This window comes from Shewanella sp. YLB-07 (assembly GCF_009377275.1).
In genome coordinates this window covers 230,687-272,032 of the sequence record NZ_VOQB01000010.1, presented here as the reverse complement: position 1 = coordinate 272,032, position 41,346 = coordinate 230,687, and the positions used below count along the sequence as shown (strand labels likewise).

Here is a 41,346-nt window from a genome sequence, read left to right as displayed (position 1 = left end):
GCCTTCATCAACTCGCTTCTCTTGCGGCTAAAGGTTTTAACGACAAGGTGATGCTGGGAACAAAAATCAACAATCGTTAATTTGCTTTGTTTGTGAAGCTCTATGAGTTCAAGCCATTGTTTTAGTGTCTTATGTTTACGCGAGGCCATCTCAGTGACTCGAAAAGTATCGGTAACAAAGACTCTACTCACTAACCCCAACAAGAGTTAGGTGTAGATCGCCACCTGCTTACGCTTAACTTGATCTACGCGAGTGATCTTTACCGATACCGTCTTGGTTGATGATTTGCTCTGATCAAGTTCTGTCGGGATTGATCAAGAGGATAGAAGGGGGTCAACAATGAAGAGTGTCCAGATTCAAGTAATGTAAGCCAATTATGGATGATGCCTGCACAGATGGTGAGGTTATGGGGTAAATCATTATCTCAGACAGTGCCGTTTTTTAAGCTGAGCGAACTCATTATATGATGGTAAGTTAGCGTAAAGGGAGCCCACTCCCTTTACGTTAAGCATTTGACTTGGCAATTAGATCTTATTTAATTGGGTTAATGCTCGAGTGATATTATTTAATACTAAAGTGTCCTCACCATAAAAATGCATGGTGTGATTTTGGTTTAGTTGCTGCCTAATCATGTTCTTCACGATATGTAAGCCGAAATGCTCCTTATTATGTTCATCAACGGGTTTCAGTTCGGTGATGTTTTGCGTTGATAGGTTGAGCACCCCATCGACGATATTCCATTGACCGTTAACTGTGATGTTATATTCAAAATGTTGGTCCATGACCGCATTGTTTGTGCTGACGTTTATTTTGGTGGAGAATTGATCATTGGGGTAAAAGTGTATCCGTCCGTGCCACCGAGTTTGTATGTCATGTTTAAGGAATGCATGGGTGTGATTGATGTACTGCTCCTTGTCGAATGACCAGCTCGAATCGACGAACGATTGAGTATCACATAACTTATTTTGTAGTAGAGCCAATAAGATTGAAAACGCGATGAAACTCACAATCAATGGCATTTTATTTCTTATTTCAGAAAACATGTGTTCTCTCCTGGCGCGATGTCTCTGTTTAGTATTGTGACCAATGTCTTGCTACTTCCTTGTATTAGTGGCATTAAGGTCAGTGATCTATTTTCGTCGGAAGAAATGAGTAACGTATCTATCTGATTGGGGGACTGCGTGAGGAAAGCATGCACGCATTTTTCTATCAGGGGAGTTAGCGTTTTGTTGATCGGATTATGCTGCAACTGTAACAAATTGACCCCAGCAATTTTGGCTTCGGTCCAAGGCGTGGTTGCGTTCTGTAGCGAGGTGTCAACAGAGTTTAATGAGAAAATTACATTCAACGTTATGGCCAGTGCGGCAGCAATTGCAACCTGCACCAAGATAGATTTTTTGCTGAGCATGCATGGCTTACTGGGATAGGTGGCTTCTGCTTCTGCTTGCGACAACCTTTTTACGCTAACGCCTGGTGAAAGCGAGTAACCTAATTTTGGTAAGGTCTTAATGATTGCCTGCACTTTTGCATCGTCATTGAGCTGTTTTCTGATCTGTGAAATAGTCTGATTGACACTAGTTTCATCGACCACTAATCCCCGTTTCTTCCAGACCTCGTGTAATATTTTCTCGCGAGTTACTGGCGCTCCCTCATGTTTAATCAGGAGGGTGAGCAATCTAGATTCATTTAACCCCAGCTCAACGACCGCTTTTCCGTTATTGGTCTTTGCCGTGAGTTTATGAGTCTGTGTGTTAAAGAGGTATTTATTTGCAATATCAAAAATCTCTAGTTCCTGTTGATTATCCAAAAGAATTCCATAATGATGTCTTCGTTAAATGACCATAATTGTAGCGTATTTCGATCTCTGGGTAATGGTTTATCCGTGAAAAGAGGGAATATATGACTAACATTAGTTTTGCTATATCTGGTCATTAGTTTTGCTATATATGGTCATTAGTTTTGCTATTGCTGGCCATTAGTTTGAGCTATCGCGGTCCATTCTGTTTGGCCATCTTTATTTTTTCACTCGCTTAATTCGCTTACATCACCAGCGTGTAAGAATGCCATTTTACAGGTATAAAAAAGGTCAACCATTCTTGTTATAAGAAGTGGTTGGCCTAAAGGATTTGAAGGCAGGCTGATGTTTAAAAATAAAAATTTAAAAACGGGTTCATCGATCAAGGAATAGAAGAAGAGATCCGTCTAATGAGCAATGCACTGGTAAACAATTAATAACCAGCCAGATTGCCGGAGTACTTTCGGGCTAGGACCAATCTTTGCAACAGAGCCAGAAGACCTGCCTTTGCGGCTTACTGTAAGCTTGTAAGTTATTGATTTATATTGGCACCATAGTTTTGGCGTCCACGCATTGACCACACGTAACCGTTAGGAAAACAAAAAACCGCCTTAATCGGCGGTTTTCTGTTTTATGACAGTATCATTTAAAGCTGTTAGCAGCTCTATCAAAAAATCAGTCCGTGTTCAGGGAGACTAAACCCTTCGACACAACCTAATAAACAGCCTCCATTACCTGTCCTCAATCAAGATAACAATTAACTGACTAGGACCATGAGCCCCATAGGCTAACGTCTGCTGAATATCGGCAGTTTTTGAGGGACCAGATACCAAGACGATATTGGTCGGCATCTTCTCCTGCCACGCTTGATCAATCATCATCCCAGCGAAATTGCTAACGATAGTCGAACGCTTAATTAACGCGATATGACAAGGTGGAATTAACGATAAGGTTCTGGGCTCTGCCCTATCAGGCCAAAGCACTAAGGTGCCGGTATCCGCTATTCCGCCAAAACAGTGAGTGATCCCCGCATCGACCTCATTAAACAGACGGGATTTGAGCTCTTCAAAAACGGATTCAAACCGAAGTAACTCACAGTGGCGAGCCCCTGCAAGTATCTCAGCATAAAACTCCCCCCTTTCGCAGTGATAAGCAGTGCAGTCACTAGGGGGGCTATCACTCAAGGTTTCATCACAAGCACTCCCTAACGCAACTCTCTGACATCCCTTACGACTAATTACCAGTGCCAGTGTTGCAGTTATTTCTGATGAGTTGACGCAAATAACCTCTGCATGATTCGCCGATAAGCCCGAGATAAATCGTTGTTTTAGTAATTGCTCATTTTGGGTTTTCCACCTTGGATAACTCAAGGTTTCTTTCTCTATGGGAGGGAGCTTAACCCGGTTAAGTCGAGCTAATATTGCCCGTTTAGCTACCATGCTGGGGGTCGTTAGACTCATGATGTCTCTCCCTTTTTTTTGTTACGCGTTTTTATAAGCTGATGCAAGGTTTTATCGGCAAATTTGGGCGAGGTCCGACATTGTGTCCATGGGCCTATATTGTCAGGCATTAAGCCTTTGAGTTTCGTTGCCGACCACGTTCCAGCGTGATAGATCGTGGGGGTCGTCGCGGCAAACGCAAAACCTTTCATCGCTAATGACTCTAAGGTACTGGCCGCAGAGGCTTGACCTGTCATCGACATCATATCTGCCTCTGGGGGATTTTTTGCTGCGGTACGTAATCGCTGCAATATATCAGGAATAGGAATGCGAACCGGGCAGACTTCAGCGCAAGCCCCGCAAAAGCTAGAGGCCGTCACTAACTCTTTTGTCTTATCTAGTCCCATAAGATGCGGTGAGATAATTTGACCTATCGGACCTGGATACACTGTGCCGTAAGCATGTCCGCCAATACGAGTATAAACAGGGCAATGATTCATGCAGGCTCCGCAGCGGATACATTGCAACGTTTTACGCATGTCTACATCTTGATAAGCCTGAGTTCGGCCATTATCTAACAAGACAAGATGCACCTCCAGAGGACCATCTCGCTCCCCACTTTTGCGTGGAGAACTGATGATATTAAAGTAAGTGGTGATAGCTTGTCCTGTGGCTGAGCGAGTCAAGGCACTGTACAACGGCGGCACATCGGATAAAAACTCAACGACTTTCTCTATACCGGTAATGGCGATATGAACCTTAGGGACAGTGGTACACATGCGGCCATTGCCTTCATTTTCTACCAAACATAAACTGCCAGTTTCGGCGACTGCAAAATTAACCCCTGAGAGACCAATGTCAGCATCGTAGAATTTCTGCCTGAGGCGAGTACGTCCCGTTTGAATTAGCTCATCGACATCGAGTGTAGGCGTGAAATTATCTAAGTGACGTGCAAAGGTATCACTCACCTCTTGCTTATTTTTATGGATAGCAGGCATGATGATATGAGAAGGTTTGTCGCCATCGAGTTGGACGATATACTCCCCCATATCACTCTCCAAACATTCAACACCCAACTTGGCCATCTCATGATTGAGCTCAATCTCTTCACTCACCATGGATTTGCCTTTAATGATCAATTTGGCCTCATGACGTTGAGCTATTCTGGCAATAATATCATTGGCTTCGTTACTATTTTCCGCCCAATGTACCTGAATACCATTTCGGGTACAGGTAGTGTCCAACAGCTCGAGCAGTTGAGGTAATTTACTCAAGCAACGCTGACGTATCGCTTCAGATAGGTCGCGAATTTTGTCCTCTTCGACAGGATCATGAAAGGCGCTTTTACGTTTGTACTGCAGGTAATCCATTGCCCCACGAAAGTTCTGCCGCAACTGAGGATCGCCAAGCGCTGCTTTAGCTTGAGAATGAAACAGTTCAGGACCCGCTGATGAATGACTCATCTCACTTGCCTCCGGTACGTTCGAGTAAAAAGCTGGCAATATGACGACCTTTCATCAATTGTCCCTGATACTCAAAGGCCCCATTAATATTCAATAAACATCCCCAGTCAGCACTGACCAGCACCGTCGCTTTCGTCTCAGATAAATGACGTGTCTTATCTTCCACCATAGCCTGACTGATGTGAGGATGGCGCACCGCAAAAGTGCCCCCGAAACCGCAGCATTCACTTTCATAGGCTTGTTCTTTAAGCTCTACATTTTGCAGCTGGTTTAATAACTGAGTCGCAGTCACGTGGACCATCATTTCACGGCGAGCAGCACATGAAGTGTGCATCACCACAGACGTCGCATCCCCTTTGTCTTCGAGTTTAATTCGACACACATTGACCAAAAATTCAGTAAGCTCAAATACACGGTTGCAAAATTGCTCCACTTTCGCTTGGGTGCTATCACCTTGGTAAAGGCGACGATAATGGTGATGCATCATGCCCCCACAGGACCCCGACAACACAATCACGGGCCAAGGCTCGATAAACAGATCCATCTGATGTTGTGCGATAAGTTTGGCCTCCTTGGTATAACCTGAGCTATAAGCAGGCTGACCACAGCAGGTTTGTTTTTCGATAAAAATCACCTCCAGGCCTTGCTGCTCAAGTAAGCTTATGGCATCGAGTCCCGCCTCTGGATCGAACATATCCACGAGACAAGTGCCATAAAAGTACACGGTATTAGGTTTTGCCGGATAGATCCGCATAGGTGGCTCCTTATCAGTGTGACTCACTAACCATTAGTGCATCGGTAATATGAAAACCGTAAATCATAATTAGCCCCACAATGCCGGTGATAATAAGATAATACAGAGTGGGAATAATGGTTTTACGTAAAGTTGCTCCTTCTCGACCCAGAAGACCAACCGTGGCAGAAGCGGCTACCACATTATGGATGGCAATCATGTTTCCTGCCGCCGCCCCAACCGCTTGCAGTGACACCATCGCAGCACTCGACACCGCTAACGTATGAGCAACCTCGAACTGAAACTGGCTAAACATCATGTTCGACACTGTATTTGAGCCAGCAATAAATGCTCCTAAAGCACCAATACTGGCACTAAACCCAGGAAAAAAGTCTCCCATAACACCTGACACTAAGTGAGCCGTAGTCATCGGCATGCTGGCTAAGTCGGCGGCGTTAACGCCAGAGTTAATGAAAATCCGCACCATAGGAATCGTAAACATAAGGACGAAACCTGCCCCCATCAAGGTTTTACTCGACTCACCCAATGCACAAGCCATCGGCTTTAAACTGCCAGATTGCAGTAAGGCGGCCAGCAAGGCGACAAACACAAGAATACCACCGGGTAGATAAAGTGGCTGAATAGTCGTACTGACCCCAATCTCTCCAAGGATGTGATTAAAAGAGAAGCTCACTCCTTGCAGTAAACCTTTTAAATCTACACTCACACGGCTAGCGACCAAGATAAGCGCCAACAGTACATAGGGAGTCCAAGCCAATACCAGATTCATCGGCTGGTTATCCTCTTTAATCTCCATTTTTAATGAGCCAATCCACTCCGCTGGCCAGCGTGCTTCCTTTTCAAAATCCCATGTTTTTTTAGGAACAAGAAAATCTTTCTTAGCCGCAGACACCACTATTGCCAGACTCACTAAACCACCGATAAGCGAGGGAAATTCAGCCCCAAGAAACATTCCGGTTAATGCATAGGGGATAGTAAAAGCTAAGCCTGAAAATAGTGCAAAAGGCAAGATATCCAGACCTTCGGCCCAGCTTCTTTTTTCACCAAAAAACCGAGTTAACATCATGGCCATTAATACGGGAATAAAAGTCCCGACAGCGGCGTGGATTAACGAGACATTGGTGGTGATTTCTTGTAAATAGAAGTCCCAATTTGAGCCATTAGCAACAAGGGCTTCTGTGATGTTATGGGTATCGAGCCCTTTGTTTACCCCCACGATAATCGGCGTGCCAACCGCACCAAATGAAACCGGAGTCGATTGGATCATCATCCCCATCAATATGGCTGCCATTGCAGGGAAACCTATTGCCACTAACAGCGGTGCGGCGATAGCCGCTGGTGTGCCGAAGCCGGATGCCCCCTCAATAAAAGAGCCAAAACACCAAGCAATAATAATGGCTTGGACACGTCTATCGGCTGAGATACCAGTGAAACCATTGCGTATCGCACTTATTGCTCCAGTATGCTTCAACGTATTCAGTAAAAAAATGGCACCAAAGATGATCCACAACACTGAAACCGTAATGCCCAAACCTTGCAGTGATGAAGCAAGTACACGGGTGACTGACATCTCCCAGCTAAATAGCGCAATAATCACGGTCATTATAAAAGCAACTGGCATTGCTCGTTTTGCTGGCCAGTTAAGGGGAAGGAGGAGGACTCCTGCGACCACAATTGGGGTAAATGCGATTAACGCGAGTAGGGTTTGGTTCATGCTTATTTATCCTTTAATCTCACTATTGACCTAATGTCTATTTGAGGGGGCAACCCTCATAGTGATTCCTTTTATTATTGACTGTGATCCAGCCTGATTAGCTTTTTGCTCACCCTCATGTGAGACTGTCTTGTTACAACAATGCAACCGTACCTCTTTTACTTTTTGTGATATAGAGAAATAATGAAAAAGATTCTTTCCAAAAACGAGTTAATATGACAAGAATTGATGACTTAATTTTATTTGCTCAAGTGGTTGAGCAAGGTTCATTCAGCCGAGTTGCAGAACAGAATTCACTGACCAATTCGGTGGTGAGTAAAAGAATTGCACGATTAGAGAAAGATCTTGGTGTTCAACTTCTCTATCGAACAACCCGAAAGCTGACATTAAGTGAAGCGGGAAAAAAGTTGTACAAAGGGGCAGCCAATGTCCAGCAAGTCGCAACTGAAGCCATCAATACCGTCTCTGGATTTGGTGAAAGCATCACAGGTCACATTAAAATGTCGGTACCGACGATCTCAGGAGAGCTGCTCTTAGCCGATGCCGTTGCCGAATTTTGTGCTCAGTACCCAGGAATGACCGTCGATATGTCACTGGAAAATCTTTTTGTCGACCTGATCGAAGATAACTACGATCTTGTCATCCGAACCGGTTATTTAGAAGACTCAAGTTTAATCGCCCGTCACATCATAGAGTCACAATGGATCATTTGCGCCAGCCCGGGTTACATCAAACACCACGGCCGGCCCACGGAGCCTGAAGCATTAATAGACCATAATTGTTTGCAGTACGCCTACCAGACAACAGGGGCAAGCGAATGGGAGTTCAAAGGCGATGAGGGGGACTATATTCTTAAAATTAAAGGCAACTTTACCACTGACAATGCCTCCGCCCTTAGAAAAGCCGCTTTAGGCGGATATGGCATAGCTTATGTACCTCGGTGCTTGGTTTACCACGATCTGTTAAAGGGTGATTTAATCGATGTGATGCCTAATCAAGTCGCAAAAAAACTTGGCGTTTATGCTGTTTATCCTTTTACGCGTAAACCACCGAAGAAGATACGCCTACTAATAGAACATATACGTCAACGTTACTTAGCTATCAGTGAGTATTTTTAACACGGTCCAAATATGAAGGGTCTAAGTACAAGAGCGGGCTCTGTTGCAAAGATTGCTCTTAGCCCGAAATGGCTCCGGTGATCTGACTGGTTATTAATAATTTACCAGTGCATTGGTTATTAGACGGATCTCTCCTGCTATTCCTTGACCGGATAACCAGATCTTGAACTGTCCTTTTTTAAACATGTGCATCACTTCAAATCCCTTGATAGTGGCATAAGCCGTCTTCATCGATTTGAATCCTCGCACAGGATTGATGAGCCTTTTCAATTTTCCATGATCTGCTTCTACCGCATTGTTCAGGTATTTAATTTGCCGGTGTTCAAGCGCTTCAGGACATTTGCCTTCTTTCTTTAATTCCGTAATAGCTACACCGTAGGAGGCGGCCTTGTTGGTATTGATGGCGGAAGGACACTCCCAGCATTTGAGCCCTTTCAAAGCTTTACCCAAAAACAGTTTAGCAGCCTTAGCATTTCGTCTGGACGATAAATAAAAGTCAACGGTATGACCTTGTTTATCTACAGCCCGATAGAGATACACCCATTTTCCTTTCACTTTGATGTAGGTTTCATCGACCTTCCAGCTTAATCCCGCTTTGGGCTTCCAATACCATCTTAATCGTTTTCTATTTCTGGCGCATAACGCTGAACTCAGCGATAAATGGTATTGTGATCAACATTGATACCCCGTTCACAGAGCATCTCTTCGAGTTCTCGATAGCTGATCCCGTATTTACAATACCAACGTGCAGCCCAAATGATAATTTCATAGGAAAATTGTCGATACTTAAAGAGTTTCATGAGCTAGCAGGCCTAAAACAAAAGAGGAGCTTAGCTGAGCCGATGATCTTTGCAACAGAGCCACATTAAGCGTGAAGGGTAATGTTGTATGACACCGGTAACTTTACCCTTGATGAAGCCAAAGAACTGACGACAAAGGAACATCATGATTTAGCACAGGAATATTTGGATTATTGGCTTCAGGGAGCTGATGAGTTTTTTATTAATTTTAGGTTTATGTTGGAATCAGGTTTCTTAAACAAAGCTGCATTCGTGTTACATCAAGTCACCGAATCTTTCTATAGTGCCATATTATTAGTCTTTACCTGCTATAAACCCAATAGCCATGATTTAAAAAAATTAGGCGGTCGAGTGGCCAGTATTGAGCTTGAGTTTATCACGGTGTTCCCGATGGGGACCGAAGAGGATCGTCAGCGCTTTAAACTGTTGCGTAAAGCTTATGTCGATGCTCGCTATAAACTCAGTTATGTGATCATCTTGGAAGAACTCGAATGGTTAGGTGAGCGAGTGGAATATTTGCAAGCGCTCACAGAACGTCTGTGTAAAGCCAAGAACGCCAGTTATTTGGAGTAAACATTGAGTCGTGCCTTTTGAAGCCATGGCTGTGCGCTGTCGCCACTTTGCCGCCATTTGGTCATTTGTCGCCATTGAGAAACGATGAAGGAATGGTTGTTTTTGAAGCGTTTTACGCTGAATCAGGGGAGGGGATAGTGCGTAATAGATTGAATTTAAGCAATAAAAAAAAGGCCAACCATTCTTGTTATAAGAAGTGGTTGGCCTTTCTTAGTAATTGGTGGAGGCGGCGGGGCTCGAACCCGCGTCCAAAAAGCCTACATCCTATCAAGGCCATTGATACCACTTTGTTCTGCTGTATTTTCATATGGTTAAGGTTTGGTGGTGTAACATTCTATGAGTGGGTGGTAATGTTTGCCGCCATTTTGCCGCCATTATTGACGGCAGGAGAAGTGATGCTGAAGGCTAAAACTAAGGCTGTCTTAACCGTGGTAGAGTATGAGGGGCTTCAAGAGCGTCGCCTTGAAGCCTAAAGTGTTCTTTTTTCATGAGAAACAGGGTGGGTTGGTCAACTTTCTATTGATATTTTTTTGTGCGCTAGCACGTAGTAGCTCTCTACCTCATAAGGTAGACTACCCTATGAGTATGTATAATAAACTGTTAGAGCAACACAAAAAATAACTATGGAAGAATTTCAAGAAATAGCTCATACAGGTGGGAAAATTGAATTCCTATACAGTGAGGGTGGGCAAGGAGTGGGTATTAGAATTTCCCATGCGAATCCATGGGCAACAACTATGGTTCAGCTCTGTATATCGTATGATGGCGAGGTTCTCGATTTTGTTCCCTGTGGTGGGATAGGCGCGGTAATACCCTATCCGCAACCATCATTGCTAGCGTTTTTACTCTCGGATAGAGAAGGCCTCTTTGGTCAGTCTTGCCCAAAATGTAACTCCTACTTTAGAAGTAACTCTATTTCGGGCAACACAACTTGCCCATATTGCGGTGATATTGAAAAAGGCATTGAGTTTCTGACAGAGAACCAGCTAAAGTTTCTTCGCCATTTCTGTGAATCTTTCATAATGGCACACAATGAAAAGCGAAACGTTACTGTTGATCTGGACGAACTTCTCAACAATATGGAAGATAATAGTCCCGACTGGCTTTACCCGGAAGAGAGGCAACAAACAAAGAAAAAATGCGAGTGTAGATGTCTTTATGACATTCTGGGTGATTATGGGGTGTGTCCCGCTTGCTCGAAGCCTAATTACGCTGAAATCCTAACCGAGAAATTTGACGCATTTGAAGCGCAATTAGCTGATGTGGTTGAAAATATTAAGGATAGAGCAGATAGAGAGGTTGAGTGGGAGAAGTTAACTCGTTGCGTATCAGAGTTTGAGGCACTTGCAAATAACTTACGTATCCATCTGGCCAATTTTCCTGCCACTCCTAAAAGAAGATCGGACATAAATAGGCTTAGCTTCCAAGGGATTATCAACTCTGCTTCAGCTATAAAGAATTGGTTTGATATCGATATTTTTAAAGGTATAACAGACCAAGAACAAAAATTTCTAAATAAGATGTTCAATCGTCGCCATGTATTTACTCATAATGGCGGGCGTATTGATCAAGAGTACATTGACAATACTGGCGATACTACAGTTCGAATTAATCAAACCATAAAGTTTAGAAGTCGAGAAGTGAAGCGGCTAATTCCTCTTGTTAGGCAGTGCTCGGAAAACTTTATAAATGGTTTTGAGTCCATCAAGTAAAGGCTCTAACGAATGGATGTTGCCGAACTGATTTTCCGCTACGCTCCAAACCAGTCGCAAATGCGGGCGTTAGTAGCTAAAGGGGGGAAGGAATGTGATTTTGTACAAATATGTATCTCATGATGTCGGGATGAAAATCATTGAGAATAACTCAGTGGGTTTTTCTCAGCCATGTAATTTTAATGATCCCTTCGAGCTTGAAGCCTCCTATCCCTCAGAGGGAGGAGATAACCCTGTTGATTCATTGTTTAAAGGAGTTCGGTCGTGGATAAAAAAAGACATATGGAAAAGAACTACAGGAATACTTTCTCTAACAAGACAGCCACTAAATCCTCTAATGTGGGCTCATTATAGCGTCGAACATACTGGAATGGTTATTGGCTTCGATTCAAACATAGAAGCGTTTACATGCGAAGATACTAATCTGGTTCCAATTCAATACGGAAGTGTAATTTATACAGGTAAGAAACCTGATAGCCGTTTTTTAAGCAAGCCGACAGAGACAATGGAAGTTGGTGGAACGTTTCATTTTCCTTATGGGCAGCTCGAAAGACTTCAACGTATGTTTTTATTTAAACCTATGTGTTGGTCTTATGAAGAAGAAGTTCGAATTGTTAAATGTCTAAAGGGTGTAGATAAGACCCCATCTATTAAAAGTGGTGAATTTTCAGAAATTGAAGTGTCAGGTAGACCTATATACTTATTATCCCTTCCTAAAGGTACCATTAAAGAAATATATTTAGGTGTACGCTCAAGTACATTGAAATCCACTGGAGACCATGAACTATATAAAGTGGCAAAAGAGCATCAGCCTAAGGCCAAAATTTTTGCATGCACTATAAGTAAATCTAGCTGGAGCCTTGAGTGCTCTGAATTGTAATAGGTTAATAACAAGGCAACAAAGTCGGATTCGTAACAGTTGGCTCGTTCCGCTTCGCTCCATTTTAGCCAACTTTACGGCATTGGTAACCACCCTAATTCTTAATCTCACTTTTACCCAATAGTTCTGCTATTGGGTTTTTTGTGATCGCATCGTCCAAGTGATCGGGGGCGAAGTGTGCGTAGCGCATGGTGTCTTTGATATCTGAGTGGCCGAGTATCTGTTTTTTCACTTTTCTGAAAAGAAGGATATTGCCGCTGTTCATCATAAAGTGACTGGTGATGTTTGCCGCCATTATTTACCACCGACATAGGTGCTATAGCAATCTATGCGATCACATCGTATCATCTCAATTTTATGAACTATAGGTTAGCCAAAATCATAATCAGTAATCACAATCGTTCGACGCCAATATGGTAGAGCATGAAGGCTTCATGAACGTTGCCTATAACCTTAACGGTTTAATAAAGAGTGGGTTGATCAACTTTCTGTTGATATGTTTTGTGCGCTTGAACATAGTCGCTCTCTACCTCATAAGATAGACTATCTTCAGAGGTTTGAATAATAAACTGTTAGACCCCCTATCTACACAACAGATGGATTACTAAATTGAATTTAAATATTTCAGAGATAGCCGCTCAGGGTGAAAGTCAAACAATAGTATTTTTAACCCAAGAAGTGAGCCCTAAAATCTTAGCAAAAGTAATTGTAGCTCTTGCAAACGCAGATGGGGGAAGGGTTCTCATCGGCGTTGTAGAATCAACCAATTGCCCGGGTATTAAAGAAGAGCAAGCTATAGATTTGATTAAACAATCAAGAAAACTTTTAAGTGATACTGATATTTTTAAATTTGAAAACATTCGATTTAGGCATATTCTGAATATTTGTGTATTAGATGTTAAAAAATCGGAGTCAATTGTGCTTTGTGAAGACGGAGCTTATATAAGGTTAGGTTTAAGCATCAAAGCTATGAATCAGTTTGAAATACAAGCGAAATTGTCAAAGGATTCTTTTTCAATAGAAGATATTTCAGAAGTTCTTGAAAAACAAACAAAACAGATAGATTCTTTAACCGCTGAAATAGCAGAATCCAATACACCTCTGAGTAAAATGAAGAGTCACCTTATTGGAGGTGTTGTCGGACTAGTTCTTGGGGCTATGGGGTCTGTTTTCGGGCTCTAACACAGTGCAAGCAAACGGATATTTTAGTTTTGTCACCATTTTTGCAAAAAGACGCAAAACACGACAAATCCAAAGTGCCATTGTCGCAAGCGTTATGCCTTTAAATTTCAATGGAAGAACAATGATACAAACTACCTTACCAAATACGTCTAATGACTCTAGTGGAAGTAATACATTTTCCTTGTATCTTAAAGCTAATAGTATCGCGATTAATTCCAGTGATGCTGTTACACATTACCAATGTTCAAAAAACAATGGTTACGAGGTAAACGACTCTCAGCTTAATTTTTGCTTGGAAGTTGAAGCTGAAGGAAATCAAAGCAAATGTGCTATTGATGGATTAAGCACCTTTGGTAGCGTTGCGGATTTAAATCATAATACGCTACTCGACGATCTAGAGTCAGAGTTTAAAGCTCAATCTTTTTTCTTTGACTCAAAATCTATAGTTTATAAAGGTATTAGCTCAGATAAACCTTATTACAATAAATTTACTCCTAGCGCTTGTTCGGTGGGAGATATCATTGATATTTATACTTTCTTTAGCACAACAGTTTCGAAAGAACGAGCAAAAAACTATGGCTCAGTACTACTCAAGATTCAAGGGTTAGACAAAGTAAACTGTATTATCCCGCCAATTACCACAATACCGGGATCTGGTGAGCTAACTGATGAACAAGAAGTGTTGATTAATCGTGGGTTTAAAGCAAAAGTTCTTAGCGTCAATTCATACGAAATACACTTACAGTTAGAACAGGCATAACAAGTCAAATCACTGGACGCATAACGGCTGTCACGGTCTTTGCTAAAAATAAAAGCAGCAAAAACAGTGCCAACCTACGCGCTAGTGTTTGAGGCGTTGGTAACCACCCTAATTCGTAATCTCACTTTTACCCAATAGTTCGGCTATTGGTTTTTTGGTGATTGCGTCGTCCAGGTGATCGGGGGCGAAGTGGGCGTAGCGCATTGTGTCTTTGATATCTGAGTGCCCCAGTATCTGTTTCAGTACCAAGATATTGCCGCCGTTCATCATAAAGTGGCTGGCGAATGTATGGCGTAAAATGTGAGTCATCTGTCTGTCTGGGAAATTCAGCTTGGTGCGCTTGATAGCGCGTTCAAATGACTTGCGGCATGGCCTGAATAATGGGCCTCTAGCACGCGGTATCTTCTCTGCCAGTTCTTTGGCTATCGGTACAGTTCGATTCTTCTTACCTTTGGTTTTCACAAAGGTGATCCGGTTGTGGGCTATTTGACTGCCGCGCAAACCTTCGGCCTCTGACCAGCGGCAACCGGTGGCTAAACATATCAGCACTATGGTGGTTAGGTGTTCATATTCGGCGTTATCACATTCGGTGAGGACAATGGGGATCTCTTCTGGGTAGAGGAACGCGAGTTCGGTGTCCTCAATTTTAAATTGTGAAATACCATCGAGTGGGTTGGGTAGGGTCCACTCGCCTAGATTTTTTAACTCAGAGAACACCGCATTGACATCTACACTTGAAAGATTCGATTTTGGATGTTTCAGGAGGCAAGGATGCCTAGACCTCGTTCTACTCAGGTAAGTTTGGAAGATACGCCCTTTTATCACTGTGTGAGCCGCACGGTGAGGAGGGCATTTTTATGTGGAGTCGATGATTACTCTGGCCAATCTTTCGAGCACAGAAGATAGGCTTTTACTTCTGACCTCTATCTTTGCCATCGACATTGCAGCTTATGCGGTAATGTCGAATCATCTGCATGTCGTGTTGAGAATAGATTCAGAATCAGCTCAAGCCTGGACAAGTATCGATGTTGTAAATCAATGGCATAAGTTGTTCAAGGGTACGTTACTGACACAAAAGTTCGCTAAAGGTGATGCCATTGAGTCTTATGAGCTTGAAACGCTCAACGAAACGATAGCTGAATACCAGCGTCGATTAATGGATATCAGTTGGTTTATGCGCGCACTTAACGAGCCTATAGCGAGGCAAGCCAATAAAGAGGATAACTGCACCGGACGCTTCTGGGAGGGCAGGTTCAAGTCCCAAGCATTACTCGACGAAGCTGCCGTACTCGCTTGCATGGCTTATGTTGACCTCAACCCAATCAGAGCCAATATGGCTGATACGCCAGAGCAATCTGATTTCACTAGCATACAGCGTCGAATTAAAGCAGCCTTCATAGGCAAGCAACCAAGTCAATTACTGCCATTTGTGGGCAACGAACGTAAAGATGTGCCTAAGGGGTTAATGTTTGATATTACAGATTACTTAGAGCTGGTTGATGATACCGGACGAGTAATACGTGATGATAAACGAGGTGCGATTAAAGCCGGTACGCTGAAGATATTAAACCGGCTAAATATTCCGCTTGAAAACTGGCTTAAAGTAACCAATGAATTCAAATATCTCTTTAAAGGTCCGGTAGGTACGCTAGAAGAGTTGACACTCTATAGCGAGCACCTTGATAAAAAGCGTATAACCAATGTCAGTAATTGCCGATACTGGCATCGCTGACACCTCTCTGTGTGGTTTAACTAATTCTCTGCAAAGTCATGCAACAAACTAAGCTGTTGTGCCTAAAATTTGTATATTACGAGCGCTTGATGACAAATTTAGCTGTTGTGTTTGGTTTATCGGGGTATTTAGTCATACAGCCGTTTAGAGTGGCAGTCTTAGGGCCTTTGTTCTCAACCCACATCGGTGAGCTTGAGCGGATAATCTTAAAATGGGTGGCCCGTTAGATTTTCGTCATCGATGAGATAACCAGCAATGGTGAAGCGGTTGTAATCGGTGGCAGTTCAGGTGGCAGTCACATAATTCAATAAACAAGTGATAAGAAATGGCTCTAATCTTTCTCTATTTCCATATTACTTTTGATTACATCTCTCGCTGAGCTAGTAATTCCTGAAAAAAATGTCGACATTGCTTCTTCATCAGCAGTATTAACTTCGTTTACTTTTGCTAAATTTCTCATAGCGTCATACTGATTACTTGCTACCTCTTTAAAGTCATCATCTTGTTTCACTCCTGAGTTTTTGTGGTAACCACTGCGAAATGCTCCTCCATCATTTTTTGTTAAAAGAGCGTTCTTACTCAAAGAATCATATAGATTTTTACATTTACCACTAATGACTTCATTACATGCTGAAATAACCGCCGCTATGTTTATAGTTGCCCTAGTGTTTTCTGCAGTCAAGATAATAGCTACTAGCTTATTTACTTCATTAGCACCACCTTTAAAGCTGGGAGGGATAACTGCATTTTTATCTGTGAGGCGGGATACTAATACAGTTGCAAGTTGTTTATCGTCCATCCCTCCGTTACTTTTAGCACTTTCAATCTCTCCTTTGTACGTGCCGTCTGATGTGCCACCTAGTACAAAACTCCCCCCCTTTCCCACTGTGTATTTTTGTCTGTTCGGTCCTGATTTAGGGTAATGGATAGTTCTTAACTTACTATGATCTCGTAAATTCGAAATACCTTCATCGCTGTCCATTACTTCGCTTTGTTTTCTTGCAATATTCCTCATTTTACTAATTTTTTTTGTGGCTGAACCGGGAGATGTAGGTGAGGGAGACCCTTCTTTTTTAAGGCCTAATTTCAAATTAATTGGCTTAGGTACTTTTACTTTTAGGTTTTTTTCTCTCATTACTTCCTTAAAGGCAGCAGCAGCCGCTTCCTTATATGAAGCGTACGCCCTCTCATTGCCATCATTTGCCCACTTCTTTAGTCTTCGTAGAACAGCATTAATCTTTGCAGGAGCTTTTCTAAATCTAGTTGGAAGTCCTGATGTAATTTTTTGTTTATTATCATCGAAAACAGTCGAATTAGTAACTGGATGGTTTGCTACTTTTACTTGCCTTTGGATACTTGATACCTCACGGTTATCAGCAAAGGAAATAATTTCATTTCTATTATCTACAAAGCTAAGGTTTGCTCCTCGGTTATCTTGAAAGTTATTATTTTCACTCTTCGGCTTTCTACAAATTATGTTGTTAGCTTTGGGGCTTTTAATGACCTGTGGATGATATTGTTTATCGTACATACCTTTTACCCCCCTGCATAAACTAAAGCCAACATTATTTGTTGATAGCATTTTGGACATTTATTGTGACATCTAAAGTAACATGGTGAAATTTAATTAACATCCTACTAGTTTCGAAAAGTACTAGTACTAATAGGTGGAAGGGGCTGAATTATTAAAGGTTAATTTGAATAGACAAGCCACGCCACTGAACCCTTCCGCCACGAAATCCGCACTCTTCCTCACCCTCCTGCGGGCCTTTTATTGTCAATTTTTTGCAGTTTTTTACTACTGCAGTTCATATTGCCAGTCCGCGAGGCTGTAAGGGGGTTGTAGCGGATCGAAGATCTGAAAGGATCGCAGTTTATTTCAGTGGATTTCAGTTATGTATGGCGGCTTTATGTGCCTATATCAAAGTGAAACCCGCATGTTTAATGATTTTATACTCGACTTCGTGGGTTCTCGTATGGAGTTGAATTTTAACCTGTGGTATTTAACTTCATAAAAACAGATGGTTGTACGCGAATTAAACTGAAGAGATATTGCCTTTTTATTATTTAGATTTCGGTAACGATGCGTCAAGAAAACTAACAAAGTTTAGAAGGTCAGAACTTACTCTATATGAGGAACCAAGTTGGAAATGGACAGTATTTCTCCGTTTACGAACTTCTTCTACTCCCTGAACTTCTGAAGGTGTTAAGTTAAACTTCTCCAAATACTTAGGTTGAAGTAACTTACTGACACTCAGTGTGTTCTCGTACTTCGTAAATTTTACACTTTCATTTCTTTGGTTTGCTTCTCGAATTGTCTTTATAGATACTGGCTTATTCTGCTGTTGTCTGGCAATTTCTTTTGGCTTGATCAATGTATGAATAATAAATCCTTGATGAAGAAGTTCTGATTTTGCATGTGTTTCAAATGCTGAAAGTAATAAAAGGTCATCGGTAATAGCGTCAAAGCAGTCTCCTATTAACATTATATAAGTTAATAATTGAGCTCTCATTGGATCATGTTTTTGGTTTATCTGTTTTTGTTCTTCATCAATAAGTTCTCTCAGGAGATAGGCTTGGTGTAAGTTTGATATTATTTTTGTGTGGTCCAGTATTATTCTTGCATTGATATTTAATGCTTTTGTGTAGTCAGGAATAGATGAGCTATCATTCAAGTAAATATCGATTATCAACTGATTTACATTAGCGCATGAGTCTGTCATAGGATTAATCCTGATACTTGGCTGGACCAGTTTGGTGCACAGGAGCGGACGTAATTATATTGTAGGACAGAACTGGATAGTAAAAGGATTGATCGGTGGACAAAGATAAAAGCTGTGTGGTCAATTGGTGGACATTAGATGTGACAAAGGGTTAGCCTTTCGGCTAACCCTTTGTTGTATTTGGTGGAGGCGGCGGGGCTCGAACCCGCGTCCAAAAAGCCTACATCCAAGGCGCTACATGCTTAGTCTCTCTTTTGGTTAACCAAGTACACTCCGAAAGACAGGATTGCAATTGGCGAGTTCAGTACTATTTCGCGGTTCACCCCTGAACGTGGTTCCCTCGCTATCAAATGTAAGATGACCATCTATAAACCAAACCCATTTGAGAAGTTTCGGCAAGATGGCTAGCTAGCCTAAGCTGCTAGAGAGTAGTTAGAGTCGTTAGCAACTATAACAGTGAGGCTTTTTACGAGGCCAACCTCCCCTCGGCATGCTCCCAGGGTTTCGAGAATCTTGTCGAATCCAGAATCGCCCCCAAGTACAATTCGATTGTAACGCGTTGCCACTCGATTACCAAGCGTGTTTTGCAACTCGTTATATCGTTTGTTCGTTATCCGTACGTTTTGCGTGTTTTTTATTGTTTTTCAGTAAATGATTGGCTATTCATTGTTCGTACCAAGCATTTTATCATTTAAAACTTCGTTTCATGACCGGACTCCGGCTTAAAAGCATTGCCGGAGAGACGGGAGTGCTATTCACCACGTACGGCTTTTTTCATTGTTCGAGCTTTTTCAATCTGCCATTCACGATCTTTAGTATCGTCACGCTTATCGTGTTCTTTCTTACCTTTACCTAGACCTATCTCGATTTTGACCCAGGCACCTTTCTGCCAGTACATAGAGATAGGTACGATAGAGTAGCCCTTACGATCGACGAGCCCTTGTAACTTATCTAGCTCTTTTCGTTTGAGCAGAAGTTTACGCGAGCGCATAGGATCACAGACGACATGGGTTGATGCGGTATTCAATGGCGCTATGGTACAACCGAAGAGAAAGGCTTCGCCTTCTCTCATAAACACATAGCTTTCAGACAAGTTAACCTTGCCCATTCGAATAGACTTAACTTCCCATCCCATTAGGGACAGACCTGCTTCCATCTTCTCTTCGAATTTATAGTCGAAGGTTGCGCGTTTATTACGGGCAATCGATGCGGAGGAGTTTTTTGATTTTTTTGCATTTTTCTTAGCCATAGGCTGGCTATTATACGCAGGGACAAGTTTTTTGGAATTGCTGCCGACGAATTATTCAGACATTTCTGCAGAATAACGAGGGTTTGCGTGATTTTTGAACAAACAAAGCCTGCTTTAAGGAGGCAATTAGGCAAGCGGTGCTTTTAGGTGTCTCACTTTAGGAAGAGGTGAATATGCGTTTTTCTATGATCGTGTTAAAATCCTGTCATTAGTGATCATCTTTAGCGTTCGTTAAGGTGATTGTCTTTGGCAACTGGTTTAATCAAATTGTTGAGATAAACTGTTTCAGGTAAAGAGTAGAATGCCCCAAATATCCCGCAGTGTGTTAGTGCGCTTTAGCGCAATGCAGATGTATGAAATCGTCAATGATGTTGAATCCTATAAAGAGTTTTTGCCCGGTTGTGTCGGTGGCAAGGTGCTCGAGTTTGACGGTGAGACTATGCTCGCATCTGTAGATGTGTCCAAAGCTGGTATTAGTAAAACCTTCACTACCCGTAATCAAGTCATACCGGGTAAGAGTATTCAGCTTTCTTTAGAAAATGGCCCTTTCAAGCATTTGCTCGGCGAGTGGCGCTTCACTGAATTGACCGAAGATGCCTGCAAGATAGATTTCGAGTTAAGTTTCGAGTTCTCTAACTCTCTCGTTGAACTGGCTTTCGGCAAGGTGTTTAAAGAGTTGATGTCATCTATGGTGACGGCGTTTACCGGCAGAGCGAAAGTGATCTATCGATAGTCGTCAGCAATTAGCTATGAGCTTCGAGCTATAAGCTACTAGCTAATTGCTTTTAGCTTGTTCCATATTGAAAGAGATAAATTGATGAACATAGAGCAGGAAGGTTTTGCGGTAGAGGTTATCTATGCCTTACCCACACAGCAAAAACGTATCCAGATAAAAGTGGCGCCAGGAACTAGCTGTATTGAAGCGGTGGAATTGAGCGGCATGATTACCTATTTCCCTGAAATCGACCTTGAAACGGTCAAGCTAGGGATTTTTAGCCGTGCGGTTAAGCATAACGAAGTCTTAATGCCCGGGCAGAGGGTAGAGATTTATCGTCCCTTGATTGCTGATCCGAAAGATGTACGACGTCGTCGTGCCGAAAAAGCGAAAGAGGAAGGCCGGATAAATAAGATCACGGGCGGAAAGATATAGATAATAATTGAATGTGTTCCTGACGCCTGACGCCTGACGCTAGGAACACATCGACTTAATTCATTAAGCTTCTGCTATTCAAACTTCTTTTCTGCTTGAGATTCAGGATCATTCTCTTCTACTAATGGCTTAGTATCAGGACGCTGCTCCGGGATCAATGGCTCTTCATTGTTTTCAACTTCAGTTTCTAGCATAGACGCATCAGGAAGACGGCTCTGGTCTAGTGGTGTATCAAAATCTTCCGCAAGATCGTAATCCCCTACCACTTTAATCAGAATGTCATTTTCAAAGTGAATGATCAGCTCTTTGTGTATGATGCTGGCATCACGTCCACTCTTATAGTGATACACGTAATACCAAGTATCGTCGGAAAAGCTGTCACGTAATACGGGTCTGCCTAGTATGTATTCAACTTGCTCCTTGGTCATCTCAATACGCAGTTTCTCTACCTGCTGAGTTTCCATGTAGTTACCTTGTGGAATATCTGGCTTATAGATCAGCCAGTCAAATACACTACATCCTGTTACTGATAACGAGAGCGCAGCGGCGCCCAAAAGGGTAAGGCTCTTCTTTTTAATTGTCATTGAATACACTACTTCATAAAAATCTATCGGTCATCATACCCAAGCACAAGCTACTGTGACAAGAGTTGATGGAACATTATTCCGTTAATTTGAGTCGTGCCAATCTCTTGGTAAGACCGACTGATTCGACCATCATCTATTCGATTGGTTCAGAAAGTTAGCATTATAGGTTTAACTGTTTTCTTTTTGTGCAACAAACTGGTGTGAAATCCAGCTAAAAGTGAGGTGTGAAAAGTGTGTCTTAAGTTGGAAACTTTTGTCCTGTGTTAGGTGGGCTGCAGCTTAGCTAAGATAGCTTAGATTGATAACTCTATAAAATAGTCAAAATGTACCAAGTTTAGTTTTTTAAACAGCTAAGTTGAGCTGCAACATATTAATTTATTTAAGTTTGTTTTCTTAGTAATAAGAACTTGCAAAGTAACAGAAAAGTTATGAGAATATGTTTTGATGAATAGTCTATCTAGAGAACTCAAGTAATGCCGACGCTACAAAATAGTACATGTCACCAAGGTAGCCTAGTTTGTGTCGGTACTGGCCTCAATCTAGCTGGTCAGATAAGTGTTCTCAGCAAGAGTTATATAGAAAATGCCGATGTGGTGTTTTCGCTCGTGCCAGATGGGTTTGCACAGCGTTGGCTGGAAACCCTCAATAGTGATGTTCGTAGCCTGCAGCCTTACTATGCTCAAGGTGACGAAACTAAAAGCCGTCGTGATACTTATGACCAGATGGTACAAGCCATTTTAAATGCGGTTCGCGATGGCAAGAAAGTGGTTTGTGCACTCTACGGTCATCCAGGTGTATTTGCCTGTGTATCTCACTTTGCCATCGAGCTGGCGAGGGGAGAGGGATACAGGGCTAAGATGGAGCCGGGTATTTCGGCGGAGGCCTGTTTATGGGCCGACTTAGGAATAGATCCAGGTCATTCTGGTCATCAGAGTTTTGAAGCGAGTCAGTTTATGTTTTACAAACATACACCGGACCCAACGACACACCTATTATTGTGGCAGATAGGCATCGCAGGTGAGCACACCTTGACTGAGTTTCATACGTCATCGGATCGCTTGCAAGTCTTGGTGGAACAGCTAAATGAATGGTATCCACTCGATCATGAAATCATCCTCTATGAAGCAGCAACTCTACCGGTACAGCAACCTAGAATTGACAAGTTACCCCTGAAAAATCTTCCTTTCGCACAGTTAAGCGCCATCAGTACCTTGCTTATTCCGCCGTCGAGAAAGCTTGAGATTAACCATGATATCTTAGCCAAGTTAGGCATCACCGTCGCGGATTTAGGGTAATAGACTTTTATAAAATCAGTCATAAACTTTAGTTCTAAATTTAAATTATAACTTAAAAGACAAAGGGTTAAAGAATAAGTTAGGTAGCATTGCAGTATCGCTATAAATAAAAGACCGTAATTACATAAAAGGATCGACTTAATGTCAAAGTTAAATGACCTGTTAGAAAACCTAAGTTCAGATGCAAAGTTAAATGCTAAATACCTTGAGACTCCTGAGCAGGTGATGGAAGAGGCTGGACTTAATGATAAAGAGAAAAATGCTATGCGCTCAGGTGATGAAAATAGCTTGACTGATGTGACTAGTGACAAGAGAGCGTATAGTAAATATATAAGAAATCCTGATTAATGTATCAAGGCCAATTTTTATGCAGCTCTAATAGGATTATGAGCTGCAAGATATTTACTGTCTTAATCATTAATAGGTTATTTAGTGCTGAACTAGAGTCTACTATGTCAAACATAAAAATGATAACTAGAGTGATTCGAATCTATGAGATTACTTTTAAAAAAATCGATGGCGTAGTAAGTGTTTTTAATATGAGAGAACTGTTTTTAGCTTCTATTTTTATGATGATTTCGGGAGTTTTCAGTGTATTCCCGACAAAAGCTTTAGCTGAATTTAGTGGTAATAAAAAAATAACACAACTAGAGGTTACTAATGTCAGCCCAGAATATTTAGATAAAGCACTCTTAAAACTAGAACATATCCGTACACAGCAACCTGAAGTCGTTATTGACCAACTTAAGACGTTATCTTCTTTTACTTCAATCATGAGCCAAGAGCAAGTTTATCGCTACAGTTTGCTTCGAGCACATTCATATGCCTTATCTGGAAAATCAGAAATGGCCATAAGTCTCTTAAATGAACAACTGGCTAGCCCATTCAATACAGGTCTTATTAAGTATAAAAGTCGGTTTCTATATTTGTTAGCAAACACTTACTCTCATTATAACCACTATGCTAAGTCATTACAGACATTGCATCAACTACTGCCCTTACTTGCTGAGGTTGATGATATAGAGAGTGAGGTGTATGGATACACTTTAGCTATTGAGCTGTTAGTGCAGATGAACTTGAATAATGAAGCACTGAAATATGCAAAGATTCTTCATAAAAAATTGCCGAACATGTCAGAAGCGCGACATCGTTGCTTTACCACTTTTTCCTATGCTGAAAGCTTGAATGCAGTATTTAAGGATCAAGTTGGATATGGAACAAAAATTATTGATATGTATCAAGATGCTTTTGATGAGTGTTCACTGGCTAATGAGAAGATGGTCATGGCTGGTTCCTTGATTGGGCTTGGTAAGATTACCATGCAGCTAGATAAATTGACTGAAGCTAGGCTCATATTAAAGCAAGCATTGGAGTTATCTTCTTCAATTCCTTACCCGCTCGATATTGCTGATATCAATATGGCATTAGCTAAGGTTGATATGGGTGAGGCTAAATATAAACAAGCCTTGTCAAGATTAAATGAGGTATCTGAACTTATTAGTAGCCTTAAAGACAAACAGCTGTTAGCGAGCTTTTATCTCATACTCTCCGAAGTAAACGAAAATCTTGCTAATATAGATGCGGCATTAACAAACAGAAAATTATACCTGCAAAACTATTTAACAGATTTAGGTGAAACCCAAAGTAAAATCATCGCCTTTGAGACGACTAAGCTTAATTATATTGAGAAAGAACGACAGATACGTTATCTCAACAAAGATCGCGAGCTCTATACAGCTAAGGCGACTTTGACTGAATTACAACGAAGAAATGAACGGATGATGAATACGTTCGTTTTCGGTGGATTAGTTTTATTGGCTATCTTCGCTTTGGTAATGACGATGCAGAAGCGTAAATATAAACAGTTGGCCCAGCACGATGCTTTAACGGGGATTTTCAATCGCGGTACAGCTCAGAACATTGCTGAAAACAGTTATATTAAGACTGCATCGAAGAGAGGAATGTTTAGTGTCATCATGTTCGATCTCGATTACTTTAAGCGCATCAATGATAACTATGGCCATGGTACCGGAGATTGGGTATTAAAGAAGGTGGCGGAAGTGATCAATAAAATCAGTCGAAGCGATGATATTTTTGCACGCTTCGGAGGTGAGGAATTTGCCCTGTTTCTACCTGGTACTGATGAAGCTAAAGCGAATGCCATGGCGGAAGAGTATCGCAGCCTTATTCAATCAATTGAGACCAGATTTTCTGGCCACAATTTTAATATCACGGCAAGCTTTGGCGTATCGACGAGTAGTGAAGATGACTTGAGTTTAGATCCCTTGCTGCATAGAGCCGATATCGCCATGTATCACTCTAAAGAGCAGGGGCGCAACTGTGTCACACTTTATAAGCCTGAGATTGAGCAGAGTCGCTCTGGTTATCAAAAGAGTAAGATGGCTCTAGGTTAACGGCTTAGGTTGACCATATAGTGGCACTTAGATAGTAAGCTGCTTTTAGAGAATCGGTATGAAGGTGCTCGTACCTCCTGAATCTGACCCACAGGGATGTGGCAAATGCCATGATGATACCGGGAGTATTATTGGCCCTTGGAGATCTCATTCCAACATTCTAGCTTTCCTATCACTCTTAGTATCACCTATTTCAGTTCGAAGCTGAGTTCAATCTATACCGATTGGCATGACTTCTCGTGAGCAATCCAATAGAGTTTCTGATATTTTTTCTAAGTTTTTCCCGATTTAACCAATGTTTTTTCCCATGTTGATCGACAAACATACGTCGAGAGTTGTTAATGCCTTGTTGTGCGCGCCTGTTTTTAGGTTGACGTTTTCGTAAACGTAAAATTAAAACAATCGTTTAAATACTGTGTTTTATCAGAACTGTATAAGTCATTGAAATATCGTGATGTTATGGTTTTACCTATGGGGAAGTACCAAACAGAAGAGCTTGTGTATATTTTCTGGGCCGTTTGTCTCAGGTGTATAGTTATAGTTACTTAATGTAATATTGTTACGTAATAAATTACCAATTAAGATCTCTGGTTAATTTGTCCAATAACTTATTTATTTGAATGCGCCTCTCTTTTTATTGGCGTTTATATTGTTTATTTTCAGTGTATTAGGTTGTTTTTGTTGGTGTAAAAATTCCTTGTTCCTCTTAGTTTCTATTTAATAAATGATTTCAGTTTGTACTGTTTTACCATTGCAAACGATCGATTTTGTTAGTAGGTTTTGTTCAAAATGAAGCGATAGCATTCAGTTCTTGACTCATTGAAGCGAGTCGAGAGTCCAGCAGTTGTTCTGATTCGAACATGCAAATAGATTCGAGATTGAAGTCGGCGAAGCACAGCGAATGCATCGCTAAATAGCACAGAAGAGGAAGCGACAAATGACACAAGATGTATTGAGTAGGGTCCAGCGTGAACCTCAATTTAGAAGTCTAGAGGTCGGTGAGCCTCTGCAAGCTTTGTCGGCAATAACACCCGAGCTTAAGGCAAACACGAGATCAGTCTCTTTTTCTGCTTCTTCCGCCAATAGTGCTAGCCCAGATTGCAGCAAACGAGATGTCGAATCTAACAACGAACTTAACATCATAGGTGAAGATGTCGATGGCCAAGAAGCTATTTTTAGTCAAGGTGCACTGAGCTTATTGAATGTGTTGTGTCAACAATTTGCTGCAGAAATACCTGAACTGCTGGTGCAGCGTTCACATAGGCAGGAGGAGTTGAATGCCGGTAAGCGGCCTGACTTCTTAGCTCAAACAGAGTCGGTTAGAAAGGCTAGTTGGCAGATCCGTGGTATCCCAGAAGATCTACAAGACAGAAGGGTGGAGATAATGGGATCGGTCGAACGTCAGATGGTGATCAATGCGCTTAATGCCAATGCAAAAGTATTTGTGGCTGATTTCGAAGATTCTTTAGCTCCCACTTGGAATAAGGTCGTCGAAGGACAGATTAATTTGCGCGATGCCGTGGCAGGAAACATAGAATATACCGATCCTACCACCGCAAAACACTATCGGCTTAATGAAGATCCCGCCGTTTTGATATGTTGCGTCCGTGGTCTGCACTTAACTGAGAAGCATGTTGAGTTTAATGGGCTAAGTATTCCTGCATCGCTATTTGATTTTGCCCTCTATTTTTACAATAACTATCGCCAGCTACTGAATAAAGGTAGTGGCCCCTATTTCTATATCCCAAAACTGGAAAGTCATCTTGAAGCCCGTTGGTGGGCTAAGGTTTTTGCCTATGTCGAGGAACGTTTCTGTCTTCTACCTGGCACGATTAAGTGTACGTGTCTGATAGAGACCTTACCTGCGGTATTTGAGATGGAAGAGATCTTATTCGAGTTACGTTCGAATATAGTGGCACTCAACTGTGGCCGTTGGGATTATATTTTTCGTGATATAAAGACCCTTAATAATCATGGTGAACATGTGCTGACCGATAGACAGAACTTAACCATGGATGAGGCATTTTTAAGCGTATTTTCCCGTTTATTGGTTAAGGTATGCCATAAGCGTGGCGCACTCGCTATGGGTGGTATGGTGGCGTTTATTCCGACGAAAGATGCAGAGCTAAACGAAACCGTATTACAACAGCTGCGGACAGATAAGGAACTCGAGGCCCGCAACGGACATGACGGCACTTGGGTGGCACATCCTGAGCTTGCCGGTACGGCCATGGCGATCTTTAATCAATATCTAGGTGCCGGACAGAAGAATCAGCTACACATCACCCGAGATGTCGATGGCCCTATACGTGCCAAGGAGTTACTGCTGCTCTGTGAGGGAATTTAACTATTTCAGTTTGCTGCTCTGCAGCCGTTGTCCCCGTGCAGTATTCCTACGTGCTGCATGGGTTTTTCATTCCAGACGACTATTTTAAAGAATAACATTGCTACGACAATGTTTGCTTGTGTTCGCGGCTCGATTGAGCCGCATTTTTTTATCTGTTTTTCCCCTTCGACACTCACTTCTTAACTGTGGTTTTTGATTTCCAAATAGTACAAGGCATGGTCGATAAATAGGCAGTTGATGTCGGTAACCACTTTCAAATCAAACTGTTTCGGTATTTTACTTAAGCTAGGCTATGTTTATTGGTATTATTTGTATTAACTATGTTATAAATTTTTATGCCTATACTTTAGATGTAGGCAAAAGCTTATCTCAATCCTTTATAAGCATCTATGAGAAGAGAACTATTTGAATTCCCAAACTCAGAGTCAATCTCAGGTTAAATCGAAGGGAGTCGATTACTGGACTAAGCGCATCAGCGATCAGGAGATGCCGGCATTATGCTCTACGGTGAAAACACTGGAGAAGCTGGCTAAAGACGACGTATCTTCCCTGGGATTACTCGGGAAGAGCGTGATGCACGATAATGCATTGACCTCTCGAATATTAAGAGTGGCAAATAGCGCCACTTACAGTAAAGGTCAGAATCAGGTGACGACCGTGAGTCGTGCCACTGTGGTGTTAGGTTTCGATACTATACGTAATATCTGTATTACCGCTAAATTACTCAGTAGCTTACTCGAATCAAAAGGCTTGTCTGAGCCTGTATATCAAAGACTTATCAAACTGATGGCCCGTGCTTTTCAGGCGGCCATGTTAGCCAAGATGATGCTCAGAGATCATGATGAAGAGTTACAGGAGGAGGTGTTTATTGCATCCTTACTGTATCACTTAGGTGAAAGCGCTTTTTGGAGCACCGGCTGTGATGAGGCGGTTGCGCTTGATGCGGCTATAGATCAGTGTAGCGATAATAAAGAAGAGAAAGGGATCATTCGTGAGATGTTAGGTACCTCTTTCAATAAGCTCACACTCGGTATCGCACGAAGCTGGGGCCTGGGAGATGTGTTACTTAAATCTCTGAGTAATCCCGATGAACGCACCCCTGAGATCCGCAGTATTTATCTAGCCAATCAGATAAGTGAACTCTTGGCACAGGAGAATCCGGCGCCTGAGGAACTTCAGCTTAGGCTAAAGCAAGCTGCCAGCATGTTAGGTATCGAGGTCGATGAACTGAAACTTCGCATGGTCCGCTGTAGTAACGCCACAAAAAAATTAGCCGAAGCCTATGGCGCTAAAGTGCTTATAGAACATCTTCCTAACCCCATGCATCTTAAGAAAAATCTGGTTGCCGAGATTAATGCCCCCTTGGTTCGTATGCCGAACATGACCTTACAGTTAAAGAAGTTACGCGAACTCACGGATTGTGCCATAAACAAAGCCGACTTTAATCGGGTGATCACCACCACGTTAGAGGGATTGTTAGATGGAGTGGGTGTGGATCGCTGCGGTGTTTTATTGTTATCCCCTAACCGTAAACGATTGCAGCCGCGCATCGCATTAGGCGAGGGGGCCGAGACGATGAAGACCGAATTTATTATTACCTTAGAGCAACCTCAATGCCTATTTTGTGACAGTATCGAGCTCAAACAGGCTATGTTTGTCGATGATCCAAGTTCGTCTAAATGGCGCTTGTATATGGATCCGGATCTGAAAAGCAAAACATCAGCCACGGGCTTCATGATTTCCCCCTTGGTGATAGATCACAAAGTGATAGGTATGATCTATGCTGACCGCGCGACCTCAGAGCGTAAATTGACTCAGGCCGAGTTTGATAACTTCACTCACTTTGCACAACTTGCCAACGTTTGTCTCACTGCATCCATGGGACATTAGGCTTGAGCATCGAGTTTTGGGTTACGAGTTTCTAGTTCCTAGGAACTTTTAGCTCGAACCTTCTTTTATCTACTTTTCTGACTTAATCCTTGCTGTTATCTCTTTAGCTATCTCATTAGGAATGGGGAAACTGAGGTGATATTGAGCAATTTCCCAACCATAATCTGTCTTGATGAGAGTGCCTGTTCCGTAATACAAGTTCCATTAAGTAAGTGATCATTCAGCGGGAGTTAAAAACGCTGTAGGCAAGGGCTATATTGCTCCTGCAATATAGACATTCGCCACATCCGTGTGGCTATAAGGGGATTGAAGCTAATAGTTATTCTCGGTAACAAGCTCCTGCGTTGCTCTACCTCCTGCATCCATGCAGTCGTATATCGAAAGCCACTTGCGCAGCATAAAGTGTTTTTAAAACCGCACTACGTGAGCTTCTCAGGACTTCTACTTCTGTGTTGCATTGCCTCAAAAGGGAATAACCACTTCCTCAACAATGCGCCGTGAATTAACAGCCCTGAGAGAGCTCTGAATTAATCATAAATTTAATGGAATTGGTATAAGGCCGTAGGAGGCACTGTCGAGTAGATCATCGAACATCAACACTCGGTCATTGTTTTGGGTTTTTGCCGACACAAACACCCGGGTTTTAGGTGTGTACTCCCAGCCATCGGTTGGGCGTAGCCTTCAAATTCTGACATGTTCCAATGCTCAGTGGCATCGGTGCCGATAAATACCGCTTCTGGTAAGTACAGGCTGAAATAGGTGTCCCAGTCGGCTCGTGTCGCCGCTTGATGTAACTTGTCTACAGTAGCCTCGGTGTAAGTTATCGCTGTGGTGTCGGCTTCTGTTAGCTGGGCAGATTTTATTTGGGTTGCTGCATTAGTGGTAGTGGCTGCATACACTTGTCCAGCGACCAGAGTAAGACTGGCGAGCACGGTTAATGCTATAACCGATGTCTTAAATAATATGTTAGCTGACGATACCGAAATAGATCTATTGTAATTTTAGCTTGGTCATGTGTGTTTGCTAGTCTTGCCATGGTGACCTCTTTGTTATTATTTTAGCTTTTATTATGCAAGTTTTATCACATGTACTTCTGTTTTAGTCAAATTTGAGCCTTACCATCTAAAGCTGGATTTCGGCCAAAATCTTGCCGGAATGACTGGGTGTTTTTTGAATGTGTATTCGCTTTAAACAAGAGTAACCTTTCACACTTCTCCCCCCTTTTAGCCTTGAGTTAATGCCAGTTTACCGGATCTAATTTAAAAAACAGGCTCAGCTCTTGATAGAGTTCTCTGTGATCTTGATAGAAGTCATCGGGTCGCTCGAAGAACACCTCAGTGATCACCGCAAAAAATTCGGCTGGGTTAGTGGCGCCATAATAACTAAAGAGTGAAGGGACATCTTGCTCGGCGTTGCGTTGCAGGACATCAAACTCTTGGCTGAGTATTTTCGACCAGGCAGAGTAATCACTCATTCTGTCTAAAATTGGTGCACCGTTGGCGTTGCCATCTTCTTGATCCAGTTGATGAGCAAACTCATGTATGACGACATTACTGCCATCCACCGGGTTGGCTGCATCGGCCTGAGCGGTCTGCCAAGACAAGATAACCTTGCCATTTTGCCAAGATTCACCGGATAAAATACGTTGGCGGTCACTCACTACGCCGCCACTTCTGTGTTCCTGGTTATTAACAAAAAATACCGAAGGGTAGACTAAAATTTGTTTAAGATTTGGATAGTAGTCGGTAGATCTGTTCAGTAACAGTAAGCAGGCCTGGGCGGCGATGGTGACACGCATCTCATCATCGATAATGATGCCATCGCAACCAACAAACTCCTTTTCAGAGAGGAAGACTTGGATATGCTTCTTGAGCTGTAGCTGAAGATCTGCCGGGAGAGAGCGAAAGTAGGGCATGCGTCTCTTGAGCACCTCCCGCCATGGTTTGGGAAAGGGCACTTGGGTGATGCGCATGCGACGTCGAGCAATGCGCCAGTTGCGCGATACTATCCAGCCAATGGCGGCCGATGCGATTAAGCTAACGAGAAAGATGGCGATCATAATTACCTTATATTTATCTATTCCTAATACATGAGATAAGGGTGAAGAGTCTGTTTTTCAATCATAGATCGAGTTTAGAGAGAAATAATTGGTGGGAAAAAGAAGGAAAAAAAATGCTGACAGCCCGGAAAGTACTCTTTGGGATAAGAAAGCTGCCAGCTAAGGTTGGGAGAAACGGGTAGAGATTGTCACTAATCGACTATGATTGAAGTTTCCTTTTGTTTACGTTCATCTTCATTGAGTGAATAATGATGCTCAATGAGAAAACGTATGAGTTTAGACTTAGCAACATCACAGCCACTGGCTATCTCAGCAAGATGAGAGATCGCAGACTCACTCAAGGTAAAGGTGGCTTTCCTGTACGGTTCATCACCTTTACTTATTTTGAGTATTGCTTGGTTGCGATTCTTTTGCCTCTTTAGCTGTGGCGGTGTGAACTCTTCAGGTTCAGACCGAACAGGTTTTGACTGCATAGGAACCGAGTCGGGTACCGCAAATCTAGAGGCTAAATCCATGATATCTACCATGGTCGGATCATTGCTATTGTGACCCGCCGCATACAAGCTGGCATCATCGATAAAGTCATCAATCAAGGCATCGAGAGACATCTGCATGGGTCTCTTTGTATTGATGCCTGACGAGTTAGACTGCGTAGAGTTTTTCTTGAGATCGGCTAGACCCATACTCACCTCTCATCGAATTCATTTTGTTCATATGTAGTGTAGCGATACGATTTCTAATTTCGGTCGCATTCTTGGCTTGCAGCATTTCACAAGCGATACTCCGCATCTCATCAGCTGCTTTACCCTGGGGTTCTATCTCAATCACAGACAAGCCAGACTCTTCACTGTCGTCATAGATGTTTCGGCTATAGGTAATAGCATCTAGTACATTGATATCGTATGTGCGGCACACGTCTTTGGCTTCAAAGATTCGGTTTGACTGATTAGGCAGGCTAGGACATTGAGTGATAACGAAAGAAGCTTGCATCTTGGGGTTGATCATCATACAGGTCGCGACTATATCATCCATATGGCTTACCGTTTTCAAATCTCGGCGCTTGGGCCTAAGTGGCATGAGAACATGTGAAGCAACAGACATGGTGGCGCGCAGAGCTAAATTATCCTGTCCGCCGCAGTCCACTATTACGAAATCATAGTGTTGCTCCAGGCTGAGTAAGTCATTGCGTATCTTGCCATAGAGTTGCACACAGTTGATGCTGGGGAGATCCGGGTTATTGTTTCTTGCCTGGATCCAATCAGATGTAGTGCGCTGTGGATCACAGTCAACCATGATGATGGATGCACCACACTCGGCAGTTAAAAATACAGCGATATTTTGAGCTAAGCAGCTTTTGCCACTGCCGCCTTTCTCGCCTCCGACTAATATGATCATTTGTTTTCCCCTTACTTTAGTCGCCTAAAATTAGTCACCTAAAATTTCTTACACCTGTGTCACTGAGTGCCTGTCTTACGCTGGCTTTTATATTTAGTTTGTTTTTAAGTTGAAGTCATAGATAGCGCTTCAGCTCACTGGGTACTGCTAGCGTTAATGTTAATTTAGTGACTTATTAAAACGTCGTCAACATCCTGATTTTTTGACATTTTATGGTATTTTTCAGAAAAGGATGTCGCGACATCTATTTGACAGAACAGTGAGTTCGACTGAATTTTGACGTGGAATTTAGTGATTCACCATGCGTGAATATAGCACTATGTTATCAGTGGGTTACATTTCTAAGTTGGGTTTTAGTGCTCTTTGAACTGTAATAATTATTAATTTCTGCATATTTATGCAGGTATTGGTGAGGTTTTATATTCCTATAATAAACTGAGAGTACTTTTGTTATTCGAATTTGTTATGGTTAATTAGTACTTCTAGGGGGGGATAATTTGGGCATGAGTATCTTTGACTGGCACTTTAATGACAAAGGTGTGATATTTCCTTGTGATTTATAACCTGTTCGTTATCCTGCAGAGCTATTTTCTAAGATGAGTCGGGCTTAAAAAAATGAATGAACAGGTGCTACTCGATGCAATTAATCAGAAAATGCCCTTCGGTAAGTATGCCGGGAGGAAGCTGCTTGAGCTGCCAGAGCCCTATCTGGTGTGGTTTCATTCCAAAGGTTTTCCTGAAGGAAAGTTAGGTGAGCAGCTAGCCCTAATGTATGAAATTAAACTCAACGGCTTAGAAGGCATGTTACAACCTTTATTAGATAAATCACGACGGTGATTTAAGTTCCGTAAAATTCGTGAGATTTTTCTATTGTGAGATCTTGCTCTAAAACTCGAACTTTGGTCGTGCATTTCGTGATTTGCATTAGAGATTTATTATTTGCTCCATGTTCTAATGACGCCATAACGTTGAAAATAAGGAACCAGCAATGATAGCTAAATTAATAAAGTTGGCAGCAGTAGCCACTCTCGCATTAGGCATGTCCAGCGCATGGGCGGCAGGGGTAGTTCATGAAGGCACAGTATTAGATACCATGAATGGTGGTGGCTACACTTATGTGCAAATTAAAGAGTCTGATAAGACTTTTTGGGCTGCGGGTCCTCAAGTTGAAGTTAACAAGGGCGACACTGTTGTTGTTCAAGAGCAGATGTGGATGAATGATTTTACCAGTAAGTCACTGGATCGCACCTTCGAAGAACTGCTTTTCGTAGGACGTATCGATAAAAAGTAATGTTCGCTCAATATTAGTTGAGTGTCATTTAACGTGATAAATGGTGGTTTGATTGCTTAGGCGATTGCCACCATTTTTGTGTTTATCTCATGGCATTTCTCATGCAAAATAGCCTATCCTTTCTTTTTAGTGCTTCATTTATGTACTCCGTGATCCCTTACCGAGCGGCCTATGCTCAAAGTGTCAGTCAGCTTTTCCATGATGCCATTCATGCTATAGATGAGGCGCAGTATTCTATGGCTGATAAATCTGCCTGGTCGGCTAAACCAAGATCAGCCTACCATTGGCATAAGCGTCTGACTCGCACGAAAGCCTGGTTAGTGATCGATACTGGCTCTATGCACTATGGTCTTCCAATTTGCTGTGGCTTTATCAATATAGAAATGGGATTTCATAGCCGCGGCTATATAGATAGCTTATACGTTCACCCCGAATATCAAGGCAAAGGTGTAGCGAAGATTTTATATCAAGCGCTGGAGCTTTGGTCACGGGAGCAAGGATATAAAGAGCTCAGTGTCGATGCATCCCGTCTGTCAAAGCCTCTGTTTCTTTCCTATGGATTTAACGTTAACCATAGAAGCTATCAGGAAAAGTTAGGCCAGGTGATCATGGGATATTTGATGAGCAAGTCGCTATGCTAAATAAAATATTAAGCCGATAAACTTAGCCGTGCTGATTGGGGTTTATTAGAGTACTAATTAATACATCTCACTGTGAGTACATCTATTTAGTTGGCTGCTTCTCTGTGGCTGGTATAACTCACCTGAGGCGGTAATTCCTGCTCCAGAGTTTGCTCACGTTTCATGAAGCGAATAAAGGCGTTGGGAAGGGTTAGCTCTTCGAGAGGGCGTTGCCACTGGGCCTTGAGCAGTGGATGATATCCCTCTTTTCCCGAGGCCGTATAGGCCGAAGAAACTCCAACATAATGTTGCGCTTTATTTACCGCTATCCACTTTTCCAGTGTGCTGTTCGGGCACAGTATCTCCAGTGTTAGGATGCGTTCGCCTTGTGGCTTTCTGCCGTCGTAGCAATACTTGAGTCCATAGGTATAAGGAAAACTGCCAGCACCTGTGCCGGTCACGCTGTTATTAGTCGCTGAGTTGATCGCCGACTCCAGGGCATCGAACAGGTATAGGCCTAAGATTTGATATTTTACTAAGGGGAGATCGAAGGGCAGCAAGCGACCGACAACATCGGCTAAGGTTAATTTACCCTTGCTCAAGGATTGGCGCACACCACCGGCATTATGCAGGGCAAAATCGACACTTGGGTGTATGCGTTTGGCCTCATGGTAGATGCTTTTACAGACCCAAGGGGCTATTTCACTGCCGTGGGGTAGGGATTTACTGGGTAAACGGGTGTGAATGAGATCTCTGGGTAGAAAACCTAATACCTGTTTGTCCATCGCGGCGATAGCCGGGCGATATTCAGAGGTAATTATTCGGATGATGTGTGGATCTTCCTGTTGCCAGAGAATCCCCGGATGTTGCTCAAGCTGATCACGGATAGCAGTATAATCTTCAGGCGCTACTCCTTCAGCCGACTCGAGAATAAATTGCTGATCCAGCATGAAATAGTTGTGGCCTTCGAGGCGAGTGACTCGGCCATTAGCATCGAACTCTATGTCGGCCAAGCCTAAGGTCTCTGCATGCTTACCCGCATGCAGTATAGGCGTGCTGTTGACTCGTTCACCGTAAGTCGTTGCACTCAGGCCAAGAGGCCTGAAATCACCCTGCAGGGTATGGCTATGACCGCCCACTATAAGGCTGATTCCATCCACAGTGTCGGCAAGTAGCCTATCTTGATCGAGTCCAAGATGACTCAACACTATGATATGGTCAACGCCTTGGGACTTAAGGTGCTCAATGGTTTTTCTTGTAGTCTCGATGGCATTGATAAAATAGGTATCAGGATCCGGGCGTGCAATCTGCGCCATCTGATCTAACGTGATACCGACAATAGCCAAAGGTTTATCTTGGATCTGTTTTATTAATACTTTAGCCCTGCCTGTCTGGCTATCATAGTCGAGCAAGCGGGGATGGCCGCTCATGGGACTCTCTTTACTCGCATCCTCTCGGCTCAAGTCCATATTACCAGCTAGCAGTGGGAATTGGATATTATTGAGAAAGGCTAATACCGGGGCGTTACCCGCATCTATTTCATGATTGCCAAGCACCATGGCATCGGGCTTGAGTTGATTTAACAGATGGGCATTGGCTACGCCCTTGAACTGACGAAAATATAGGGTGCCCTGAAAACTGTCACCGCCATGGAGGAAGAGAAACTCTTGCTTCTGTTGTTTCGCCTGATCCCTTGCGTGATTTATTTGATGTTGAATACGCGCATAACCACCAGTGTGACTGTATACATCGAACTGCTTACCGGCATGAGTTAAGGAGAATTTTATGCGGCTGGCATCGAAGTGAGAGTGAGTGTCATTGATGTGGGCAAGTTTAAGCGTGTATTTGTGGGGCATAGCGTCTGTTTAGTGTCTATTCGGGGGACGATAGTATCACCGAACGCGTGACACAAAAAAGGGAAACTTGCGTTTCCCTTTCTGCTTTTGTAACTAAGCGTTAAGCACTCGGTTTGATTTTTAGCAGATTAATGCTTTGCCGAGTCACTCTTTGGGGTTTGCAGATAAGACTCGAATTCACCGTCATCGGAGAGACGTATGCCTTTATCCGTCATTCGTTTCTCCCACTGTTTACGTGCGAGTTGCTGCATGTCTGTGACTGGGTCATTACTGTCAACGATCTCAAGTCCCAACAGAGATTCAATAATATCTTCCAGAGTCACAATACCTTCACCTGTGCCGTATTCGTTGACGACCATAGCTATCTTGGTATTGCGCTTAATCAAGAGTTGAAATAGGGGTAAAATCTTAGCTGTTTCAGGCACGATCACCAAATTTCGCTTCAAATTACCGATAGGCGCTTGAGGAGAGTTACGCTCTGCTAGCAAGATATCGTTTCGATTGATAAAACCTATGACATCATCGGGATCTTTATCATAGATAGGAATTCGGCTAAATGGCGTGCTCTTGTGACGTAATGCGAACTCCTCTTTTGACAGCGAGGCCGGCAAGCTAAACATAACGGTTCTCGGGGTCATAATCGCGGTCACTGGCATCTCTTTCACCGATAGCATCTGAGTCAAAATCTTAGATTCTTGTTCGTCAAGTTCACCTGATTCATGACCTATCTTAGCCATGGCACTCATCTCTTGACGGATATATTGACCGTCATCGCCTTTACCCAGAAAGTGGGTGACCTGGCTGGACATCCAAATAAGAGGCTTAGTGAAACGCTCCATCCACAACAGGGCGACCGAAACACTTGGTGCCAGCTTACGCCAATGATTTGCGCCTAGAGTCTTAGGTATGATCTCAGATAAAAATAGGATTAAGAAAGTCAGCACAGCAGAAAATACACCGAGCATATCATCACCGAACACTTTAGCCGCCTGGGCCCCAGCGACTGCGGCACCAACCGTATGTGCTATGGTGTTGAGGGTCAGGATTGAAACCAGTGGTGACTCTACATTTTTTTTCTGACGTCCGAGTCGTTTGGCGGCTTCAGGATTGGACTGAGATAAATTTGCAACATAGCTAGGCGTTACTGAAAGCAGAACGGCTTCGAAGACACTACAAAGGAAGGAGACTCCGATAGCGACAGCTACAATAGTAATGAGGGTGATCATTTAGGGATTTACATTGACGGACCGATATTAGCCCAAGTGAATTCTATCATAACTCCCAACCACATCAAGGTTAACAAATGCCCTATAGGAGTTAAAATTTAGCAATGATCTTGCCAGCGCTTACCCATTGCTAACTAAAGTGAGGTCGGGAGAGTCGATAACTAGAGTCATGGTGCCGTGAGCCTGAAGTGAAAGAAGAGTAGATTACTAGCTAATATACGCACAAATCTGTATAATTCGCCGCCCTGTGGCAGGTATTAGAACAGTTAAGTGTTGAGGTTAGTCAAAATGAGTGAAAAGAAGATCAATTTATTGGATCTGGATCGTAAAGGATTGAGAGCGTTATTCACCGATATGGGTGAGAAGCCGTTCCGTGCGGATCAGTTGATGAAGTGGATTTATCATTTTGGCGTCAGTGACTTCGAAGTTATGACGAATATTAATAAGGTATTGCGGGCTAAACTCGCCGCGCGTTGTGAAATTAAGGCGCCTGTAATATCCAGTTATCAGAAGTCAGAAGATGGCACGATTAAATTTGCCATTAATGTGGGTGATGGTCAGGAAGTTGAGACCGTGTATATCCCCGAAGGCGATAGAGCCACACTGTGTGTGTCTTCCCAGGTAGGTTGTGCGCTGGAGTGCACTTTCTGCTCGACGGCCCAACAAGGCTTCAACCGTAATTTGACTGTCTCTGAAATCATAGGTCAAGTGTGGCGTGTCGCCGATTTTATCGGTTTCGTCAAAGAAACCGGCGAGCGCCCGATCACTAACGTTGTCATGATGGGCATGGGTGAGCCTCTATTGAATCTTAAAAACGTGATCCCGGCTATGGATATCATGTTAGATGATTTCGGTTTTAGCTTGTCTAAGCGGCGCGTGACCCTGTCGACTTCGGGTGTTGTTCCGGCCCTGGATAAGCTCGGTGATGCCATTGATGTGGCCTTAGCAGTGAGTATTCATGCGGCCAATGATGAATTACGTGATGTCTTAGTCCCGGTGAACAAGAAGTATCCTCTGGAGGAGTTCTTAGCCGGTATTCGTCGCTATATTGCCAAGTCTAATGCTAACCGAGGTCGTGTTACTGTTGAGTATGTGATGTTAGATCACATTAATGACAGCACAGATCAGGCTCATGAGTTGGCTAAACTGATGAAAGACACCCCGTGTAAGATTAATTTAATTCCTTTTAACCCTTATCCGGGCTCTCCTTACGGTCGCTCTTCTAATTCACGTATCGATCGCTTCTCTAAAGTCTTGATGGAATATGGCCTCACAGTCATAGTGAGAAAGACCCGTGGAGACGATATCGATGCAGCCTGTGGCCAGTTGGCGGGGGATATTAGAGACAGAACCAAGCGTTTAGCGAAAAAACGCATGCAAGAGAATCAAATATCAGTCACAATAAACTAACTCTCTGAATATTTAGGTAGATATCATTGCTAATGATACAAGGATTGCTAAGACTTACCCCATTACTCATCTTGTCTTCAAGCTTGTTGACCGGGTGTGTGTCTGAGCGAGTGTATACTGGTACTGACATTCCTGTTGCCGAGAAAACCTTTGATAATGTTTCGGCCGCCAAACAGCGGGCACAACTTGGCCTCTCGTATCTAGAGAGAGGCAATAGCGCCCAAGCTAAGTTTAACTTGAATAAAGCGATTGAATTTGCGCCTAACATAGAAGCCGTCAATGTCTCTATGGCGTATTACTATCAGTCAGTTGGTGAGTTGGATATTGCTGAAACTTATTATCGCAAGTCCATCAATAGTATTGATGCGACTGGCGATGGCATGAACAATTTCGGGGTGTTTCTCTGTCAGCAGAAAAAGTATGTGGAATCAGAGAAGGTGTTTCTTAAAGCGATCAAGCTACCTCAGTATACTCGCGCCGCGTCTAGCTATGAAAATTTAGGCATCTGTAGCCGTAAGGCGGGAAACCTAGAGAAAGCACAAACATATTTCGCTATGGCGCTAAAGTATGACCCCAGAAGACAAGTGTCTCTAATTGAATTAACCGAGATCGACGTCGATATCGGCGATTATCTTAAAGCACGTGCTCAACTCGTTCGTTACCACAGAGTCGTTGCAGAATCAGCCGAGAGTTTGACGTTGGGAATAACCATTGAGCGAGGCCTAGATGATCCTGATGCAGTAAGGAAGTTTGGTATTCTACTTCTTGCCAAATTTCCAGCGTCGGTCGAAGCCAAACAGTATCGGGCCAGTATGTAATAATGACAAATAAAAAAATCGATATGCTAAAGGATGAAGCAGATACTCACCAAGACAAACCTGATAGCGAAACGATTGGGTCACTGTTAAGACAATCCCGTGAAAAGATGGGAGCCAGTGTTGCCGATATAGCCGAGCAACTGCATTTGAGGCCCTGTATCGTTGAGGATATTGAAGCAGATAATTTTGACGAAATTGCCTCTCCCACCTATGTGAAAGGTTATGTAAAGAATTTCGCTCGCATAGTCCAAGCCGATAAAAAGGCTATTCAGCGCTGCTTAGCCAACCAAGTCCCTCAAGACCCTGAGCCCCAGATGCAAAGCTTTTCCCGTAAGACGACGCGCCAAGCACGTGATGGCAGGTTGACGTTTGTCACTTACTTGATTGCCTTCATTCTATTGGCTCTGTTAGTGCTTTGGTGGGTGCAGAAATCGGATACGCTCTCATCCATCGACTTTTCTCAACCTACCGCAGAAGAGATTGCCGCCTCACAGAACGAGCCCGGTGGCATTTCCAATGGTGATGATTCGGGCAACAGTAACGCTAATACTGGCATCGAAAATTTAAGTGATGACGCGGCTCCACTAAATGTATCGGGTTTAGAAAGCAGTGAACGCATTTCTGTACCAGCTTCCGGACCGAATGATGAATTGGGCTCCTCAATGAACGAGACCGAAACTAAAATTAACACTCAGGCACTCGCTAAGCTAACCATTCAGCCAGTAAGTCAGTCAATAGGACAATCTGCACTCGCCTTGAGCTTGTCTGCCGATTGCTGGATCAATGTCACCGATGCGGCAGGTAAAGTACTGATTAACGATCTTAAAAAAGCGGGCAGTCAGCTTAATGTGTCTGGTGAAGCGCCGTTTAAATTAACCTTAGGCGCGCCACAGGCTGTAAGCATTGAACTTAACGGTGAAGCGGTAAGCCTTGTCGACTATCCCAGTGGGCGAGTGGCACGATTAACCGTTCCTTCAGCTGGTTGAGCAGTATTCGCTCCTAGACATAATGATTTGAGATTCATTAATTTAGTCTGATGAATCTCGCTCTGATGAGTAGAGTTAAACTTGCCCTTGCATGGGGCAAACAGGATA

General features: G+C 42.8%; 37 protein-coding genes, 1 other RNA gene and 5 pseudogenes. 21 read left to right on the top strand and 22 right to left on the bottom strand.

The annotated features are described in order from the left end of the window. The 7 genes from tnpA to FS373_RS21230 all read right to left on the bottom strand — a co-directional run. The coding region (tnpA, locus tag FS373_RS32220) for an IS66 family insertion sequence element accessory protein TnpA (protein WP_416221773.1) at positions 1–191 on the bottom strand (191 nt) is incomplete at its 3' end. A gap of 333 nt (positions 192–524) precedes the next feature. Continuing rightward, the gene (locus FS373_RS21255; RefSeq protein WP_144045745.1) at positions 525–1,043 is read right to left on the bottom strand and encodes a regulatory protein ToxS; all 519 of its coding nucleotides are present in this window, start codon (positions 1,041–1,043) and stop codon (positions 525–527) included. After that, positions 1,028–1,807, bottom strand: coding sequence for a winged helix-turn-helix domain-containing protein (locus FS373_RS21250; RefSeq protein WP_152830532.1), 780 nt, complete (start codon positions 1,805–1,807; stop codon positions 1,028–1,030). Before FS373_RS21250 ends, FS373_RS21255 begins: the two co-directional genes overlap by 16 nt. 719 nt (positions 1,808–2,526) lie before the next feature. Then, on the bottom strand, positions 2,527–3,255 hold the full coding sequence (locus tag FS373_RS21245) for a LutC/YkgG family protein (protein WP_227993086.1): 729 nt from the start codon (positions 3,253–3,255) through the stop codon (positions 2,527–2,529). Then, the gene (locus FS373_RS21240; protein WP_144045747.1) at positions 3,252–4,697 is read right to left on the bottom strand and encodes a LutB/LldF family L-lactate oxidation iron-sulfur protein; all 1,446 of its coding nucleotides are present in this window, start codon (positions 4,695–4,697) and stop codon (positions 3,252–3,254) included. The genes FS373_RS21245 and FS373_RS21240 overlap by 4 nt, the downstream gene beginning before the upstream one ends. A 1-nt stretch (position 4,698) precedes the next feature. After that, positions 4,699–5,451: a (Fe-S)-binding protein gene (locus tag FS373_RS21235; RefSeq protein ID WP_144045748.1), complete on the bottom strand. Its 753-nt coding sequence runs from the start codon at positions 5,449–5,451 to the stop codon at positions 4,699–4,701. Between the two features lie 13 nt (positions 5,452–5,464). Further along, on the bottom strand, positions 5,465–7,165 hold the full coding sequence (locus FS373_RS21230; protein ID WP_144045749.1) for an L-lactate permease: 1,701 nt from the start codon (positions 7,163–7,165) through the stop codon (positions 5,465–5,467). A 215-nt stretch (positions 7,166–7,380) separates the two neighbouring features. Between FS373_RS21230 and FS373_RS21225 the strand changes: the two genes are divergently transcribed. Then, a complete protein-coding gene (locus tag FS373_RS21225) occupies positions 7,381–8,283 on the top strand; it encodes a LysR family transcriptional regulator (RefSeq protein WP_152830531.1) in 903 nt (300 codons plus the stop codon). Between the two features lie 93 nt (positions 8,284–8,376). On the opposite strand, the pseudogene FS373_RS21220 reads toward FS373_RS21225, so the two are convergent. Continuing rightward, positions 8,377–9,083 (bottom strand): annotated as a pseudogene (locus FS373_RS21220) (IS6 family transposase). A gap of 81 nt (positions 9,084–9,164) precedes the next feature. Between FS373_RS21220 and FS373_RS21215 the strand changes: the two are divergent. The 4 genes from FS373_RS21215 to FS373_RS21200 all read left to right on the top strand — a co-directional run bounded on the left by FS373_RS21215 (position 9,165) and on the right by FS373_RS21200 (position 12,248). Further along, a complete protein-coding gene (locus FS373_RS21215) occupies positions 9,165–9,656 on the top strand; it encodes a HEPN domain-containing protein (RefSeq protein WP_144045751.1) in 492 nt (163 codons plus the stop codon). 17 nt (positions 9,657–9,673) lie between these two features. Continuing rightward, a complete protein-coding gene (locus tag FS373_RS21210) occupies positions 9,674–10,129 on the top strand; it encodes a hypothetical protein (RefSeq protein WP_152830530.1) in 456 nt (151 codons plus the stop codon). Positions 10,130–10,279: 150 nt separating this feature from the next. Next, positions 10,280–11,368, top strand: a complete 1,089-nt coding sequence (locus FS373_RS21205) for a hypothetical protein (RefSeq protein ID WP_152830529.1) — start codon at positions 10,280–10,282, stop codon at positions 11,366–11,368. A gap of 130 nt (positions 11,369–11,498) precedes the next feature. Then, positions 11,499–12,248 carry a DUF2971 domain-containing protein gene (locus FS373_RS21200; protein ID WP_152830528.1) on the top strand — a complete coding sequence of 250 codons (750 nt, stop codon included), beginning with the start codon at positions 11,499–11,501 and terminating at the stop codon, positions 12,246–12,248. A gap of 94 nt (positions 12,249–12,342) precedes the next feature. Here the strand turns inward: FS373_RS21200 and FS373_RS21195 are convergent. Further along, a pseudogene (locus FS373_RS21195) lies at positions 12,343–12,528 on the bottom strand (integrase); the annotation flags it as partial. Positions 12,529–12,857: 329 nt separating this feature from the next. On the opposite strand from FS373_RS21195, the gene FS373_RS21190 reads away from it, so the two are divergent. Together FS373_RS21190 and FS373_RS21185 are read left to right on the top strand one after the other, a co-directional pair. Beyond that, a complete protein-coding gene (locus tag FS373_RS21190; RefSeq protein WP_152830527.1) occupies positions 12,858–13,430 on the top strand; it encodes a helix-turn-helix domain-containing protein in 573 nt (190 codons plus the stop codon). 4 nt (positions 13,431–13,434) lie between these two features. Continuing rightward, positions 13,435–14,190, top strand: a complete 756-nt coding sequence (locus FS373_RS21185; protein WP_152830526.1) for a hypothetical protein — start codon at positions 13,435–13,437, stop codon at positions 14,188–14,190. A gap of 108 nt (positions 14,191–14,298) precedes the next feature. Here FS373_RS21185 and FS373_RS21180 read toward each other — a convergent pair whose 3' ends face one another. Then, positions 14,299–14,907 carry a tyrosine-type recombinase/integrase gene (locus tag FS373_RS21180; RefSeq protein WP_322619546.1) on the bottom strand — a complete coding sequence of 203 codons (609 nt, stop codon included), beginning with the start codon at positions 14,905–14,907 and terminating at the stop codon, positions 14,299–14,301. Positions 14,908–14,961: 54 nt separating this feature from the next. Here FS373_RS21180 and FS373_RS21175 point away from each other — a divergent pair. Next, a pseudogene (locus FS373_RS21175) lies at positions 14,962–15,922 on the top strand (transposase). 331 nt (positions 15,923–16,253) lie between these two features. On the opposite strand, the gene FS373_RS21170 reads toward FS373_RS21175, so the two are convergent. From FS373_RS21170 to smpB, 4 genes are all read right to left on the bottom strand, one after another. Then, entirely contained in the window at positions 16,254–17,453 is a 1,200-nt protein-coding gene (locus FS373_RS21170) for a hypothetical protein (protein WP_152830525.1), read from the bottom strand. 532 nt (positions 17,454–17,985) lie between these two features. After that, positions 17,986–18,645 carry a hypothetical protein gene (locus FS373_RS21165; RefSeq protein WP_152830524.1) on the bottom strand — a complete coding sequence of 220 codons (660 nt, stop codon included), beginning with the start codon at positions 18,643–18,645 and terminating at the stop codon, positions 17,986–17,988. 181 nt (positions 18,646–18,826) lie between these two features. Next, positions 18,827–19,181: a transfer-messenger RNA gene (gene ssrA, locus FS373_RS21160) on the bottom strand. 215 nt (positions 19,182–19,396) lie between these two features. Further along, entirely contained in the window at positions 19,397–19,894 is a 498-nt protein-coding gene (gene smpB / locus FS373_RS21155; protein ID WP_144045752.1) for an SsrA-binding protein SmpB, read from the bottom strand. 301 nt (positions 19,895–20,195) lie between these two features. Between smpB and FS373_RS21150 the strand changes: the two genes are divergently transcribed. Continuing rightward, the gene (locus tag FS373_RS21150; protein WP_144045753.1) at positions 20,196–20,627 is read left to right on the top strand and encodes an SRPBCC family protein; all 432 of its coding nucleotides are present in this window, start codon (positions 20,196–20,198) and stop codon (positions 20,625–20,627) included. Between the two features lie 84 nt (positions 20,628–20,711). Then, positions 20,712–21,044 carry an RnfH family protein gene (locus FS373_RS21145; protein WP_144045754.1) on the top strand — a complete coding sequence of 111 codons (333 nt, stop codon included), beginning with the start codon at positions 20,712–20,714 and terminating at the stop codon, positions 21,042–21,044. 74 nt (positions 21,045–21,118) lie between these two features. On the opposite strand, the gene FS373_RS21140 is transcribed toward FS373_RS21145, so the two are convergent. Beyond that, positions 21,119–21,628, bottom strand: coding sequence for an outer membrane protein assembly factor BamE (locus tag FS373_RS21140; protein ID WP_144045755.1), 510 nt, complete (start codon positions 21,626–21,628; stop codon positions 21,119–21,121). A gap of 476 nt (positions 21,629–22,104) precedes the next feature. Between FS373_RS21140 and FS373_RS21135 the strand changes: the two genes are divergently transcribed. From FS373_RS21135 to FS373_RS21115, 5 genes and pseudogenes are all read left to right on the top strand, one after another. Next, positions 22,105–22,926, top strand: a complete 822-nt coding sequence (locus tag FS373_RS21135; protein WP_144045756.1) for an SAM-dependent methyltransferase — start codon at positions 22,105–22,107, stop codon at positions 22,924–22,926. A 141-nt stretch (positions 22,927–23,067) separates the two neighbouring features. Then, on the top strand, positions 23,068–23,274 hold the full coding sequence (locus tag FS373_RS21130; RefSeq protein ID WP_144045757.1) for a hypothetical protein: 207 nt from the start codon (positions 23,068–23,070) through the stop codon (positions 23,272–23,274). A 104-nt stretch (positions 23,275–23,378) separates the two neighbouring features. After that, entirely contained in the window at positions 23,379–25,340 is a 1,962-nt protein-coding gene (locus tag FS373_RS21125) for a GGDEF domain-containing protein (protein WP_194165914.1), read from the top strand. A gap of 1,138 nt (positions 25,341–26,478) precedes the next feature. Beyond that, positions 26,479–27,681 (top strand): annotated as a pseudogene (locus FS373_RS21120) (malate synthase); the annotation flags it as partial. 492 nt (positions 27,682–28,173) lie between these two features. Further along, positions 28,174–29,577, top strand: coding sequence for an HDOD domain-containing protein (locus FS373_RS21115; protein ID WP_227993095.1), 1,404 nt, complete (start codon positions 28,174–28,176; stop codon positions 29,575–29,577). 69 nt (positions 29,578–29,646) lie between these two features. Here the strand turns inward: FS373_RS21115 and FS373_RS21110 are convergent. The 5 genes and pseudogenes from FS373_RS21110 to FS373_RS21090 all read right to left on the bottom strand — a co-directional run. Beyond that, positions 29,647–29,766, bottom strand: a pseudogene (locus FS373_RS21110) (nuclear transport factor 2 family protein); the annotation flags it as partial. Between the two features lie 404 nt (positions 29,767–30,170). Then, positions 30,171–30,509: a nuclear transport factor 2 family protein gene (locus FS373_RS21105; protein ID WP_229381132.1), complete on the bottom strand. Its 339-nt coding sequence runs from the start codon at positions 30,507–30,509 to the stop codon at positions 30,171–30,173. Between the two features lie 302 nt (positions 30,510–30,811). Then, positions 30,812–31,636 (bottom strand): zinc-dependent peptidase, encoded by an 825-nt coding sequence (locus FS373_RS21100; protein WP_144045761.1) that lies wholly within the window; start codon positions 31,634–31,636, stop codon positions 30,812–30,814. Positions 31,637–31,827: 191 nt separating this feature from the next. Then, positions 31,828–32,319: a CopG family transcriptional regulator gene (locus FS373_RS21095; protein WP_144045762.1), complete on the bottom strand. Its 492-nt coding sequence runs from the start codon at positions 32,317–32,319 to the stop codon at positions 31,828–31,830. Beyond that, positions 32,279–33,031 carry an AAA family ATPase gene (locus tag FS373_RS21090; RefSeq protein ID WP_152830522.1) on the bottom strand — a complete coding sequence of 251 codons (753 nt, stop codon included), beginning with the start codon at positions 33,029–33,031 and terminating at the stop codon, positions 32,279–32,281. The genes FS373_RS21095 and FS373_RS21090 overlap by 41 nt, the downstream gene beginning before the upstream one ends. A gap of 615 nt (positions 33,032–33,646) precedes the next feature. On the opposite strand from FS373_RS21090, the gene FS373_RS21085 reads away from it, so the two are divergent. The 3 genes from FS373_RS21085 to FS373_RS21075 all read left to right on the top strand — a co-directional run bounded on the left by FS373_RS21085 (position 33,647) and on the right by FS373_RS21075 (position 34,963). Continuing rightward, positions 33,647–33,868, top strand: a complete 222-nt coding sequence (locus tag FS373_RS21085) for a DUF3820 family protein (protein WP_144045764.1) — start codon at positions 33,647–33,649, stop codon at positions 33,866–33,868. Between the two features lie 151 nt (positions 33,869–34,019). After that, the gene (locus tag FS373_RS21080) at positions 34,020–34,322 is read left to right on the top strand and encodes an NrfJ (protein WP_144045765.1); all 303 of its coding nucleotides are present in this window, start codon (positions 34,020–34,022) and stop codon (positions 34,320–34,322) included. Between the two features lie 140 nt (positions 34,323–34,462). After that, entirely contained in the window at positions 34,463–34,963 is a 501-nt protein-coding gene (locus FS373_RS21075; RefSeq protein ID WP_144048905.1) for a GNAT family N-acetyltransferase, read from the top strand. 86 nt (positions 34,964–35,049) lie between these two features. Here the strand turns inward: FS373_RS21075 and FS373_RS21070 are convergent, their stop codons facing one another. Both FS373_RS21070 and FS373_RS21065 read right to left on the bottom strand, forming a co-directional pair. Further along, on the bottom strand, positions 35,050–36,798 hold the full coding sequence (locus FS373_RS21070; RefSeq protein WP_152830521.1) for a bifunctional metallophosphatase/5'-nucleotidase: 1,749 nt from the start codon (positions 36,796–36,798) through the stop codon (positions 35,050–35,052). Between the two features lie 128 nt (positions 36,799–36,926). Continuing rightward, the gene (locus FS373_RS21065; protein ID WP_144045767.1) at positions 36,927–38,024 is read right to left on the bottom strand and encodes a CNNM domain-containing protein; all 1,098 of its coding nucleotides are present in this window, start codon (positions 38,022–38,024) and stop codon (positions 36,927–36,929) included. A 288-nt stretch (positions 38,025–38,312) separates the two neighbouring features. Here FS373_RS21065 and FS373_RS21060 point away from each other — a divergent pair, with 288 nt between their 5' ends. From FS373_RS21060 to FS373_RS21050, 3 genes are read left to right on the top strand one after another with little or no spacing between them, the layout of a single operon-like run. Next, a complete protein-coding gene (locus FS373_RS21060; protein ID WP_144045768.1) occupies positions 38,313–39,434 on the top strand; it encodes a bifunctional tRNA (adenosine(37)-C2)-methyltransferase TrmG/ribosomal RNA large subunit methyltransferase RlmN in 1,122 nt (373 codons plus the stop codon). A gap of 32 nt (positions 39,435–39,466) precedes the next feature. Then, entirely contained in the window at positions 39,467–40,252 is a 786-nt protein-coding gene (gene pilW / locus FS373_RS21055) for a type IV pilus biogenesis/stability protein PilW (protein WP_144048906.1), read from the top strand. A gap of 2 nt (positions 40,253–40,254) precedes the next feature. Next, a complete protein-coding gene (locus FS373_RS21050; RefSeq protein ID WP_152830520.1) occupies positions 40,255–41,238 on the top strand; it encodes a RodZ domain-containing protein in 984 nt (327 codons plus the stop codon). The last annotated feature ends 108 nt before the right edge of the window (positions 41,239–41,346 follow it).

What these genes read in the sequence shown, in the direction of transcription:
- FS373_RS21255 (WP_144045745.1), bottom strand. Translation starts at nt 1,043, where the DNA reads ATGTTTTCTGAAATAAGAAATAAAATGCCATTGATTGTGAGTTTCATC.
- FS373_RS21245 (WP_227993086.1), bottom strand. Translation starts at nt 3,255, where the DNA reads ATGAGTCTAACGACCCCCAGCATGGTAGCTAAACGGGCAATATTAGCT.
- FS373_RS21240 (WP_144045747.1), bottom strand. Translation starts at nt 4,697, where the DNA reads ATGAGTCATTCATCAGCGGGTCCTGAACTGTTTCATTCTCAAGCTAAA.
- FS373_RS21235 (WP_144045748.1), bottom strand. Translation starts at nt 5,451, where the DNA reads ATGCGGATCTATCCGGCAAAACCTAATACCGTGTACTTTTATGGCACT.
- FS373_RS21230 (WP_144045749.1), bottom strand. Translation starts at nt 7,165, where the DNA reads ATGAACCAAACCCTACTCGCGTTAATCGCATTTACCCCAATTGTGGTC.
- FS373_RS21225 (WP_152830531.1), top strand. Translation starts at nt 7,381, where the DNA reads ATGACAAGAATTGATGACTTAATTTTATTTGCTCAAGTGGTTGAGCAA.
- FS373_RS21215 (WP_144045751.1), top strand. Translation starts at nt 9,165, where the DNA reads ATGTTGTATGACACCGGTAACTTTACCCTTGATGAAGCCAAAGAACTG.
- FS373_RS21205 (WP_152830529.1), top strand. Translation starts at nt 10,280, where the DNA reads ATGGAAGAATTTCAAGAAATAGCTCATACAGGTGGGAAAATTGAATTC.
- FS373_RS21200 (WP_152830528.1), top strand. Translation starts at nt 11,499, where the DNA reads ATGAAAATCATTGAGAATAACTCAGTGGGTTTTTCTCAGCCATGTAAT.
- FS373_RS21170 (WP_152830525.1), bottom strand. Translation starts at nt 17,453, where the DNA reads ATGTACGATAAACAATATCATCCACAGGTCATTAAAAGCCCCAAAGCT.
- FS373_RS21165 (WP_152830524.1), bottom strand. Translation starts at nt 18,645, where the DNA reads ATGACAGACTCATGCGCTAATGTAAATCAGTTGATAATCGATATTTAC.
- smpB (WP_144045752.1), bottom strand. Translation starts at nt 19,894, where the DNA reads ATGGCTAAGAAAAATGCAAAAAAATCAAAAAACTCCTCCGCATCGATT.
- FS373_RS21150 (WP_144045753.1), top strand. Translation starts at nt 20,196, where the DNA reads ATGCCCCAAATATCCCGCAGTGTGTTAGTGCGCTTTAGCGCAATGCAG.
- FS373_RS21145 (WP_144045754.1), top strand. Translation starts at nt 20,712, where the DNA reads ATGAACATAGAGCAGGAAGGTTTTGCGGTAGAGGTTATCTATGCCTTA.
- FS373_RS21140 (WP_144045755.1), bottom strand. Translation starts at nt 21,628, where the DNA reads ATGACAATTAAAAAGAAGAGCCTTACCCTTTTGGGCGCCGCTGCGCTC.
- FS373_RS21135 (WP_144045756.1), top strand. Translation starts at nt 22,105, where the DNA reads ATGCCGACGCTACAAAATAGTACATGTCACCAAGGTAGCCTAGTTTGT.
- FS373_RS21130 (WP_144045757.1), top strand. Translation starts at nt 23,068, where the DNA reads ATGTCAAAGTTAAATGACCTGTTAGAAAACCTAAGTTCAGATGCAAAG.
- FS373_RS21125 (WP_194165914.1), top strand. Translation starts at nt 23,379, where the DNA reads ATGTCAAACATAAAAATGATAACTAGAGTGATTCGAATCTATGAGATT.
- FS373_RS21115 (WP_227993095.1), top strand. Translation starts at nt 28,174, where the DNA reads ATGCCGGCATTATGCTCTACGGTGAAAACACTGGAGAAGCTGGCTAAA.
- FS373_RS21100 (WP_144045761.1), bottom strand. Translation starts at nt 31,636, where the DNA reads ATGATCGCCATCTTTCTCGTTAGCTTAATCGCATCGGCCGCCATTGGC.
- FS373_RS21095 (WP_144045762.1), bottom strand. Translation starts at nt 32,319, where the DNA reads ATGGGTCTAGCCGATCTCAAGAAAAACTCTACGCAGTCTAACTCGTCA.
- FS373_RS21090 (WP_152830522.1), bottom strand. Translation starts at nt 33,031, where the DNA reads ATGATCATATTAGTCGGAGGCGAGAAAGGCGGCAGTGGCAAAAGCTGC.
- FS373_RS21085 (WP_144045764.1), top strand. Translation starts at nt 33,647, where the DNA reads ATGAATGAACAGGTGCTACTCGATGCAATTAATCAGAAAATGCCCTTC.
- FS373_RS21080 (WP_144045765.1), top strand. Translation starts at nt 34,020, where the DNA reads ATGATAGCTAAATTAATAAAGTTGGCAGCAGTAGCCACTCTCGCATTA.
- FS373_RS21075 (WP_144048905.1), top strand. Translation starts at nt 34,463, where the DNA reads ATGTACTCCGTGATCCCTTACCGAGCGGCCTATGCTCAAAGTGTCAGT.
- FS373_RS21070 (WP_152830521.1), bottom strand. Translation starts at nt 36,798, where the DNA reads ATGCCCCACAAATACACGCTTAAACTTGCCCACATCAATGACACTCAC.
- FS373_RS21065 (WP_144045767.1), bottom strand. Translation starts at nt 38,024, where the DNA reads ATGATCACCCTCATTACTATTGTAGCTGTCGCTATCGGAGTCTCCTTC.
- FS373_RS21060 (WP_144045768.1), top strand. Translation starts at nt 38,313, where the DNA reads ATGAGTGAAAAGAAGATCAATTTATTGGATCTGGATCGTAAAGGATTG.
- pilW (WP_144048906.1), top strand. Translation starts at nt 39,467, where the DNA reads ATGATACAAGGATTGCTAAGACTTACCCCATTACTCATCTTGTCTTCA.
- FS373_RS21050 (WP_152830520.1), top strand. Translation starts at nt 40,255, where the DNA reads ATGACAAATAAAAAAATCGATATGCTAAAGGATGAAGCAGATACTCAC.